Source organism: Streptomyces tateyamensis, assembly GCF_003205575.1.
GTDB lineage: Bacteria > Actinomycetota > Actinomycetes > Streptomycetales > Streptomycetaceae > Kitasatospora > Kitasatospora tateyamensis.
Map to the genome: position 1 here is coordinate 1 of NZ_PYBW01000001.1, position 42,485 is coordinate 42,485.

A 42,485-nucleotide genomic window follows, 5' to 3' on the forward strand; every position below is an offset into this window, starting at 1 on the left:
AACTCGGAACAGGCCCTAGTCCGGGCCGCGGCGTCCGACCGCTTTGGGGCGGTGTCACCTGGACGCGAAGAAGTGGGCTTCCCGGCTTCTCGTGCAGGTGCGGAGGGCCATGCGGCGAGCGCGCGGGCACCACACTGGCGGTGCGGTCATGGCCCGGCGGCGGGTCATGACCGAGCTTCTGCTGAGACCGGCAGAGGCGGCAGGCATCGCGGCATCAATACGGAGAGCGCTCTCTCAGCGAGTCTAGAGGCTCTTCGCTGGAAGCGAGGCCTCGGACACTTCTCACGCGGTACCACTTCGTTGGGAAACCTGGTGACGGGACCTGAGCAGCACGGGTGGCGGTTGGTGCAGCTCAGCGTGGTGCTGAGAGACCCTCAGGACGGTCCGGTGTCACCCACCGGAGTTCAAGCAAGCGGGCGATCGGCGAAGCGCCCACGCCGAGTGTGATGGTGTCAGGGCCGAGCAGTCCCAAGTCGACGGAGGTCTGCGCGCGGGGAAAGCCGAGGGAGTAAGCGGTCGCGGGGTCCTGGCGGCCGCCCCGTACCGGCGGCCCGGTCAGCCGGACTGACGGACGATCAGGGTCGGCTCGAAGATCGCTGACATGACGCCGCGCTCCGGGCGAGTGATGTGGTCCAGCAGGATACGGGTCATTTCGGCGGCCATGTCCTCCACCGGCTGGCGGACGGTGGTGAGGTGTGGCCTGCTGGCGGTGGCCGCGCTGCTGTCGTCGAAGCCGACCACGGCGACGTCCTGAGGTACACGTCGGCCGTTGTCGCGCAGCACGGCGAGTGCGCCCTGTGCCATCAGGTCGTTGGCGGCGAACACCCCGTCGATGTCCGGGTGGTCCCTGAGTAGTGCGGCCATCGCTCGTTCCCCGTCGGCCTGGGTGAAGTCCCCTTCGGCGTGCGGCAGGTAGGGCAGCCCGTGTCGGTCGATGGCGTCGCGGAAGCCACTCAGTCGCTCACGGGCGGCACGGACGTCCGAGGGACCGGCGATGGTCGCGATCCGGCGGCATCCCCGGGCGTGAAGGTGGTCGGCGGCCAGCTCGGCGCCTTCCCGGTTGGCGACGTCGACGTAGCTGACCGGCAGCTTCTTGTCGGGCCGACCGAAGAGCACGGTCGGAATCCCGGCTGCCAACAGCAGTGCCGGCAGCGGGTCCTGTGAATTCGTCGAGACGACCATCGCGCCGTCCGCGTTGCCCTGCCGGAGATGGGTCACGGCCTGTTCGCGCGCGGCGGAGGTGTCGGCGAGCATCAGGACCGGATGTAGGCCCTGCGGCCGCAGTGCGGTGAACACGCCACTGACCACCCGGCCGAAGAACGGGTCAGCGAAGACCTCGGTCCTCGCTGACCCGTTCTGCTTGTCCGCTCCGGCGCCGGAGACGATCAGGGCAGGGGAGCCCGAGCGACGGGTCACCAGGGAACGGGCGGCGCCGTTCGGGACGTAACCGATGCCCGCGATCGCCCGGCGGACCTTCTCCTGGATGGCGGGATCGACGTTGCGGATCCCATTGATGACGCGCGAGACGGTCGCCCGTGAGACGCCCGCGACCCGGGCGACGTCTTCGAGGGTGGCGGCGGTTCGGGGGCCGGCCGACCGGAGGGCTTCGCTCATGGTGTCTTTATAGCATCTCGGAGAGCGCTCTATCAGAGATTGCGGAGCCCAGGCCGCCTTCACGTCGGCCGGCAACTCCGGCGGGCGGGCGTCAGTCCCGCCTGGAACCGGACGATCCCGCGGAGTCCCGTCACTCAGCGTGCTCCTTCCAGCAGACCATGATGGTGGTCGCGATGGTGACGGACACGTTGGACCTGCTACGCGGGGGTTTGCCGAAGAGCGGAGGCAGCTTGCTCACGTCCACGGTGAGCACGCTGCTGTCCTTGAGGACCACGGTCGATCCGTCGGCCCGCGTGAAGGCGCGCTCGCCCAGGCCGCTGAAGGTGGTCACCGGGCCGGCGCTGCCGCGAACTCCGTCGAACTGGGCGGCGGCGGTGGCCGGGTCCGACAGCTCCTTGACCGAGACCAGCATCGATCCGTCAGGGTAGGCGTACGTGCAGGAGTACAGGTGATGCGCCCAGGTCGGGGCGGGCAGTTCGGTGGTCTCGGCGCCGAGTGCGCCGGCTATCTCCGCCAGGATGTAGCCGGTGCAGACCATCCGGGACGCGGGTGAGGGCCCGGGGTCCGCGCTGGTCGAGGCCGCCGAGGGGGCCCTGCTGACGGGGCTGGTGGCTGTGCGGACGGTGGCAGCGCCCGGCGCTGCGGACGACGCGCAGCCGGTCGCGGCCGCCAGCACCAACGCCAGCGCCAGCGCCAGCAGGAAGGGCCCACTGATGGGCGGAAGCCGGTTCGGGCGGCCGGTCATGCGGACTCCTCGGGAGGGGCGAGCGGGTACGGCCGTGCCGTGGCCGGCCCCGGGGCTGGGGGCCGGCCACGGCACGGGGTCGTGTCAGGGCAGCAGGTACTGCGCGTTGAGCGCCGCGCCCTTGCCGGGCTGGTTCTGGTCGTAGCCTCGCGCGTCGCACTGGAGGCCACCGACGATGCAGTGGTTCACCATCGCGGCGAGCGTGGGCGCGTCCCAGGCGTTGAAGAAGTCGTAGTGGAAGGAGAAGCCCCGCCCGCTGGACAGGTGGAGCTGCGACATGTCGGCGGTGTTGACCGGGAAGGCCATCTTGAACTCGATCATCGGCACCGCGACGGGGTGGTCGGCCGGGCAGACGCCGTTGACCGGGTAGGCCATGTGGCTCTTGTGGTCGGGGGTGTCCAGGTAGAGCCCGTTCCAGCAGCTCGGCGCCTGGTAGCGGATGTCGACCTGGCCGCCACCGGGGCAGTCTGTCGGCAAGTCACTGTTGTGGTAGCTGTTGCCACACTCCCAACCGGCCACGTAGCCGGGGTCGGTGGCGAACTGGGTTGCGGTCGCGCGCGGGCTGCCGACCACGAACCTGAGGCCCGGGGGGAACGGCCGCACGCTGGTGTAGTCGAGCACGCCGGTCTTGTAGTAGATGACCTGCGGGCCGACCGGGTTGACCGCCGTGGTGCCGTCGAGCATCGTCGGCATCCAGTAGCCGGACCTGTCACCGGGTGCGAGGCAGCTGGTGCCGCCCGCCTGGAGCGACGCCAGGGTGGAGTTGGCGTCGGTGGTGGTGTTGCCCAGGAAGGTGTGCGAGTGCGAGGCGCCGGGTTGGCCCGGGAAGACGATGGGGTCGTCGGGGAGGTTGCGGGTCGCCGAACAGTTCGCCTGGAACTCGTGGAAGTAGGCGGGCGGCGGGCTGTAGGTGGAGGGGGTGACCCCGGTGACCTGGGGGTTGGCCAGGACGTAGCCGGTAGTCGGGAGCGTGACCTGGCCGTACACCTTGAACTCGAACAGCGAGTACCCGTACTGGGTGGCCCGGGTCGTGCCGTTCATCCGGATGTAGCGGCCGCTGCCGGTCACGTTGAGGACCTGGTTTCCACCGGTGCCGGTGGTGGTGGAGTAGATCGGTGTCCAGGTGGTGGCGTCCGGCGAGGTCTGGAGCTGGTAGCCGCTGGCGTACGCAGCCTCCCAGTCCAGCTCGACCTTGCTGATGGTGGCGGCGCCGCCGAGGTCGATCTGGATCCACGACGGGTCGGTCCAGTTGCTGGCCCAACGGGTGGTCGGGTCGCCGTCGACGACGGCGCCGGCCGGGAAGTTCGCGCTCTCGATGGACGAGGCGGTCACCGGTCGGGACTGCGAGATGAGCGGGTCGTTCGCGGCGACGGCCTGCTGGGTGAGGCCGCCGAGGCCGGTCAAGGCGAGGACGGCGGCGAAGGCCACGGCCAGGGCTGTCCGGCGGGGTTTGCCGCGGGACGGGAATCGGGGTCTCATCGGACCTCCTGGTCGAACGGATGGGAGTGTGTATTGGTCGCCGGCTCCGAACGAGGAGCGAACGGCTTGGGTTGGGCACCTCGGGGCCGGTGCGGCTGGACAGCACCGGCCCCGAGGAGTCTGGGTCAGGCGTAGACGCCGAACTCGTACAGCGAATAGCCGTAGGCGGTGCCGCGGGCGATGCCGTTCATGCGCACGTACCGGCCCGCGCCGGTGACGTCGAAGTCTTCGACGCCCCCACTGCCGGTGGTGGTGGAGTAGACGGTGGTCCAGGTGGTGCCGTCGTTGGAGATCTGGATCTGGTAGGCCTTCCCGTAGCTGGCCTCCCAGCCGAGCTGGACGTGCTTGATGGCGGTCACCTGACCGAGGTCGACCTGCAGCCACTGCGCGTCGGTCCAGTCGGTGGCCCAACGGGTCGACCAGTTCCCGTCGGTGGCGTTGGACGGCGGGTAGGGCGCGCCGTTGCCGTTCGTCTGGAAGGAGGAGGCGGTCGTCGGCTTGCCGAGCGCCACATTGGTGCCGTTGACGGGCGGGGCGACCACGCGGAACGAGCGGGTCTCGATGCCGACGTTGCCGTGCCCGTCGTAGGCGTAGACGTAGACCTTGTAGACGCCGAGGTTCTTCGGCGCCACGGCGGTGAACCGGCCGTCGGCGGTCTGCGTGAACTGGACCTGGCTCAGGCCGGTGCCGCCGCCGGCGTACTTGGCGCAGTAGTAGAGCTGGTAGCGGATCAGGTCGCCGTTGGGGTCGGTGGCGCTGGTGCTGATGGTGAAGGTACCGCCGGCAGGGACGCTGCCGGTGTTGGAGAGCGTCATGTCGGTGATCACCGGAGGGGTGTTGGTGCCCGCGTTGCCGCCGTAGTCCTTGGCCACCGAGTAGAAGCTGAGGCGACGCCAGTTCTCCGGCACGGTGTTGAACCAGACGCCACCGAAGTCGTTCTCGGTACCGTAGTTGAACACCGTGGCTCCCAGCGCGACCCCCTGGTGCCCGGTGACGCAGTCCCAGTTGGTCAGGTAGGCGTCGCGCTTCTGGATGTCCGTGGGCTCGGTGGGGACGCCGTTGGCGTCGTTCGGCACCTCCCACTCCCCGCGCTCACCGGCCTCGGTGATGATGTAGGGCTTGGTGTAGCCGCCGTTGATCCAGTCCTGCTTGACGTTGCAGAGCGAGCCGTAGGAGTTGACGGCCAGCAGGTCGAGACTGGGGGTGTTGGCCTTGTAGTACTGCCAGGCCCCGGTGTAGGCGTCGGTCGAGGTCACCGGGTGGTTCGGGTCGATGGCGTGGATCGCCTGGGTGACCCGCTCGACGTACTTGGCGTAGGCCACCCGCTCCTGTTCCACGGTGGAGCCGGTGTACGTGTGGTCCTGGGTGGTCAGGATGACCTCGTTGCCGACGTCCCACATCAGCACGCCGGGGTGATCCTTGTAGGTCGTCACCCACTGCTGGATCTGGGTGAGGGTGTTGTTCATGTAGGTGGTGTCGTTGACGTAGTCCGCGCCCTGGTTGAGCCAGAAACCGTTGACCACCTTGAGGCCGTGGGCAGCGGCGGTGTCCAGCAGCGGCTTGCTACCGCCGTCGGTGCCCCAGGTGCGCAACGTGTTGACGCCCATCGCCTTGAGCTCACGGACGTGCGCGTCGATGGTGGTGTTGGCCGGACCCCAGGTGATTCCCTTGACCTGGTACGGGGCGCCGTTGACGGAAAGCGCCCAGTTGCCCTGGCTACCGGTGACCTTGACGGTTGACGCGCCGGTGGGGACCGGCGGGTCGGTGAGCGGCGCGGGGGCGTTCCCGGTGGTGGTGGAAACCGTGACGCTGCCGATGCTCAGCGTTCCGCCGGGGCTGGTGGTGGCGGTCGGCGAGGTGCAGTTGCAGATTCCGTTGGGGAAGGAACCGCCGACAGCGAGGTTGAACACCAGGTAGAAGCCGTGGTGTACCGCCGCGTCCCAGGTGCTGACGCCGACCTGGGACTCGTTGACCTGCCAGACCTGTCGGCCGTCGAGGTACCAGCGGATCTGCTCGTCGGTGGCGGTGCGGTCGAGAATCTGCGAGTACGTGTGGTAGTCGCTCTGGCAACCGGTGCAGCTCGCCAGACCGCTGGTCATTCCGTTGTACTCGTTGCAGTTGCCGCCAGGGGCGGTACCGCAGTGCAGGGTGGTCGAGAGCTGGCTGCGTCCGTTGACGTTCTCCAGGATGTCGGACTCCCCCGCCCCCGGCCAGACGGTGAAGTTGCCGCGGTTGGCGGCGCCCATCGCCCGGAAGGACGGCCAGTAGCCGGTCGCGTCGGCGGCGTTGGGCTGTTTGACGCTCGCGGAGATCTGCAGCTGGCCGCCGGCGGGAGCGGCGAAGTCCGCACGCTGGCTCTCCACCCGGCCCGAAGTCCAGGCGGTGCCGTTCTTCAGCGCGGTGAGGTTGAGGTGGCCGTTTCCGTCGAGCGACACGTTGGCTGCCGCGTTGGTGTCGGTCTGGACCTCGTTGGTGCCCCAGTTGGCCGGGCCGCCGGGATAGGCGGTCCCGGTCTCGGTGATCCAGTTCGAACCGGACGGCGCCGAGCCGGCGTTGCCGGCGAAGTTGTCGCTGAAGACCGTGGTCCAGTTGCCGGGAGGCGTGGTCGGCGGCGGCGAGGTGGGCGGTGTGCTCGCGCCGCCACTGGTGTGGATCTGGAACTCCCAGATCGAGTAGCCGTATCCGGTGGCCCGCGCGGTGCCGTACATGCGCACGTAGCGGGCTGCGCCGGAGACGCTGAGCGTCTCGGTGCCACCCGCACCCGTGGTGGTCGAGTAGGCCGTGGTCCAGGTCGACCCGTCCGAGGACAACTGGATCTGGTACGCCGTGGCGTACGCCGCCTCCCAGTCGATGACGACCTGGCAGACCGGCTGCGCCGAGCCCAGGTCGACCTGAAGCCACTGCGGGTCGGAGTTCGAACTCGACCACCGGGTCCCGGTGTTGCCGTCAACCGCATTGGACGCCGGCGTCCCGTAGTTCTCGGTGCTGGACGCCGTCGCCGGCCTGCCCTGGGAGAGTAGGGACTGCGCGGCCTGGGCGTTGCTGGTGGGGATGAGCAACAGCAGGGCTGCGACCAGGGCAGCTGCGAGGGTCGCGGCCAGCGCCCGCCACCCGGGTGACGAGCGCTCGATACCGGCTGCCGACCGGAGGGGTGGTGCGAGCATGGGGACTCTCCTGACGAGACGGTGGGGGGAGGACCGGGGCCACCAGCTGTCGGGCGTGGCCGTTGCAGGGGTGGTCGCATGGCCGCGCCGGAACCGGTGACAGGTCCTGGGAGAGCGCTCTCGCAGTGATTGAGATGGTTGCGTCGATGTTTCCGCCGTGTCAAGGGCCATGCACACTTCGACACAACGCGCCCAAGGTGATGGATCCGCCGAAACCGAAGCGATTGGGAGCGCGACCTCTTGACAGTGCCACGCCCGAGGAACCAAGCTCCGTCCCCAGCAGGAGAGCGCTCTCCCCCACTTCGTTCCTTACCAGGCCCAGCGCCCACCAAGGAGTCACCATGTCCCCCAGCCCCAGCGGTTCGAGAGCTCGGCTCCTTGGCGCAGCCGCGGTCCTGGCGACGGTGCTGAGCGCCAGCAGTTGTTCGAGCAGCGGGCCGGCGAAGGACGACGCGAACGCCCCGGCAACGCTCACCGTCAACCTGTTCTCGGACTTCGGCTATGCCGATCTCTACAAGCAGTACGAGCAGCTTCACCCCAACATCACGATCAAGGAAAGCCGCGCCGACATGGGCGCGCACCACCAGAACCTGCACGCGCACCTGCTCGCCGGGTCGGGCACCGCCGACATCGAGGCCGTCGAAATCGGCCAGGTCGCCGGCTTCCAGTCGCAGGCGGACAAGTTCGTCAACTTCCTGGACAACGGGGTAGACCCCAGCCAGTGGGTGCCGTCCAAGACCGCCCCCGCCTCCAGTCCCGACGGCAAGGTGCTCTTCGGCCTCGGTACCGACATGGGCGGCATGGCACTCTGCTACCGCCCCGACCTTTTCAAGGCCGCGGGCCTGCCCACCAACCGCGATCAGGTGTCCGCGATGATGGCCGACTGGCCGGCGTACATCGCCGCGGGCAAGCAGTTCCTGGCCAACAGCCCGAACAAGAACGTCCGTTGGTTCGACAGTGGCGGCAACCTGTTCAGCGCCGTGATCGCGCAGGCCCCCCAGGGCTTCTACGACAGCACCGGCAAACCAGTGGTGACGCAGAACCCGGCCGTCAAGGACGCCTTCGACCTGGTGGCCGGCGCCATCAAGGATGGCGAGTCGGCCGGCATTCAGGCTTTCACGCCTGCCTGGGACACCGGCTTCCAGAAGAGCCAGTTCGCCACCGTCGCCTGCCCCGCCTGGATGAGCTACGAGTTCAAGACCAACCCGCCCGCCGACGGCGGCAAATGGGACCTCACCCGGATCCCTGGCGGCGGCGGCAACTGGGGCGGCTCGTACCTCACCGTGCCCAAGTCCGGCAAGCACACCAAAGCCGCGGTGGACCTGGCCAAGTGGCTGACCGCGCCCGACCAGGAGGCCAAGCTCTTCAAGGAGAAGGGCTACTTCCCCTCCGACCGGGCCCTGTGGAGCCAGCCCGACATCGCCGACCACACCGAGCCGCTCTTCAACGACGCGCCTACCGGCAAGATCTTCTCCCAGTCGGCCAAGGACCTGAAGCCGCAACCGCTCGGCGCCCACGGCGCGGAAATCGGCACGGCTCTGGGCAACGCGCTCACGGCGGTCGAGCAGGGCAAGGCGGACGCGGGAACCGCCTGGAAGCAGGCGTTGGGGGACATCGCAAACATCAACGGCTGACCCCGGTCGTCCGCCACCCGGACCCGCGGTACGGGTGCGGCCCTGACACCCGCGCCCGTACCGCGCCACCCTCGCAAGGAGCACAGATCATGGCAGCGTCCGTCTGCGCCGACCGGCCCGCGCCGGCCGCGCGTGCGCCCGTGGCGCCCCGCCGGTGGCGCCGACTCGACCGGGTCCTCTCCCCTTACCTGTACATCGCCCCGTTCTTCACGGTGTTCACGGTCTTCGGTCTCTTCCCGATGCTCTACACCGGGTACGTGTCGATGACCCGCTGGCGCGCCGACGTCCCCGGCAGCCAGGGCCAGTGGGCGGGCCTGGAGAACTACCGGAGGCTGCTGGACGACCCGTACTTCCTCAACGCGCTGAGGAACACCCTGGGCGTCGGCGTACTGTCCACGATCCCGCAGCTGCTGCTCGCCCTCGGCCTCGCGCACCTGCTCAACTACCGGATGCGCGGACGCGCGTTCTTCCGCCTCGGAGTACTGCTGCCGAACGTCACCTCGGTCGCCGCCGTCACCCTGATCTTCGTCCAACTCTTCGGACGGGACTACGGGTTGATCAACTGGGCGCTCGGTCTCCTCGGCGTCCACCAGATCGACTGGCAGGCCGGCACCTTCTCGTCCTGGACCGCGATCTCCACCATCGTCACCTGGCGCTGGACCGGATACAACGCGCTGATCTACCTGGCCGCGATGCAGGCCGTCCCGTTCGAGCTCTACGAGGCCGCCGCGATCGACGGGGCCGGCCGCTGGCGGCAGTTCCGCTCCATCACCATCCCGATGCTGCGGCCGACGATCCTGTTCACCGTCATCGTCTCCACCATCGGCGCGCTCCAGCTCTTCGGCGAGCCGATGTTGTTCAGCCAGCAGCAGGACCCGACCACCGGCGGCTCCCAGCACCAGTTCCAGACCCTCGCCCTCTACTCGTACAACCAGTTCTGGGGCCGCTTCAAGTACGGCTACGGCGCGGCGATCTCCTGGGCGATGTTCCTGCTGATCGTCGTCATCGTCGCCGCCAACCTGCTGGCCGCACGCCGGCTCAGAGGGATCGAGGCCTGATGCGCCGCAACCGCCAGCTCTCGGCCGGGCGCGGCGTCTACCTGGTGCTCGTCGTCGCCGTCCTGCTCTCGGTCTTCCCGCTCTACTGGACCCTGGTCGCAGCCTCACGCGACAACACCGACATCCACCGGGTGCCGCCGGTCCTGCTGCCGGGCGGCAACCTCTTCGCCAACATCGCCCGGGCCTTCGATCAGAGCGACATGCAGCTCGCCCTGATCAATTCTCTCATCGTCGCCTCCACCGTCACCGTGAGCGTGGTCCTCACCTCGACGCTCGGCGGCTTCGCTTTCGCCAAGCTGCCCTTCCGCGGCCGCAGGCCGCTGCTGGCGACAGTGGTGGCCACCATGATGGTGCCCACCCAACTCGGCATCATCCCCCTCTACATCATGATGGCGAACTGGCTGCACTGGGCCGACCACCTGCAGGCCCTGATCGTCCCCGCCGCCGCCAACGCCTTCGGCCTCTTCTTCATGCGCCAGTACCTGGTCTCCGCCCTGCCGGACGAACTCCTGGACGCCGGACGGATCGACGGCTGCACCACCCGCGGTCTGGCCTGGCACATCGTGCTGCCCGCGGCCCGCCCGGCGATGAGCGTCCTGGGCATGCTCACCTTCATGGCCAGCTGGAACGACTTCTACTGGCCCAAGGTCGTGATGACCCAGCAGAACCCGACCATCCAACTGACCCTCTCCGAGCTGGCGAGCGGCTATATCAAGGACTACTCGCTCGTCCTGACGGGGGCGCTCATCGCCAGTGTCCCCGTCATCACGGCATTCCTCCTGATGGGTCGTCAGGTCATCGACGGAATTATGCAGGGAGCGACGAAAGGGTGACCGCAATCCACCACACCGATCCCGAGCCTCGCGCCGTGGCCCAGCTCGCCGCCCTCGATCTGGAGGACAAGGCCCGCCTCGTGTCCGGCGGCGGAACCTTCCGCACCAGTGCGGAGCCCGCTCTGGGCCTGCGCCCGATCATCACCTCCGACGGGCCGGTCGGCGTTCGCGGCGAACGCTGGGACGAGGCCGACACCGCCCTCGCCCTACCCAGCCCCACCGCGATGGCCGCGAGCTGGGACGAGGACCTGGTGCACCGGCTTGGCGAACTGCTGGCCCGCGAGGCGCGCCGCAAGGGTGTCGATGTACTCCTCGCCCCCACCCTCAACCTGCACCGCTCCCCCGTCGCAGGACGCCACTTCGAGTGCTTCTCCGAGGACCCGCTGCTGACCGGCCGGATCGGTGCCGCCTACATCAGCGGCGTGCAGAGCGGCGGGGTGGCGGCCACCGCCAAGCACTACGTCGCCAACGAGTCCGAGACCCAGCGGCTCACCGTGGATGCCCGGGTCGACGAACGGACGCTTCGCGAGGTCTACCTCGCCCCCTTCGAAGCCGCCGTCCGGGCGGGGGTGTGGGTCGTGATGTCCGCCTACAACCAGGTCAACGGCGAGCCGATGTGCGAGAGTTCACTACTCACCGAGCCGCTGAAGGGCGAGTGGGGATTCGAGGGCGTGGTCGTCTCCGACTGGGGCGCCGTCCAGTCCACCACCCGCTCCGGCCGGGCCGGCGTCGATCTGGCCATGCCGGGCCCGAACGAGCACTGGGGTGCCGCCCTGGCAGCCGCCGTCCGCGACGGCGTGGTCCCCGAGCCTCTCCTGGACGACAAGGTACGCCGCCTGCTCCGACTGGCCGAGCGCCTGGGCGCACTCGAAAGGCGGTCCGCCTCCGCCCGGCCTCCGCGGCAGCCGACGCCCGTCGACGCCGCCACCCGAGGGCTGCTGCGCCAGGCAGCCGCCGCGGGAGCCGTCCTGCTCAGCAACAGCGGAACCCTGCTGCCCCTCGACAGCAGGGCACTGCGCCGGGTGGCCGTGCTCGGGCCCAATGCGGCTGTCGCCCGCGTCCAGGGCGGCGGGAGCGCGGCCGTGTTCCCCGGCGCCGTGGTCTCCCCCCTGGACGGGATCCGAGCCGCACTCTCGGCCGACGTTCAGGTCGGGTACGCGAGCGGCGTGCGGACCGCGCTACGGCCGACCCCCCTGGAACGGGCCCACTGCCGCCACCCGGTGACCGGCGAGCCTGGACTGCTGGCCCGCTACCTGGACACCGCCGGGGAGGAGTTGCACGTCGAGCATCGGCTGAGCGGCCGGATCCTGGAACCTTCCGTCGCCACCGACCTCAGCGCCCTCGCGACGATCGAGGTCAGCACCGTGTTCCGGGCTCCGGCCCCGGGCCGCTGGCGGCTGGGCGTGATCGGCCTCGGCCACCTGCTGCTGATGGCCGACGGCCAGGTCCTGCTCGACGCGTACGTGACACCGGACTCGGACGACCCGACCTATCTGCACGTCTCACCATCCTTCAGGCAGGTGGAAGTCGATCTGACGGTCAATCAGGAAGTCGCCCTGCTGGTCAGGCGGACCGTGGAGGCGAAGCACGGGCGCGTCCTCAGTCTTGCCGTCGATCCACCGCAGGCTCCCCTGGACGCCGAGCTCGCGGCAGCGGTCGAGCTGGCCCGTGCGGCGGACGCCGTCGTGGTGGTCGTCGGCACCACGGACGAGCACGAGAGCGAGGGGTTCGACCGCACCAGCCTCGAACTACCCGGAGAGCAGAACGCGCTGGTGACAGCCGTGGCTGCCGCCAACCCCGCCACCGTGGTGATCGTCAACAGCGGTGGTCCCGTTCTGATGCCCTGGCGCAACGAGGTTGCGGCGACCCTCCTGGGTTGGTTTCCCGGCCAGGAGGGTGGCGGCGCGCTCGCCGACATCCTGTTCGGGCGTACCGAACCAGGTGGTCGGCTGCCGACCAGCTGGCCGGTCCGGCAGCAGGACGCCCCGGTCCTCGACACGCAACCGCAGAACGGCGTGCTGGCGTACCGGGAGGGCGTGCACGTGGGCTACCGAGGCTGGCTCAGGAGCGGCACGGAACCCGCCTACTGGTTCGGTCACGGGCTCGGCTACGGACGCTGGGAGTACCTCGCCGTCGATGCGCCCGGCCACGTCACGCCCGGAGCAGAATGGACCGTGCGGGTGACACTTCGCAACCACGGCCCGCGCAGTTCGCGCGAGGTGGCACAGCTGTACCTGGCCCGCCCCGAAAGTGCGGTGGAGCGCCCGGTCCGCTGGCTGGCCGGCTTCGCAGCGGTGCGAGCCGAGCCCGGAGAAGAGGTGGAGGTGCACATCCCTGTGTCACCTCGGGCCCTCCAGCACTGGTCCGTCGAACACCAGCACTGGCTGGCCGAACCGGGAACCTTCACCCTCCTCGCCGGCCCCTCCTGCGGCGTGCTCCCGCTCACAGCCACCGTAGAACTCGGATAGCCCCAACGCTGCGGGTCCGCCACAGGCCTACCACCCGACGGACCAGTACGCGGCACGACTCCCCCCGTCCGGCCCGTGGCGGCGCGCAGGCGAACCCGTGAACTAGCCCGAGCTGGCGTCGAAGCGCAGCTTTGAGGTGATTCGGTAACGGTCGCCCCGGTAGACCGCCTGGGCGTGTTCGACGGTGCGGCCAGTGGTGTCGCGGGTGACGCGGGTGATCTGCAGCAGGGGGGCGTAGACCGGGCAGTCGAGCAGGTCGGCTTGTTCGGGGGTGGCGACGGTCGGCTCGACCGTCTGGACGGCGTCGTGCACGGTGACCCGGAACCGTTCGCGCAGCAGGTGGTAGAAGTTCCCCTGCTCCATGTCGACGGCGGTCAGCCCGTCGACCAGGTGGGCGGGCAGTTCCAGGCGCTCGATCGACATCGCCTCGCCGTCCACGAATCGCAGCCGGACCACCCGCAGCACCCCGTCGTCCGGCTCGACCCCGAGCCGGGCGGCCCGGGCGTGGCCGGCCGGGGCGGTGGCGAACGAGACCACGTGGCTCGTCCAGTCGCCCTCGGCCGGCGGGACGGCGAGCGCGTTGGTGGTGGTCCCGGTCATCTCCTGGGTCACCTTGTGCGGGGCGGTGAAGGTGCCCCGGCCGTGCTGGCGCACCAGTAGGCCGCTGCGGATCAGATCCTCGACGGCGGCTCGGATGGTGGGCCGGGAGACACCGAGTTCGGCGGCCAGGTCGCGTTCCGCGGTCAGGCTGGTCCCCGGGCCCGAGCGCTCGATGACGTCGATCAGGTGGGCGCGCACCAGGTCGCGTTTGGCGGTGGCGCGCGGCGCGGGCTTGGAACTGCTGGTCATGCGGCTCATCGTCCCTCAGCACACCAGCCGCGGGCCACCCGCGTCCGCGCCGAGCGCCCGCAGGCGGTCGCGGTGCACCCGCAGGCGCACCAGGAAGTCGTCGTACGGGACGGGGCCGGTCGCCCAGGCCCGGTCCGCCAGCGCGCAGAGCCGCGGGTACAGCAGGTAGTCGGCGTGGGCCAGGGTCGGCACGTACTCGGTCCACAGACCGCCCTGGACGCCGAGCACGCCGGGTTCGTCGCCCGCCGGGTCGGTAGGGTGCAGGCCTCCGCCCAGCGCGTCGAAGGCGTGCACCTGCTCCAGAGTGACGGTGCCGTCGGGCTGGCCGGGCGGCTCGTCGGGAGTGTCGCGCTGGGGGTAGTCGAAGTAGGTGGCGGTGTGCGGGGTCATCACCACCTGGTGGCCACGGGCCACCGCGGCGGCGCCGTGCGCCGCGTCCCGCCAGGCGGTCAGCGCCACGTCGATGGGCAGGTGGCCGGGGCTGTGCCCGGTCTCGTCCCAGCTCATGGTGCGCCGCCCGTTGGCGGCGAGGTGGTCGTGCAGCTGGGCGAGGAACCAGTGGTGCAGGCCGGACACGCTGCTCAGGCCGAGGTCGGCGGCCCGGCGGCGGGCAGTGGGGCTGTGCTCCCAGGCGACGGTCGGGCACTCGTCGCCGCCGATGTGGATGCGGCGGGACGGGAAGACGTCCATCACGGCATCGAGCACCTGGCGGCAGAAGTCGAGGGCGAGGTCGCTGACGGCGAAGATGTCGTCGCTGATGCCCCACTCGTTCCAGACCGGCAGCCGCTGCAGCGGCCGGTTGCCGAGCTGCGGGTAGGCGGCGAGCGCGGCGCGGGCATGGCCTGGGGTGTCGAACTCGGGGATGATGGTGATGCCGCGCTCAGCCGCGTATCCGACCAGCTCGCGCAGCTCCCGGGCGGTGTAGTAGCCGCCGTGCAGGGCGCCTGTGGCGGTGGTGCGCCAGGCGCCGATCTCTGTCAGCAGCGGCCAGCCGGCAACCTCGATCCGCCAGCCCTGGTCGTCCGTCAGGTGCAGGTGCAGCACGTTGAGTTTGTGCAGTGCCATCCGGTCCAGCGTCTGGCGCAGGTAGGGCAGCGGCATGAAGTGGCGGGAGGTGTCGAGCAGCAGGCCGCGCCAGCGAAGCCGGGGCCGGTCCCGGATGCTGACGCTCGGCCACCACCAGGCGTCGGCCGGGGCGGTCTTTGGGTCCAGCGCGGCGGCAGGCAACAGTTGGCGCAGCGTCTGCACCCCGTTGCGCAGTCCGTCCAGGGTCGGCGCGGCCAGCTGCACCCCGCCCGGGTGCACCTCCAGGTGGTAGCCCTCGGGGTCCAGGTCCGGGTAGGGAACAAGACGCAAGGTGATGGCCGGCCCGATGGTGCCGCGCGCCCGGCCAGTTCCGAGGTAGCCGGCCAGCAACTCGGCAGCGGGCTCGGCGCCGGGACCGGGGGCGAGGTGGAGGACGGGTCCGATGGTGAAGCGTCCCGGCAGTTCGGTCAGCTGGGCGGGGCGGGGGATGATCACGTCGGCCTCTCGGGTGGGGGAAGGTCCTGCTGGGACAGGCCGGGCGGCCGGATCTGCTGCGGCTCGTTCGGGCGGCAGGCGGCTCAGTCCTTGACGGCGCCGGCGGTCATCCCGGCGACCAGGCGGCGCTGGATGAGCATGAAGAACACGACCACGGGCAGGGCGGAGATCGTCGCGGCGGCGATCAGGCCGCCGTAGTCCGTGCCGGTGGATGTGGAGAAGGAGACCAGCCAGACCGGCAGCGTCTGGTGGCCCTGATCCTTCATCAGCACGTCGGCGAAGAGGTAGTCGTTCCAGGCGGTGATGAACGCGAAGACGCTGGTGGCGATGATCCCGGGGGCCATGAGCGGCAGCAGGACCAGGCGCACCACGGTCATCCGGTTGGCGCCGTCGACCATCGCGGCCTCCTCCAGTTCGACCGGGATGCCGTGTAGGAAGCCGCGCAGCGTCCAGATCGTGAAGGGCAGGACCACGGCGACATAGGTGAGTGCCAAACCGAGCAGGCTGTTGAGCAGGTGGGCGCTCTTCAGGCTGAGGAAGACCGGGATGACCAGGGCCGGCAGCGGCACCATCTGCAGGACCAGAACGGCGACCAGATAGGCGCGTCGGCCGGCGAACCGGAAGCGGGTCAGGCCGACGGCGGCGAAAAACGCCACTCCCACCGCCAGTAGCACCACCGCCAGAGTGAGCAGCAGGCTGTTGCCGAGGTCGGTGAGGAAGCCGGGCTTGCTCACCGCGTCGGTGAAGTTGGCCAGGCTGAACGGCACTGGCAGGAAGTGCGGAGTGGGGCGCAGGATGTCGCCGTAGGGCTTGAACGCGGTGTTGACCATCCAGTAGACCGGAAAGATCCACACCAGGCAGAACAGCACCGCGGCGGCGTTCAGCAGGATTCGGCGGGGGCTCGCGGGCCGGTGGCTGCTCGGGGCCCGGCGGCCACCCGGGGACGGGCTCGGGGTCGGCCGGTCGCTCCGGGGTGGGCGGTCGCTCAGGACCACGCGGTTGCTCATAGTTCCTCCCCTGAGCGCAGCAGGCGGCGCAGGTAGTAGAGCGTCAGCACGAGCAGCAACAGGATCGAGACGACGGCGACGGCCGCGCCCTGGCCGAAGGAGTTGCTGCTGAACGCCTTGGTGAAGGACCAGATGCCGAGCGTGGTGGTCCCCTGGTTGGGGCCGCCCTGGGTGAGAATCCAGATCTGGGTGAAGACGTTGAAGTCCCAGATCACCGAGAGGATCGTGACCAGCGCCAGGATCGGCCGCAGGAACGGCAGGGTGATCACCCGGAAAGCCGTCCACCCGCCGGCGCCGTCCAGCGCGGCCGCCTCGTAGTAGCTGCGCGGGATCTGCGACAGTCCCGCGTAGAGGGTCAGCGCGACGAACGGCACGGACTGCCAGACCACCAGCAGCCAGACCAGGGCGAAGGCGGAGGTCGGGCTGGTGGTCCAGTCGTGCTGCGTGAGGTCGCCGAACAGGCCGATCCGGCTCAACGCCCAGTTGGCGACGCCGTAGACGGGCTGGAAGAGCCACTGCCAGACGAGCGTGCCGGCCGCCGGCGGCATCGCCCAGGATGCGATCAGGCAGAGGGTGACGGCGCGCCGCAGGCGCGGGCCTAGGCGCATCATCATCATCGCCACCACCAGGCCGATGGCCAGGGTGCCGAGCACCAGAGCGGCACAGAAACCGGCCGTGCGCAGAAGCACCGGCACGAGTTGCGGATCGCGCCAGACGGCAAGGTAGTTGTCCGGCCCGGCCCAGCCGACCCGGCCGGTGAACAGGCTGCGCAGCCCGTAGTCCTGGAACGAAATGACACCGAGACGGGCGAGCGGGTAGCCGAGCACCAGCGCCAGTACCGCGGTGGCCGGCAACAGCAACAGGTAGGGCAGGGAGCGAGGTTCGCGGGTCGCGGCCATGGTCAGGAGGCGGCGTTCAGCGCGTGGTCGAGGTGGGCGTCGAAGTCCTTGGCAGCTTGGGCGGGCGTCTTGCGGCCGGTGGCGACGTCGGCGAAGAACTGGTTGATCGACAGGTCGCTCTCGACCGTGGCCCAGCCGGCGGTGGCGGGGGTGCCGACGCTGCTGTGCGCGGCCTGCAGGAACGCGGCCGAGGTGGGCGGCAGTTGGCTGACCGCCGAGTCGAGCAGCTGGGTGGAGACCGGGGTCCAGTGGTCGGTGCCGACGACGGCGCTGGTCTGGATCGCCGGGCTGGCGGCCGTCTTGAGGTAAGCCAGGGCCAGCTGCCGGTTGCGGCTCTTGGCGGCGACCGCCAGGTCGGAGCCGCCGAGGAAGACGGGCTGGCTGTGGCCGGGCTGGGTGACGCTCGGGAACGCGAAGGTGCCGATCTGGTCCTTCATCCCCGGGTTGTCCTTGAGGATGGTGTTGACGGTGCTGTCCACCACGGTGGCGGCGCTGCCCTGGGCGAACATCGCGTCCTGATCCGGATTCTTGATGTCGACGTTGCGCGAGGCGGCCGGCGAGTAGGCGTTCTGGAAGTCCTTCCAGGCGGTCAGGCCGCGCTGTGCGGCCGCGGATTCGAGTTGGCCGGTCCACTTGCCGCTGCCGTCCTTGGTAGCCAGCTGACCGCCGGCGTCCCAGATGAACTGGAGGGCGGCGAACCAGTACTGTCCGGGCAGGTAGATGGCGGAGAAGTTCGGTGCGGGGTTGCTCGCCTTCAGCGCGTCCAGGTCCTGGGTGAACTCGGCGAAGGTGGTGGGCGGGGCGGTGATTCCGGCCTTGGCCCAGAGTGCCTTGTTGTAGACCACCGCGCGGTTGCCTGCGAAGAGCGGAGCGGCGTAGAGCTTGCCGTCGACGGTGGCCGGGTCGACCAGGCCGGGCAGCCACTGCTGGCCGGCGGTCAGGTCGGCGCGATCGGCGGTCAGATCGGCCAGACCGCCGTTGGCGGCGAACAGCGGCACGTCGGTGTTGCCGAGGTCGATCACATCCGGCGGGTTGTCCTGGGCCAGCGCGGTGCTGATCCGGGCGTTGATGTCGGCCCACTCCTGGATCTGCACGGTCACCTTGGCGCCGGTGGCCTGCTCGAACGCGGCGTTGACCGCCTTCACGGAGTCGGCGGTCAGATCGCCGTCCATCAGCCAGACGGTCAGCGACTTGGACGACGCGGAGGCGGGCGCCGCGTTGCCGCCGCTGCCGCAGGCGGCGGTGAGCAGGGCGATGGACAGGCCGCAGGCGGCAGCTGCGAGGGATCTGGAACGCATGGGGGTTCTCCTTGCGAGGGGGCAGGCCACGGGGACCGCGGAGCACGGGGCAGGAGGCAGGGGGCATCCGAGGGAGGACATGCTGCTGAGGAGCGCGGTGCGGACGCCGCGGTGCTGGACGCCGACCCTCACACAAGACCACTGGTCACGTCAAGATGCGCGGTTCGCAGCGATCAACTTGCGCTAGTTCAAGGCAAATCACGCCTTGACAGCTAGGTTCGCTGCCGTCACCTTGGACGACAACCGGAAGCGTCAGACGACCACTGGTAAGCCTCCGACTGCACTAGATCTCGATCCATCCCCTCCGCCCACCGCGCGTGCCGGCCCGCGGCGCGGACCCCTCCCCTTCCCCACGAGGAGAACCATGGACCACGTCCGCCCCCACCCCCGCACCGGCCACAAGCGACTCGCGCTGGTCGCCGCCGCCTCGCTCGCCTGCGCGGCGACCGTGCTGCTCCCCACCCTGAACCACGCGCAGGCCGCGACCCCCGCGCTCACCGTGCAGTACAAGACCACCGTCACTTCGGCCTCGGCCGACGAGATCGACCCGTGGCTGCAGGTGGTCAACACCACCACCAGCCCGGTCGACCTCAGCACCGTGACACTGCGGTACTACTTCACTGCCGACACCCCCGGCTCCTACACGTTCCAGTGCGCCTGGGCGGTACCCGGCTGCTCCACCCTGACCGGCACCGTGGTCGCCCTCGCGAACCCGACCGCGACCGCCGACCACTACCTGCAGATCTCGTTCAGCTCCGGCTCACTGGCGCCCGGTGCGAGCACCGGCGAGCTGCAACTGCGGCTGCACCGCGCGGACTGGCAGAACGTCAACCAGGCCAACGACTACTCCTTCAACGCCGCCGACACGTCCTACACACCGTGGAGCCAGGTCACCGCCTACCGCGGCGGAACCCTGGTCTGGGGCACCGAGCCCGGTGGCGCCACCCCGCCCACCGGCAGCCCCACCGGCACGCCCACCGCCTCACCCACTGCCTCGCCCTCCGCCTCGCCCACCGGCCCGGGCGGCGGCACGCCGAGCGCCGTGCTGTTCGACGACTTCTCGTACACCGGCCCCAACGACCCGAACCTGGCCGCCCACGACTGGAAGGTGCGCACCGGTGCCGGCGGCCCCGGCGTGCAGAACACCTGGTCGGCCAACGGCATCAGCTTCCCGGCCGACGCCGGTGCGCAGGGCGGCCATGTGATGGACCTGACCGCGACCACCGACGGCACTACCAACGGCACCACCCAGGCCGAGATCGACACCGTGCAGCAGAAGTTCCAGGAAGGCACCTACGCCGCCCGGGTCTACTTCAATGACAGGCCGACCACCGGCGCCAACGGCGACCACGTCAACGAAACCTTCTACACCATCACGCCCGACAACTCGCTCTACAGCGAGGACGACTTCGAGTACCTGCCCAACGGCGGCTGGGGCGGCCCGGCCAACTCCATGTACACCACCACCTGGTACAGCGCCGACGCGATGGACCGGGTCACCCAGGACACCCAGGCCAGCCTGCAGGGCTGGCACACCCTGGTCGCGACCGTGGCCGGCGGCGCCGTCACCTACTACATCGACGGCAAGCAGGTCTTCTCCAGCAGCGGCAAGTACTACCCCCGCGAGCCGATGACCATCGACTTCAACGAGTGGTTCATCGACCTGCCCTTCACCGGCGCCCGCAGCTGGGACCAGAAGGTCAACTGGGTCTACTTCGCCAAGGGCGTGGCCCAGTCCCCCACGGACGTGCAGAACGCCGTCAACGGCTACTACGGCGCCGGCACGCACTTCACCGACACCGTCCCCAACGGCTAGGCCTGTCGACCGCAGGGTTGTTGACGCGGCTGAACGGGAGCCGGCCTGCGAGCGCGATGTAGCAGCGGTAGTAGCCGTACGTGTGGAGGAAGCCGGTCAGGGCCAGTGAGCGCTCGTCGCTACTGGCCCTGACCGGACCTCTGGATGCTGTTGGTGATCTTCAGTGAAGAGACACCCTCGCCCAAGGCCCTCGCCACGGGCACGTACGGCATCAGCCCGTCCGGCCGCGCGCGTGTTGACGCCGCCGACGGGCCGACACATCCCGAACAGCACAGTCGAGACGTCAGTCAGCCGAGGGATCAGACCCATCAGCGACATCACCTCGAACGTCATCACTGTCAGCCGAGGGCGATCGAGTTCCCGGACACCGTAACCTTGGCCGCCGGCAGCGGCTGGGTGGCCGGTCCGTTCGCCACGCTACCGTCAGCGATCTTGAACTTGCTCCCGTGGCACGGGCAATTGATCATCCCGTCGGACACGTCCTGGACCGCGCAACCTCGATGGGTGCAGATCGCGGAGAACGCTTTGAACTCGCCCGGGGTGGGCTGAGTGACGACGATCCGCTGTTGCGGGAAGACCCTACCGCCACCCACGGGGATGTCGGAGGTGCTGGCCAGCGGGGCGCCGCCGGTGGCGGGCGACTGGCTGGCGGCCGGAGCGGGGCTGCCGGAGGCCGGCGGCGCGGACGCCGCCGTTGTCGCGGCGTCGCCGGCGGACGGGGGCTGCGCCGCGGTCGGCTTGCCGCTTCCCGAGCAAGCGGCCAACGCCGCCGCCAATCCGGTGCCGCCCACCGCCGCCATCACCGTGCGACGGGCCGGAACTGCGGTGGGGTTGGGGTTCTGTGCCATGGAACGATCCTGTTCGGTGGAGAGGGCCGGCAGCCGGACAGCGGTCAACCTGCTGTCGACTGCCCGCGTTCTACCGGACATACGTCCACCGGGCCCGGTTCGATCAATGAGGCGGATGAATTTTTGAAGCCGCGTCTGCGCGCGGCGGTCGCCGGTGCACGCTGGGCCGGCGCCAGCGGGCCCGAGGACACGGCGTCCCCCACGTTCCTGGGGCTCAGCGGACCTCAGCCGGTCCGCAGCCCGGCGACGGCTTCGGCCCGGAGGCGGCGGTAGAAGGCGAGGCGGTCGGTGTCGAAGCCGCGCGGGCCGGACTCCACGATCAGCAGCAGGCGTAGGTAACACCGATAGAGGGCCAGTGCCGCAAGTCGGGGCTGAAGTTGATGGTGCCTCCCGCGCCCCGTTGTACCCCGCGACGAGGTCGCTGTCCGGCCCGGCGTCACCACCGATCGACGGCCCCTTCGGTCGGTCAAGCGCGGTCGTGGAGCGTGACCTGGTAGCCGTCGGGGTCGGCGAAGGTGAAGGTCCGGCCGAAGGGGCCGTCGATCGGCGCGGAGACGACGGTGTGGCCGTCGGCGACGATCGCGTCGTGGATGGCCTGGACGTCGGTGGCGTGGAGCCAGATCGCGGCACCGATGCCGGGTTGAGCGACGGATGCGATGTCGGTGCCGGGAATGACGTAGCGGAGTGCGAACGCGATCGGCTTCGTCTCGAAGACCACGGCGTGCGGCGGTCCGGCCGGCGAGCGGACGAGGCCCAGGTACTGCTCGTAGAACGCCTGCGAAGCGTCGAGGTCGCGCACGTGGAGCGAGATGAAGTCGGGGCCGGTGGCGGGCATGGTGACACTCCTTCGGTCGTGTCAGTTTCCTGACATACATCAACGTATGTCAGAATGCTGACATGAGTCAAGAAGGTGTCGGCGTCAACCTGGAGACGTCACTGGGCTACCTGCTCAAAGAAGCGTCGAGCGCGCTTCGCACGGCCATGGAGGAAGTGCTGCGGCCGCTCGGGATGAGCGTGACGCACTACTCCTGCCTCGAACTGCTGGCGCAACGCCCGGGCTTGTCGAACTCCGAGCTCGCGCGAGGCGCGTTCGTCACACGGCAGACGATGAACGTGCTGCTCCAGGCCCTTGAACGAGACGGCTACGTGACCAGACCCGCGGAAGCACCCGTCGGCAAGGTGCTTCCCACGCGGCTCACAGCGAGCGGCCGACGAAGCCTCCAGAAGGCGAGCGCAGCCGTCCGATCAGTCGAGGCCCGAATGCTGGCCGACCTGACCGCGACCGAGCGGTCAGACGCGTTCCGGATCCTGCAGAGCATGATCCATTCCCTGCATGGCGACAACGAGCCCGCATAGCTCGTTCCGCGGCGCGCGCCTCGTCGCACTCGGACGGCCTGGCCCAGGGCTGCCCGACGGGTAGAGGTGGAGGCCGGCCGCGTCGGCCACCGGCAGCCCACACGACCGTGGGTCGGGCAACGCCGGCAGGTCGAGGCCGAGTGCTTCGAGGATCGCGCGGCGCCGCGCGTCAACCGGGTCTTCGCCGTCCTCGGCCACGCCGCCGGGCGGCCGGTGCTGGAGTCCGGCCTCCCGCTTGCGGCGGATCAGGCAGCGGCGGCCGTCGGCCGTCGTGGAGCGTCGCGGTCAGCCGTGTTGCGGGTGGAGGTCGAGTGCGATGTGCGGGGCGAGTGCGCGCAGGAAGTCCGGGGCGTCGAAGATCTCGCCGGCGGGGGCGACGCCGGCGGTCTTGGTGCGTCCGGTCAGGACGCGGTCGAGGGCTTCGACGACCAAGGGTGCCGTGATGGCGTAGATGTCCCGACCGCTGGCCGTGGCCCGGCGTTCGACTCCGCTGGAGCGCACGACGGCGTCGACGAGGAAGGTCTGGTCCGAGCGTCCGCTGCGGTCGGCGGCGGTCGGTGCCGGTGTGTCGGAGGCGGCGATGTCGCGGACGGCCTCGGTGGTCATGTAGGTGGTCACGTCGGGGATGGCCAGGTGCTGGGGGACCGTGACGACGTCGGCCATCGTGAACTCCCCGATCACCTCACGCACTCCCAACGGTTCCGGGAAGGTCCACCGAAGGACGGGCGCGGCGTCGGTGCGCCGCTCCCACTGGCCCCCGCCGTAGCGCAGGCGGACGTCGCCGCGGCGCTCGCGGGAGACGGCACCGGACAGGCGGGTGCCGGCGCTGGGGTGCCAGCTGCTGAGTGCGTAGGCGATGTGGGCCTCGTCGGCCGCGGTCCAGTCACCCATCGCCGCAGTGGCCAGCAGGTCGCCGAGACCGCCGAAGAAGGCCATGGCCGGGACGATCACCGCCCCCGCTTCCCGCGCCCGCTCGCGGTAGTGGGCGAAGGTGTCGAGGTTGGCCTCGAGCTCGGCGGCCACGTCCAGGTACGGGATCTTCGCGCGGAGCGCGGCTTCGATCACCGGCCCAGTGGTCGTCGCGAAGGGGCCGGCGCAGTTGATGACCGCCGCCGTCCCCCGCAGGGCCCGGTCCAGCGAGGCCGCATCCTCGACCGTCGCCACCCGGGCCTTGAGGCCGTGCTCGTCGGCCAACCCCCGCAGCGCCCGGGCGTTGCGGCCGGAGGGCACCGGGACGTATCCGCGCGCGGCCAGTTCCGTGACCACGAACCGTCCGGTGTGGCCGTACGCGCCGAACACCGCGACCTGCTGACCTGACTCCATGAGACTTCACCCCGTGCACTCGAACGCCCGCGCCCGCTGCGCTGTGGTTGCGCTGCGGTCTGACACCCTCATCCTGTCCTCGCGGCAGCACCCGCACGAGCGTCGGAAACGACAGTGGGCGTACAGTTTCGGACATGCCGTCTGTCGCACTGGCCGTCACCGACGGCATGCTCCACTACGAACTGTCCGTGGCCATCGAGATCTTCGGCGCCGATCTGACCCACATCGTGGACCCCTGGTACGACTTCTCCCTGTGCGGGAGCGGTCCGGTGCGCATCGGCCGCTTCCGCCTCGAGCCCGACCACGGGCTTGACCAACTCGCGCACGCGGACACGGTGATCCTCCCCGGCTGGGCCGACACCGACCGCGAACCGCCCGCCGACCTGGTCGAGGCGGTGCGCGCCGCCCACACGGCCGGCGCCCGCGTGGCCTCCCTGTGCACGGGCGCCTTCGTCCTGGGCGCGGCCGGACTGCTCGACGGCAGACGCGCCACCACCCACTGGGCGCACACCCGGGAGCTGGCCCGGCGCCATCCGGCGGCCACCGTGGATCCGGACGTGCTCTACGTCGACAACGGCGACGTACTCACCTCGGCGGGCAAGGCCGCCGCCATGGACCTGTGCCTGCACCTGGTCCGCCTCGACCACGGCTCGGCCAACGCCAACAAGATCGCCCGCCGTCTGGTCATCCCGCCCCACCGCGACGGCGGCCAGGCCCAGTTCATCGCCACTCCCCTGCCCGAGCCCGGCAACCACCCCCTGAGCGAACTCCTCCCCTGGGCACTGGAACGCCTGGGCCAGCCGCTCACCGTGGAGGACCTGGCCCGTCAGGCCCGCATGAGCTCACGTCACCTCGCCCGCCACTTCAGGCACCTCACCGGCACCACACCCCTGCAGTGGCTCCACACCCAACGCATCCGCCACGCCCAGGAACTCCTGGAAACCACCAACGCCACCGTCGACACCATCGCCACGGCCACCGGCATGGGCACCGCGACCACCCTGCGCCGCCACTTCCACCGCAGCGTCGGCGTCCCGCCCGACGCCTACCGCCGCACCTTCCGCCCCCAGCAGCCGGCCCCACACCTGCAACTCGGAAGCTGACACCCATGGTCAGTAGCCATCGGCGGCCAGGCAGCTCCCCACCTGTCGACCGCTGACGGGGAACCTCGACCGGCCACTGTCACGCGACCACGTGAACCGCCGGCAGCAGGCCCAGAGTGTCGGTGACGTCGAACCTCATTCGGCCCTTCACCGTCTTGCCGGCGTCGAAGCCCCGGCAGCCGGCACCGACCCGGCCCACGCCGTCACCTCCCGGGTGCGGGCCGCGCTGCGGGCCCTGGCCCGCTGCGACGAGATGGGCGGCGAACTGCACACCGAGCCAGCCACGGTGGTCGGGGAGGCGGGCTGTGCGAGAAGGCGCGTGAGGCCGCTCTGGCGGAGGAGGACCGACCGGAACGGGCCTGGGTCCACGTGGCCGAGGCGGTGCTGCGCTACCACCACGCAGGCGGCCGGCGCCCCAAGCCCAGCCGCCTCTGGCGACCGCCCCGCCCCGCCCCCCCGGGGGCGGGTGAGGGCAGGTCAGGTCAGGTGCGGCGCCACCAGGCTACTTGCCGGCGGCCGCGTACTCGCCTCGCCCGCCCCGCGTGGCCAGGCCCTTTTCGAGGGCGCGGGCCAGGGATGCCCGCACAGCGTTCGTGTTGCCCGGGAGGTCGTCGAGTCCCAACGCCTGCACGACATCGCCAGCCCGCAGGAAGCCCGGGACATCCGCGAGGACCCGCACCACCGCGTCCAAAGTGACCCCGGTGTCCCGGCGGCCACGGCCGGCCGTGGCGGGCGCGGCCGGTGCCGGCTGCTGAGGCGCGGTAGCGGCAGTCGTGGCCTTGGCCGCTGCGGCCTTCTTGGGGTCGGCCGTCTTCTTCGCCGCGGTCTTCTTCTCGGTGGGCTTCTCGGCGGTCTTCTTCTCGGCGGTCTTGGTCTCCGCGGTCTTCTTCGCAGGGGCCGGCGTGCTCACGCTAGCCACTTTGGCCCGCTTGGCAGGCTGCTTCACGGGGGTGGCAGGGGTGGTCTGCTGCTTGCGATCCTTGGCGGCTGTCTTCTTCGCGGGCGCCTGGGCCGCGGTCGTGACCGGTTCCGGCGCAGGCGTGTCGGCCTCGGTCGCAACGTCACCGGCCTTGGGGGTCCCCAGCTCATCGGGGGCGTTCACGCGGTCTTCGGCCACTGGCTCGATGCCGTGGTCTCGCAGGGCGCGCAGATTCTCGAGTGCGTCGTGGATCGCCTTCTCCTGGGCGGCTGCCTGAGCCGCCAGGCCTTCCAGGCGCTGGCGTTCCGTGCTGGCGGCGGGCAGGGCTCGCTCAAGCTCGTTGATGGTCGCCGCGAACTCATCCGTGTTGAGACCGTGCAAGGCACTCTCCAACTTCCCTGGTTCCCTTGTTATTCGAGGGACTTTACGGCTTTGGAGCCGGAAATGCCCGTGTTAACCGGAAACTGCGAGTCGGTCAACGGCAGCAGACGACCGGGAGGTTGCCTAGCGGCCGTTCGTGACAGCCATCAAGTCGGCTTCCCTGAAATCATGTTGGGGATGACGGGATCGCGCAGAGGGCTTGCGGAGTCGGCCTGCGCCCGCGCAGATGCAGCGGTCGAGCGGCTGATCAACACCGGCCAACACCGCCGAGCGGGACGCCGACGCGAACTCACCCGCGCCCTCAACCAGCGCGGCTGTCCTGCTTCGCACTGGTGGCCGCCGAGGTACCCCATGTCCCGTGACACCGAACTTCCACCGATCGGCACCGAACGATGACCGGCGGTACTGTGCATGAGCGTCCGGCCCGTGGGCCCGGCGGTCGCCCTTCCCTGGCACGAACACGCGCCCGGGCGCTCACCTGACCTCGCCTCGGACGAGTCCGACCGACGGGTCCCCGCCAGTCGGACTCGGACACGCTGTCCCTCACAGGCTCGCGGCACTCCCACGGTTCGCGGGGTCGGGGCTGCACAGCCAGCCGTTGATGGCGAAGCGGCTGTCCTCGTACTGCCTGCTCGGGCAGCTGACCGGCCGCACCTCATGCCAGGCGGTGGGGAGGAAGAACACGATGCTGTCGTGCTCGGGTTCCCAGTCCCGCCAGGTGCGCTCCTGCCACCTGCCGGCCGTCTCGGTGTGCAGTGGCAGAGCCGCGTCGAACACACGCAGTTCGCCCCCGTCGAAAGGCCGGGGTGTGCGATGCAGGTAGTACACGAATGTGAGCAGGCGTCGGGGGGCGAACTCAGTGCTGGTGTCCTGGTGCGGCCGGTAGAAGTCCCCGTCGTTGTGCGCGTTGAGGCTGTAGCTGGGTTCGGTGTACTGGCAGGAGACTCCGAGAGTGTGCTCGACCGCCTCCAGCACCTCGTCGATGGCTGCCATCAGCTCGGGCGCGGCGAAGTCGTGGTGCGAGCGGGACCGGCGAAAGTCGGGGACCACCTCTCGGTCGCGGATCATGGAGGGCTCCATCGTGTCGCCGGCGCAGGCGGTGGCGCGCTCCAGTAAGGCGCCGGCCGTCTGCTCACCCAGGAACTGAGTGATGCGACAGACCGTCACCGGCAGGCGCCAGACCGCGTCCGTGCACACCGGTGAGCGCCGATCCATCGCCTGGGATGGTCCCGTCACGGCGTCGTGTCGTGCGAAGGTGTCCTGCCTTGTCATGGTGTCCTGCCTTCTGGATCGTGAGGGGTGTTGCGCAGGAGCGGTCTCCCCCGGCCTTCCGAGGGACGCGATGGCGCCGACGAGCCGCGCTCAGCGAGCGCGACGGCGGTGGCAACTGGCCTTCCCCGGCTGAGCACCGGAGCATCACACCAGGCCGTCGGCGTCCTCACGCGGCGTCAGGCGTGTTCACGCTCGCGGCTTCTCGCAGACGGTCCACTTCGGCCGTGAGCTCTTCCACGCGGCGGTGCAGTGCCTGGATGCACACCAGGGCGACGCCGAGGCCGTCGACGACGGGGATAGTGGTGTCGTCCTGGTTGAAGCCGAAGGCGGCGTGCCAGTCCTGGGCCATCGGCCCCAGGTGACGCACGCCTGGCGGCTCCCAGAGGTAGCGCCAGGTACTGATGGGCAGCGTGGCCACGGTCTCCAGGACCGCGTAGCCGTTGACCGGGCCGACCGGCGCCACACCACTGCTCTCCCGCGCCCCGGCTCGAAGCCGGGCCGGGGCACCGGCACCGTGGTCAGCCGCCCGGAACCGCCGACGGAAGATCCGCACCGCTACCGGCTCCAGTCGACCGGGACCACGTCCTGCTTGAGCGCACGGTCGCTGCAGACCGCGCACGGGCTGTTCGGGACACCGGGGCCCTGGTCAGTGCCGATCGTGATAGCTCCGTGGGCCCCGGCCGGGGCGTGAACGCCGTCGCCGACCATGGCGGCCTCGTAACCGCCCAGCAGTTCCTGGAGGGTCCCGGGGCCCAGGTTCTCCGGAGCAGCGATCGCAGCGATGCCGTCGTAGTCCGTGTAGGCCGTCCCCAGCGTCCTACCGCCCATGGTGGCGAACACGATCTTCGCGCCGCGGATGGGCTCCCCGGTCACCGCGTCGGACGCCATCGCGTTGATGTTCTCCAACTGCATCTGGGTGACATTCAGGCTGGCCTGGCTGGCCGAGAGCCTGGTCGGCTTCAGACTGGGGCACTGCTCCCCGCTGCACGACGGCGCCGCCGCGGGGGCAGCCGAGGCGGGGGTACCACTTCCCACTCCCAGCGCCGCCATGGTCACGGCCATTGCCGAGACAGCCATACGCCTCGAAGACTTCACGTCCCACTCCCATGTGTCAGCGACGAATGCCGTCTCATCCGGACGACACGCAGACTGTAGGGGCGCCCGGCCGACGATATTGCCCGAAGATCGCAGATGCCCTCGATCGGGTGAACTATCGACCGAGGGAGCTGACTTGGTCAGTCAAGACTCGATCTCACGAACCGGGCAGTGAACAATCCTCAGTGGCAAACGGTCAGGATTCAGTGGCACCGGACAGCCACCGAACAGACCGCCACCCACCCGACGGCAGCTGCCGCGCGCAGCGAAGCCCAGTTCATCGCCCTCGCCCAGGCCAGTGCCACGCGCCTGCGCCAGATCGCCCACCTGCTGCGCCGGGACCGGCACCTGCCCCAGGGCCCCACTCAGAGCACGCTCACCACGATGTACCTGGCCTGGAACCGGATCTCGCCCAGGGCGGCCATCCGTCCGCCCACGCCCGCAAGGTGCTGCCCAGCACGCTGCTGGACCACAAACGGCTGCGCAGCACCAGCGAGCTGGCGGCCTGTTGCACCCCGTGCCGCACCCGCGTTGCGGTGTATCCGCGTTGCGGTGTATCCGCGCTGCAGTCGGCGGCCCAGGGTATGCAGGGGTGGGCGCCTGTCCTCGGACGTGATCAATGTTCGCCGAAGAAGATCTCGCGCACCTCGCGGGCAGCGTAGGAGACCAGCACGTAGCCGGCTGCCGGGTCGGCCCACCACCATCCGAGGGTGCTGTTGAGGACCAGGCCGAGCAGGACAGCGGCGGCGAGCAGGCCGTCGACCAGGGTGACCCGGCCCTCGGTCTTCAGGACAGGGTTGTCCAACGCGGTGCCGGTACGGGCCTTGCCGAAGGCAAGGGCGAACATCACGGCGGCGGTGAACGCCGTCCAGATGATGCCCAGCGTGGAGTGGTGCGGGTGGAAGCCGGTGGCCAGGGCGATCGTGGACTGCGCGAGCAGGTAGAGCCCGAGCAGTGCGAAGCCGACGCCGATCAGCCTCAGAGCCCGCTTCTCCCGCTCTTCGCCGGTGCCGGACAGCTCCCAGACCACGACGGTGGAGGCGCCGATCTCGATCAGGGAGTCCAGCCCGAAGCCGGCCAGCGCGACAGAGCGGGCGCTGACCGCCGCGACCGCCAGCACCCCGATACCGATCACGTTCCAGCCAAGGGTGGCGTACTCGAGCGCGAAGCCCCGACGGAGCAGGGCCTGGCGCGGCATCTCGTTCACGTCGTTCACCACCGGATTCTCCCAGCCTTCCGTTCGACCCCGCCCGGCTCCTGGACCGACAACTGCTGGCGCGCGCAACCGTGCCCTTGGCCGGACGCTTGCGAGCACCGGTATCCGGCAAGATCGTGATGAGGATTGCGGAGGTGTGGTGATGGAGTCGGTGATCGGGTCGGCGAGGGAGGCGGCTCAGGATGGGCGGGTTCTTGCGTTCGGACGGCTGGTGGGGGCGGCATCCAGGCTGGAGCACATTCTGGGGCGGGCGATCGAGGAGGAGTGCGGGATCAGCCACCTGGTGTTCGAGGTGCTGCTGATCCTGGGCCGGCATGGCGAGCCGGGGCTGCCGATGCGGGCGATCGGGCGCGAGCAGGTCTTGACGACGGGCGGGGTGACCCGGCTGGTGGACCGGATGGAGACGGCCGGCCTGGTGGAGCGCACCGATGACCCGTCCGACCGGCGTGGGCGCCTGGTGCGGCTCACTCCTTTCGGGGAGGAGACGGCGGTACGGGCCGCGCGGGTGCATGTGGCCAACGTCCAGCGGTTCTTCCTCGACGTCCTCCCCGAAGAGGACCGGGATCGGTTCGCGGAGGACCTGCGCATCCTCAGCAACACTGCGCGTGACGCGTTGCCCCGTCTGCGCTGACGTCGCCTGGACGGCCGCCCGCGCTGGCGCGCGGCCGGTCCTGCGGCCAAGGTCGGGTCGGGAGCCGGCGCCGGTTGCCGGCCCAGCGGAATACCTGACTACGCAGTTACTGTTAGATCAGGTAACTCGCCCGCGTCCGGCGGACGACCCTCCTGAGGAGACCCACGTGAGCAGTCTCGACTTCACCGTCCTCGACCTGGACTTCCCGGTCGGCTCCAAGAACAAGACCGCAACCTTGGTCACCGGCGAGCGCAACGCGCTGCTGGTGGACGCCGGCTTCACCCGCGCGGACGGGCACCGGCTGGCCGCCGCCGTCCTGGACTCCGGCAAGAAACTGACCACCGTGTTCGTCAGCCACGGTGACCCGGACTTCTACTTCGGCGCCGAGGTGCTCGCCGACGCCTTCCCGGACGCGGCGTTCGTCGCCACGCCGATTACCGTCGAGCACATCGGGCACTCCTACCAGGGCAAGCTGAAGGCCTGGGAGGCGCTGGGGGCGAACCTGCCGACCCGCCTGGTGGACCTCAAGCCGCTGACCGGCGGCCTGGAGCTGGAGGGACACCGCTTCGAGCTGAAGGGCGGCCCCGCCGCGCTGCCGGACCGGCACTACCTGTGGCAGGCCGAGCAGCGCGCGATCCTCGGCGGCGTACTGCTGTTCCAGCAGGAGCACGTCTGGGTCGCCGACACCGCGACCACGCAGCAGCGCGCTGCCTGGACCGCCCTGCTGGACGAGATGGCCGCCCTGGACCCGCGCCTGGTCGTCCCCGGCCACCGCCTGCCCGGCACCCCGGCGGACGCCACCGCCATCACGAACACCCGCGAGTACCTGGCATCGTTCGAGAAGGAACTCGGCCAGGCCGCCGACGGTGCCGCCCTGACCGAAGCCCTGGTCAAGCGCTACCCCGACCACGGGATGCTGATCGCCGCGCAGATCGGCGCGAAGGTCGCCAAGGGCGAGATGACGTGGGGCTGAACGAGATGACCCACCACCAGAACGCGAACGCCACCGCGGACTTCGCCACTTCCACCGCACCGGCCGACGTGGTGCGCCGCCAGTACCTGGCCTCCGCCGCCGGCGACCTTGAGGCCCTGCGCGCCACCCTCGCCCCCGACGTGGAGTGGACCGAGATGGCCGGCTTCCCCCTCGCCGGCACCTACCGCACCCCCGACGGCGTCACGACGAACGTCATGGAGCGGCTCGGCAAGGAATGGGAGGACTGGACGGCCCACGACGACACGTACGTCGCCGACGGCGAGAACGTCGTCGTCCTCGCCCGCTACACCGCCGTCAACAAGACCACCGGCAAGCCTGTCGACGTCCGCGTCGCCCATCACTTCGTGGTCCGCGGCGGCCGCATCGTCCGCTTCGAGCAGTTCGTCGACACCGCCCTCGTCCGCGACGCCATGACCGCCTGACGGCACCCGCCGGCAGGGGCCCGTCGCGCGCAGGCGCAAAAGAGGCCCCTGAACCGCTTGGCCTCGTCGCGCGCTGACGCGGCCAAGCGTTGTCCCGGCTTCGGGGACGCTCGCGGCCCCCGGAACGCGGGCCCGGGCCGCCGCCCTCCCGACCAGCCCGTGCGGCTTGCCCCCTCCCACAGCGGCTAGCCCGGCGGCCCACGCGGGGCTTGCCCAAGCGCGCACGACACCGGGCGGGCATCCCCGGCGCGGCACCACCGCCACGCCCGCGCATACGGCCCCGCCCGGTCTATTCGACCCAGGCGTGCTCCAGCAAAGTACGGAAAGTAGCGGGCTCGCGCCCGATCAGTTCCGCCAGCGTCGAGTCGACAGTGGTGAACTCGCCACCTCGCGCCGCCGCGAAGATGCTCACCAGCAGGTCGGCGATCGGGGCCGGGGCGCCGTGCGCCAGGGCCTGCTCGCGAAAGGCGCCGTCGGAGACGACGGTGCGGGTGAAGGGCCGTCCGGTGGCCTGGGCAGCGATCTCGGCGACGGCGTCGAAGTCGAGCGCCGCCGGGCCGGTGAGCGGCGGGGTGGGCCCCTCGAAGCGGCCCTCGTCGGCGAGGATCGCCGCGGTGGCCTCGGCGAGGTCGTCGTGGCCGGTCCAGGCGACCGGGCCGTCGGCGGGCAGGGCGATGTCGCCGGTGCGGCGGGCGGACTCCAGGAACTGCAGGGCGCTGGCGGCGTAGAAGCCGTTGCGCAGCGCCGTCCAGGGCAGGCCGGTGGCGCGCAGCAGGTCCTCGGTGCGGGCGTGGTCGCGGCATGCCTGGAAGCGGGAGTCGTGGGCGGCGCCCATCTGGCTGGTGTAGAGGATGCGGCCGACGCCGGCCTTCACGGCGGCCTCGATGGCGGCGCGGTGGCCGGTGACGCACTCCTCGCCCGTGCGGTCCAGGGAGACCAGCAGCAGTTGCTCGGCCCCTTCGAAGGCGTGCACGAGCGAGGCGGGGTCGTCGAAGTCGCCCCGTCGCACGCGCACGCCGCGGTCGGCCAGGTCCCGGGCCGAGCGGGGATCGCGCACGCTCACCCCGATGCGCTCGGCGGGAAAGCGGTCCAAGAGGCGCTCGACGGTGCGCCGGCCGAGTTTTCCGGTAGCTCCGGTCACGATGATCACAGAAGTTCTCCCCACAGTGTTTCCAGTGGAATCATTCAAAGAGTAACACTGAAACTAACAGTGGAAGCAGACTTTCGCTACCATCGATTCATGCCTACGCGCGACACCACCGACGCCTCCCGGCACCGCATCGTCGAGGCGGCCGTCGAGCTGCTGGAGAACGGCGGCCCCGACGCGGTGAGCACCCGCGCGGTCGCCGCTGCGGCCGGGACGCAACCACCGGCGATCTACCGCCTGTTCGGCGACAAGGAGGGACTGCTGGAAGCGGTCGCCGAGTACGGCTACGCCCAGTTCCTGGAGAGCAAGCGCGCCCAGCTCGACCCGGCCCCCCAGGACCCGGTGGCGGAGCTGCGCCGCGGCTGGGACCTGGTGGTGGAGTTCGGGGTCACCCGCCCGGAACTGTTCGCCGTGATGAACCGCGCCACCGGCCGGGCATCGGACGCCGCGCACCGCGCGGGCCTGGAGATCCTCCACGGACGGGTGCGCCGGCTGGCAGCCGCAGGATGGCTGCGGGTCGACGAGGAACTGGCCGCCCAGATCATCCAGGCCACCGGCCAGGGCGCGGTCACCACATGGCACGCCACCCCCGCAGACCGCCGCAACCCGGCACTGTTGACCATCCTGCGCGAATCCATGGTCACCGCCGTCACCCGCGTCGAACCGGCAATCCCCACCACGCAGACCGGCCCAGGCCCAGCAGCCCGCGCACTGCGCGCCGCCCTCCCCGACACCGCCAACGTCCTCACCGACGCCGAACAGCACCTCCTGCACGAATGGCTCACCCGCCTGGCCGCGCACGACGGCGCGCCGCAGACCTGACGTCGCGTCAGGCGCCCACGTGCAGAACCGACCCCACCAAGAGAGACCACTCGATACGGCAGACGCAGCTCGCCGCACGACGCAGGTATACCGAGAGGGGAAATCCACGGCGCCCCGAACACGGCCCGCACGGCCCCGGACCGCCAAGCCCCCGGCCGGACGAGCACTCGACGCCGACCAGGGACCGAAAACCCTCTGACAACCCGTCAGGGCCGTGGGGCCACCGTCGGCCTCATCGTTCATACGGCCCGAGGGCGCCGAGGCCGCGGGCGCGTCGGTGGCGGTCAGGCCGGAGGCGTTGCACGCAGCCGGTGTCGCCCCGTGGCGGTGCGGGGGTTCACGGGGGTCTGTTCGGGATCAGGTGAAGCAGTAGTCCAGGTTGGCGCCGGGCGAGCCGACGCGGTCGCCGGAGGTGCCGGTGGACCAGGTGGCGTGCCCGCTGGAGTTGTAGAAGACGAGGTTGCCGTCGCCCTGTACCTCGGCATGGCCGCCGGGGGCGGGGCTGAGGGCGCCCATCGTGCACACGGTGGCACCGGAGGCGTTCAGCAGCTTGACGTAGCCGGACTGGGACCAGTCCAGCCGCACCACGCCCTTGTTGGCCGTGCCGGAGGCCCAGACGACGGCGGGCTGGTCGCCGTCGTTCTGGATGAGGACCAGGTTGCCGTCGGACTGGAAAGTGAGCGTGGTCGTCAGGTGTATCGAGCCGGCGTACCCGGAGCCGACCGCGTAGTTGCCGGGGTGCCAGTCCGACTGCGCCAGGGTGAAGGTGGCCGCCTGGGCGTCGGCCGCCATCGCGTCGGTACCGGCCAGGCACAGCGCGGTGGCCGCGGCGAGCGCGGTCACCCCGGTGCGCAGCAGCCGCCTGCGGCCCCTGCCGTTCTCGGCGCCCTTGTCGTCGGTGGAGTGGTCGAGTGGCATGCGTCGTCTTCCTTTCGGCCGCGGTGCGGCCAGGGGTCCAGGAGGCGCCCAGGCGGGCCGGCGCCAAGGTGCACGCGCACGCGCACAGTGGGGGCCACCGGCATGACTGGTCGTGCGTGGCGGGTGGAACTGACTGGGTCACCGGGAGGACTGTGCGCGCCCTGCGGGATCAGCAGTGGAAGCCCTGGTAGCTGTCGTAGGTCGCGTACGAGGTGCGCGCGGCGTTGTCGGTCTCCGCCCACAGCTGCACGCAGTGGCCGCGGCCGGGGACCGACACCGGGCCGGCGTAGTACTTGAACGTGGTGCTGTCGTCGGGAGCCACCTCGATGCCGGTGCAGGTGCCCGGGGTGTCCTGGGCGCACTCGTAGAGGGTGACGCCGGTGTAGCTGGCGACACCGTACAGGCTGCCGGCCTTGACGTTGACAGCGCAGTTCATGCCGGTCGAGGAGTCGTAGAACAGGTGGGCGTAGCTGTACACGGTGCCGGAGTCGGTGGTCACCGCGTACGGCGAGCCGCTGACCTCGCTGCCCGAACAGCCCCAGCCCGCGGCGGAGGCCGGCCCGGCGGCGAAGGTCAGGCCGCCGGCGGTGGCGGCGATCAACGTGGCGCCCAGGGCGGCGCGGCGCAGGATTTCACGCATGGATGGTCGTCCCAATCTCTGAACATGGCGGTCGGGGGAGGAAGGGCAGGCGGGCGTCCGGCCTGCATCACCGGGCCGGGCTTGCCGGGTTGGGCCGGGCTGGGCCGGGCACCCTTCGGGGCGGTGGCTCAGCTGGGGTGCCCGCCGCCCCAGCCGTAGCCGTCGAGCGCGACCGGGCCGGCCTGCGGGCCGGAGGGCTGGGCGGACGCGGCCGACAGGCCATCGCCGGTACCGAGGGTGATCAGGGCGACGAGCAGGACAGCGGTCAACCGCGGCAAGGAAGACTCCAACTACGCTGTAGAGGCAGGGAAGTGGCCGGGGTCGGGCACCGCCTGGGTGCTGTCCCTTCCGACATGGAAAATCCTGGCAGGCTCCACGCACCCAGTCACCGGGAAAGCATGGGCACGAAGCTGCCTGGCAGCTTGAGGACAGCCCGACACGAACAGGTAGCAGGGCACGGCAGGGCACGGTCCGCGGCCCAGCCCGGATGCGGGCACGATCGGCCCCGGACCCGGCCCCGCGCTGCGCCCCTACCCACGAAACGCCCGCCCGGACATGAAGATCACGATCCACGGCTGGAGTATTGGTACTCCAGGGTGACTTCGCGACCAGGTCGGTCTCGCACGACCGGGCACGAGTGTTGCAGCACGCGGCTCACGGGTGGGGGCCGCCGCCCCGGAGGCGGGAGCCGGGGCGGCGGGGTGGGCTCAGTTGCAGATGCCGAGGGCGCCCCGCTGGGCGGCCGGGGGGTAGACGATGGCGCAGATCTTGTGGCCGGGGCCGTCGGGCCACCAGTTGGAGCCGGCGCCGTTGGACTCCCAGAGGAGGGCGCCGTTGTCGGTCAGGACGAACTGGCACTGGCCGTTGTCGGTGTTGATCGGGTTGAGCTCCTGCTCGTCGTGCCAGGCGCCGTTGACGAAGGTCAGTTGGACTTTCTGGTCGGCCAGGCAGTTGCCGGCGCTGATCCAGTGGTCCCCCTCGTTGGCGGCGAGGGCCGGGGTGGCCGGCGAGCAGAGGGCGATCACGGCGCCGATGCCGAGGGCGGCGACGGCGGATCGCAGGCGGGTGCGCTGGGTCAGCACGGGGTGGGTCCTTTCCGGAGGGAGCGAGGAGGGCGGGGTACGGTGCCCGGTCGCCGCTGCGGCTGACCGGGCAAGGGGTACCCTCACAGGGTCCGGGGCCCGTTACCAGCGGCTTTTCGGACACGATCGACGGCGATGGCCTTCAGGGCCGTGGATCGGGGGGAGTCACGTGGCAGTCCGGGAGAAGCGTGTGCCGCCGATGAAGTGGCGGCCGTCGGGAACTACCTGCCCGGGCACCCTCGGTGGGACGCGTTCTTCGACCTGCTGGTCAGCACCTTCGAGGAAGAACCAAAGACGGTGGCCGTGAGCGTGTTCGGGGCCGACGTCCTCCTCGGCCGGGATCTGCGGGAGTTCATCCGGCTCACCTGGCTGTCCGCTGAGGCCTCGTCAGCCATTGCGGAACGCGCCAGGGGCGCCTGGCAGCCGGAGTTTCTCCACTGGGGCACCTGGCCGCAGCTGCTGATTGCACCACGGACCTCATGACCGGCTTGCACACCGGCGCCTGCTCCGGTGCGGGGTTCGCGGTGTCGCGCGAACCCCGGCAGGCGGGGTTGCGCCGACCGGTGGCGGGGACGGTCAGCGCTGGTCCTCGTCGGGCGGCGGCGGCCCCCAGAGCTCCAGGTACTCCTCGACCTCCTGCGCCGAGCAGCTCGGGCATGCCGGCGGCCCCTCCATGGCGAGGTAGAGCGGTCCGTCCTGCAGCGGCAGCCGCTCACGGACCAGCGCCCGCCCGCACCGCGGACAACTGCCGCACGGCCTGTCCCGACCAGCCGACTCGCCCATACCCCGAAGGGTAGCCCCGGTCGCGCCCCCGGGGCCGGCCCTTCAGGGCCCTGTCACGGCAGGCGATCAGTTGTTCTGATCATGCTAACGAGGCGGCCGTCTCGCAGTCCACGGAATTCGCCCGTCACTGACGCCGCCTCAGAACAGGGCGAGTCGTCACCAGCCGCTCCGTCAAGGCAACGGAAACGATGCCCGGCGCGGACGAACCCGCGCGCCCTGGTCCCCACCCAATCGATCCCCTCCCGCCTCGGGCTCGGCCCGGGCCGGCCGACCACCGAAGGAGGACGCGGATCGGGCGGAACCACCCGGCACTGTCGGCCGGGCGCTTCGGGAAGGGGTCAGGCGTGGCGGCCGGGGAGCATGGCCAGCGCCCGGGAGCGCTGGGCGACGAGGTCGTCGTAGGTGCCCTCGCGCTCGGCCCAGCGGTGCATGAGGACGCCCTTCACGAGGATCTCGCGAGGGGTGGGGTCCTGGGAGAGCAGGTGCATGACCTCGGTGGCGAAGTCGTCGAGGGGCAGCGCGTGCGGGTTCACCTTTTCCTGGCCCGCTGTGGCCACGGCCGGAGGGACCAGCTCGACGACGCCGACACCGGTGCCGGCGAGCTGCGCGCGCAGTGCCTCGGAGTAGGCGTGCACGCCGGCCTTCGAGGCCGCGTAGCTGGGCATGGGCGGGAACGGCAGGAAGGCGATGCCGGAGGTGACGGTGAGGAAGGTGCCGGCACCTCGCCGCACCAGGTGAGGGGTGAAGGCGTCGATGACCCGGATGGTGCCCAGCAGGTTGGTGTCGATCGTCGCTGCGGCCGCCTCGAAGTGCGCGGGCTCGCGCAGGTCCTCCAGGAGCATGACGCCCGACATGGTCACCACGGTGTCCAGGTCCGGGTACCGGGCGAGCACGGCGTCACGCCCGGATGCGACGCTGACGCTGTCGGTGACGTCGATGCTGAACGCGGCGAACCCTTCCTCGGCCAGTTCCGCCAGTGCCTGCGGGCTGCGGCCGCCAACGGCCACCGTGCTGCCCGCCGCAGCGAACCGCCGGGCCAGCTCCCGGCCGATACCCGAGGTCCCGCCGACGACAAGAACCGTGCGGTTGGAGAGATCCATAAGATCTTCCCTTCAGTCCAGGACGCCGCCGGCCGTAGGGCCGCGGCGCAGACAGTGATACCCGCCGCCCCTTGGCGAGACAGCGTCACCGCAGTCTTGACGCCATTCGCCCCGCCGGGCAGGGCCCTGCTCTTCCCTGGTCCTGCCAGGGCCCCCTTTGGGAGACGTGCACCGCACTACGGTGTCGGTATGAAGCACGTCGGTAAGAAGGACGAGGAATCCGGCAACCGGCTCGGCAGCTACCTCCGCGCCCGGCGCGGGCTGGTCTCCCCCGCGCAGGCCGGACTGCCGCCCGGCGGCAACCGCCGTGTACCCGGCCTGCGCCGTGAGGAAGTCGCCCTCCTCGCCGGAATCAGCCCCGACTACTACCTGCGCCTGGAACGGGGCCGCGACACGAACCCCTCCCCCCAGGTCCTCGAATCACTCGCGCGCGTCCTGCGCCTCGACGACATCGAGCGCACGTACCTGCTCGGCCTCACGCCGACGCACCCCAGGACGCCGCGCCGCAAACGGCCCGAACACGTACCGGCGCGCCTGCACGAACTGCTCGCCCACCTTCAAATCCCCGCGTTCGTCGAAGGACGCGCCTTCGACGTGCTGGCCTCCAACCCCATGGCCCTCGCCCTCTCACCCCGGCTGCGGCCCGGCCTGAACCGGCTGCGCAGCCTCCTCCTCGACCCGGAAGAACAAGCGTTCCACCAGGACTGGGCCAAAGCCACCGCCGACTTCGTCGCCGCCCTGCGCACCACCGTCGGCGACGACACCGACAACCCCCGGTTCGTCGAACTGGTCGGGGAACTCGCCCTGTCCAGCCAGCGGTTCCGCACCCTGTGGGCCCGCCACGACGTCCGCCCCCTCGACGGAGGCACCACCACAGTGCACCACCCCGTCGTCGGCGACCTGCGCCTGCACCGGGACAAACTCCCCATCGACGACGTCATCCTCGTCGTCTACTACCCCGACAAAGACAGCGACAGCGACGAGAAACTACAACTCCTCGCCGCACTCTCAGCCACCGGAACCCCCGAACCCACCGACACCGCACCCGACCACCCACACGGCGCCCCCCACCACACCCCGCGCTGAGCCGTTCCGAATCCCCCGGACCCGCGTACTATCACCTCGCATGACCCAGTCCGAGATCGAGATCAGCGAAGACCTGGTTCGCGACCTGCTGCGGGATCAGCACCCGGATCTGGCCGAGTTGCCCATCCGAAAGGTGGAGGGCGGCTGGGGCAACCAGATGTGGCGCCTCGGGGACGAGTTGGCTGTCCGCATGCAGCGGATGGACACCACCCCGGATCTGCAGCTCAAGGAGCGCCGCTGGCTGCCGGCCCTGGCCTCGCGCCTGCCGCTGCCGATCCCGGTGCCCGTGCGGAACGGTACGCCGTCCGAGCGCTTCCCCAAGGTCTGGACCGTCATGACCTGGGTGCAGGGCACGCCACTGGACCACAGCACGATCACCCGCGGCCACCACGCAGCCGACACGCTGGCCGCCTTCCTCCAGACGCTGCACGTGGCGGCACCCACCGACGCGCCGGACGCCTCGGACCGTGGCGCACACCCCAAGGAGTGCACGGAAGGCTTCGAAAGGCTCCTGCAAGCCGTGGACCTCGCGCGCTCCACCCAGGACGGCATCCGGGCCGTATGGGACGACGCAGTCGCCGCACCCCGGTGGGAGGGCCCGCGGGTGTGGGTACACGGCGACCTGCACCCCGCGAACGTCGTGGTCGCGAACGGGACACTGGCCGGCATCGTCGACTTCGGCGACCTCTTCGCCGGCGACCCGGCATGGGACCTCGCCGCCGCCTGGACACTGCTCCCCGCCGACGGCGCCTCACGGTTCTTCAACCACTACACGCACGCGAACGAGGCAACGATCCGACGGGCACGCGGACTGGCCGCGATGAAGAGCCTGTTCCTGATACTGATGGGCCAAAACGGCGACCGCGCCCTGCCCGGCGGCAAACCACACTGGGGACCCGCCGGCCGAGCAGCACTCGACCGCGTCCTGAAGAGCCCGCCCCACCGGTAGACCGAGCCAGACCCGGCCCCACACCGCCCCGAACCCGCCGCTGACCACGACGGGCACCAACCAGCCCGCACACTCCGACCGGAAGCCCGAAGCCGCCACCCCGCACAGGGGTGGCGGCTGGGACCCGCACCGCGATGACAGCACGACCATCGCACGAGCCGAGGACAGGCCCCGCACGCCCGGGGCGGCGGCCAAGAGCCGCGGTGGAGCGGTAGGGGCCGCCCGTCAGTTGACGGTCGGGATGCTCTTCGCCAGTGCCCCGCCCTGCGCGGCCAGTGAAGCGGGCACCTGCGGCTGCCAGTTGTGCGAGCTGGTCACCGGGTTGGCCCACGGGGCCAGCGTCTGGACCGGCTTGTGGGTGGGAACGAGCGCACCGGCGCGCGACACACAGGTACGCAGCGTCAGACGCACCGCGACCTGGTCCGTGTGCTTGACGTCGAGCTCGACCGGCGAGCAGTCGGCCGGCCCGTCCCAGTCGCCGATCGCCTGGATCGTCGAGCCGTCGTGCTGGGTACCGGGCGTGCAGTCCGGACGCGAATCACCGGTACTCCCGGTCGTGTTGCAGTCCGTGGCCGGCAGCCCCGTGACCCGATCACGCACCGACACCGCGACCCACACCGGCCCCTGCCCGCTGTCGACCTCCACCGAGAACCCCGGCGCCCCCGGCAGCTGCGCCCAATCTGGCTGCCCCGCATGGTAGTTGGCCAGCTTCGCATCAGCGGGCAGCAACCCCGAAAGGACCGCCAGCATCGCGTCACCGCCCAACGGCATCGTCCCCGCACCCGCAGAACCACCCGCGGTCGGAGAACCGCCGGCGCTCGGCGCACCGCCGGCCACCCCCGTCCCGGTCGGGACCGGGGCCGGGGAACCCCCCGTCGGGGAGCCGCCGGCCGCCGGACCGGCCGGCTGCACCGCCGCCGACGCCGGAACCACCCCGCGCTCCAGCCCCAGGACCGTCCCCGTGGTCGCCAACGCCGCCACCACCGCCAGCGACCCCGCGATCTGCTGACGACGCCGACGCCGCAACCGCAGTCCCTGCCGGCCCGCCTCCGCGACCATCTCGTGGACCGGCGGACCCAGCCGCTCAACCTCCTCGCCCAACTCCCGGCTGAGCTGCTCCTCGAAATCCATCACACACTCCTCGTCGAAAAAAGGGTACGGACACACCGATTGCCCAGCAGTGACGTCAGTGCCGGTGCAGCAGGTCACGGTCCTGCGCCAGGATCTCCCTCAACCGGGCCAGCGAACGGGTGTTGAGACTCTTCACCGCGCTGACCGACATCCCCAACAACTCGGCCACCGCCTCCGTGCTGAGGTCCTCCAGATAGTGCAGCGCCACCACCGCGCGGTTACGCGGCGGCAACTGCGCCACCGCGAACGCCAACGTCAGCCGCAGGTCCGCACCGTCACCCTCAGCCGCCGACTCCGGCAACTGCGCAGTCACCAACTCCGACGAACGCCGCAACCGGCGATGCGACAGATAGCTGCGCAGCAACACCTTGCGGGCATACGCATCCAACCCCGGCTCATCCCGCCCGCGCCGCAACCGCCCCCACGCCGCGAACATCTTCGCCAGCGTCGTCTGCACCAGATCCTGCGCCTGATGCCAGTCCCCGCACATCACGTAGGCCAACTGGAACAACCGACGGGCACGCGTACTCGCGAACTCCTCGAAACTGAGCGCGCCATCCATCACAGGTCCCCCCAGGGGTCGTACATGCTGTCCTTGCCACTGCCGTCACCCCAACTACACGCCCTGACCACGCCCCCAGGTCGCACAGAAAATCAAAATACACACTCGCCACCAGCCAGCCGGACAACCACCCGCCGCCACCGACCCCACGCCCCGGTACTGGCAACCCGACCGGCCACAGCCACCGGCCCGCCAGCGGGCGGCGGGCGGGGCAGCGGGCAGCGGGCGGGGCCACCACCCGGGGAAAACGCCGACGAACCCACCACGCGAACTTGCCGCTCCTCGCGCCGACGGTGGTCAGCAGCACCAAGGGCATGGCC

40 protein-coding genes are annotated in these 42,485 nt (G+C 70.4%); 14 read left to right on the forward strand and 26 right to left on the reverse strand.

Annotated features, from left to right (window positions below; all coding sequences use genetic code 11):
- Positions 1–555: 555 nt before the first annotated feature.
- From C7C46_RS00005 to C7C46_RS00020, 4 genes are all read right to left on the reverse strand, one after another.
- The gene (locus C7C46_RS00005) at positions 556–1,614 is read right to left on the reverse strand and encodes a LacI family DNA-binding transcriptional regulator (protein ID WP_110664423.1); all 1,059 of its coding nucleotides are present in this window, start codon (positions 1,612–1,614) and stop codon (positions 556–558) included.
- Positions 1,615–1,744: 130 nt separating this feature from the next.
- Entirely contained in the window at positions 1,745–2,359 is a 615-nt protein-coding gene (locus tag C7C46_RS00010) for a hypothetical protein (protein WP_110664424.1), read from the reverse strand.
- 84 nt (positions 2,360–2,443) lie between these two features.
- Positions 2,444–3,838, reverse strand: a complete 1,395-nt coding sequence (locus C7C46_RS37640) for a DUF1996 domain-containing protein (protein ID WP_110664425.1) — start codon at positions 3,836–3,838, stop codon at positions 2,444–2,446.
- A gap of 125 nt (positions 3,839–3,963) precedes the next feature.
- The gene (locus tag C7C46_RS00020; protein WP_110664426.1) at positions 3,964–7,002 is read right to left on the reverse strand and encodes a galactose-binding domain-containing protein; all 3,039 of its coding nucleotides are present in this window, start codon (positions 7,000–7,002) and stop codon (positions 3,964–3,966) included.
- 341 nt (positions 7,003–7,343) lie between these two features.
- On the opposite strand from C7C46_RS00020, the gene C7C46_RS00025 reads away from it, so the two are divergent.
- From C7C46_RS00025 to C7C46_RS00040, 4 genes are all read left to right on the forward strand, one after another.
- Positions 7,344–8,636, forward strand: a complete 1,293-nt coding sequence (locus C7C46_RS00025) for an ABC transporter substrate-binding protein (protein ID WP_181442103.1) — start codon at positions 7,344–7,346, stop codon at positions 8,634–8,636.
- A gap of 89 nt (positions 8,637–8,725) precedes the next feature.
- Positions 8,726–9,694 (forward strand): carbohydrate ABC transporter permease, encoded by a 969-nt coding sequence (locus tag C7C46_RS00030; RefSeq protein WP_110664428.1) that lies wholly within the window; start codon positions 8,726–8,728, stop codon positions 9,692–9,694.
- Positions 9,694–10,527 (forward strand): carbohydrate ABC transporter permease, encoded by an 834-nt coding sequence (locus C7C46_RS00035; protein ID WP_110664429.1) that lies wholly within the window; start codon positions 9,694–9,696, stop codon positions 10,525–10,527. Before C7C46_RS00030 ends, C7C46_RS00035 begins: the two co-directional genes overlap by 1 nt.
- Positions 10,524–12,995: a glycoside hydrolase family 3 C-terminal domain-containing protein gene (locus tag C7C46_RS00040; RefSeq protein ID WP_245983914.1), complete on the forward strand. Its 2,472-nt coding sequence runs from the start codon at positions 10,524–10,526 to the stop codon at positions 12,993–12,995. The genes C7C46_RS00035 and C7C46_RS00040 overlap by 4 nt, the downstream gene beginning before the upstream one ends.
- A gap of 102 nt (positions 12,996–13,097) precedes the next feature.
- On the opposite strand, the gene C7C46_RS00045 is transcribed toward C7C46_RS00040, so the two are convergent.
- From C7C46_RS00045 to C7C46_RS00065, 5 genes are all read right to left on the reverse strand, one after another.
- Positions 13,098–13,844, reverse strand: coding sequence for a GntR family transcriptional regulator (locus tag C7C46_RS00045; RefSeq protein WP_110664430.1), 747 nt, complete (start codon positions 13,842–13,844; stop codon positions 13,098–13,100).
- A 15-nt stretch (positions 13,845–13,859) separates the two neighbouring features.
- Positions 13,860–15,365: a beta-N-acetylhexosaminidase gene (locus tag C7C46_RS00050; protein WP_110664431.1), complete on the reverse strand. Its 1,506-nt coding sequence runs from the start codon at positions 15,363–15,365 to the stop codon at positions 13,860–13,862.
- A gap of 83 nt (positions 15,366–15,448) precedes the next feature.
- Entirely contained in the window at positions 15,449–16,372 is a 924-nt protein-coding gene (locus C7C46_RS00055) for a carbohydrate ABC transporter permease (protein WP_110664432.1), read from the reverse strand.
- Entirely contained in the window at positions 16,369–17,271 is a 903-nt protein-coding gene (locus C7C46_RS00060) for a carbohydrate ABC transporter permease (RefSeq protein ID WP_110664433.1), read from the reverse strand. Before C7C46_RS00060 ends, C7C46_RS00055 begins: the two co-directional genes overlap by 4 nt.
- Positions 17,272–17,273: 2 nt before the next feature.
- Positions 17,274–18,569, reverse strand: a complete 1,296-nt coding sequence (locus C7C46_RS00065; RefSeq protein WP_110664434.1) for an extracellular solute-binding protein — start codon at positions 18,567–18,569, stop codon at positions 17,274–17,276.
- A gap of 364 nt (positions 18,570–18,933) precedes the next feature.
- On the opposite strand from C7C46_RS00065, the gene C7C46_RS00070 reads away from it, so the two are divergent.
- Positions 18,934–20,385 (forward strand): cellulose binding domain-containing protein, encoded by a 1,452-nt coding sequence (locus C7C46_RS00070; RefSeq protein ID WP_110664435.1) that lies wholly within the window; start codon positions 18,934–18,936, stop codon positions 20,383–20,385.
- Positions 20,386–20,723: 338 nt separating this feature from the next.
- Here C7C46_RS00070 and C7C46_RS00080 read toward each other — a convergent pair whose 3' ends face one another.
- Positions 20,724–21,233, reverse strand: a complete 510-nt coding sequence (locus tag C7C46_RS00080; RefSeq protein ID WP_110664437.1) for a Rieske (2Fe-2S) protein — start codon at positions 21,231–21,233, stop codon at positions 20,724–20,726.
- Positions 21,234–21,699: 466 nt separating this feature from the next.
- The gene (locus tag C7C46_RS00085; protein WP_110664438.1) at positions 21,700–22,068 is read right to left on the reverse strand and encodes a VOC family protein; all 369 of its coding nucleotides are present in this window, start codon (positions 22,066–22,068) and stop codon (positions 21,700–21,702) included.
- Positions 22,069–22,130: 62 nt separating this feature from the next.
- Here C7C46_RS00085 and C7C46_RS00090 point away from each other — a divergent pair, with 62 nt between their 5' ends.
- The gene (locus C7C46_RS00090) at positions 22,131–22,589 is read left to right on the forward strand and encodes a MarR family winged helix-turn-helix transcriptional regulator (RefSeq protein ID WP_110664439.1); all 459 of its coding nucleotides are present in this window, start codon (positions 22,131–22,133) and stop codon (positions 22,587–22,589) included.
- A 285-nt stretch (positions 22,590–22,874) separates the two neighbouring features.
- Here C7C46_RS00090 and C7C46_RS00095 read toward each other — a convergent pair whose 3' ends face one another.
- Complete coding sequence (locus tag C7C46_RS00095) at positions 22,875–23,912, reverse strand: saccharopine dehydrogenase family protein (RefSeq protein WP_181442104.1); 1,038 nt, start codon at positions 23,910–23,912, stop codon at positions 22,875–22,877.
- A 134-nt stretch (positions 23,913–24,046) separates the two neighbouring features.
- Here C7C46_RS00095 and C7C46_RS00100 point away from each other — a divergent pair, with 134 nt between their 5' ends.
- Positions 24,047–25,015 carry a helix-turn-helix domain-containing protein gene (locus C7C46_RS00100; protein ID WP_110664440.1) on the forward strand — a complete coding sequence of 323 codons (969 nt, stop codon included), beginning with the start codon at positions 24,047–24,049 and terminating at the stop codon, positions 25,013–25,015.
- A gap of 502 nt (positions 25,016–25,517) precedes the next feature.
- Here C7C46_RS00100 and C7C46_RS00110 read toward each other — a convergent pair.
- From C7C46_RS00110 to C7C46_RS00130, 5 genes are all read right to left on the reverse strand, one after another.
- The gene (locus C7C46_RS00110) at positions 25,518–26,315 is read right to left on the reverse strand and encodes a hypothetical protein (protein WP_146258936.1); all 798 of its coding nucleotides are present in this window, start codon (positions 26,313–26,315) and stop codon (positions 25,518–25,520) included.
- 543 nt (positions 26,316–26,858) lie between these two features.
- Positions 26,859–27,383, reverse strand: coding sequence for a 2OG-Fe(II) oxygenase (locus tag C7C46_RS00115; protein ID WP_245983916.1), 525 nt, complete (start codon positions 27,381–27,383; stop codon positions 26,859–26,861).
- Between the two features lie 370 nt (positions 27,384–27,753).
- Positions 27,754–28,050: a tail fiber domain-containing protein gene (locus tag C7C46_RS00120; protein WP_245983917.1), complete on the reverse strand. Its 297-nt coding sequence runs from the start codon at positions 28,048–28,050 to the stop codon at positions 27,754–27,756.
- A 92-nt stretch (positions 28,051–28,142) separates the two neighbouring features.
- Entirely contained in the window at positions 28,143–28,499 is a 357-nt protein-coding gene (locus tag C7C46_RS00125; protein ID WP_245983919.1) for a hypothetical protein, read from the reverse strand.
- A gap of 799 nt (positions 28,500–29,298) precedes the next feature.
- On the reverse strand, positions 29,299–29,898 hold the full coding sequence (locus C7C46_RS00130) for a cation diffusion facilitator family transporter (protein WP_245983921.1): 600 nt from the start codon (positions 29,896–29,898) through the stop codon (positions 29,299–29,301).
- Between the two features lie 142 nt (positions 29,899–30,040).
- Here C7C46_RS00130 and C7C46_RS00135 point away from each other — a divergent pair, with 142 nt between their 5' ends.
- From C7C46_RS00135 to C7C46_RS00145, 3 genes are all read left to right on the forward strand, one after another.
- Positions 30,041–30,529: a MarR family winged helix-turn-helix transcriptional regulator gene (locus C7C46_RS00135; protein ID WP_425469999.1), complete on the forward strand. Its 489-nt coding sequence runs from the start codon at positions 30,041–30,043 to the stop codon at positions 30,527–30,529.
- A gap of 166 nt (positions 30,530–30,695) precedes the next feature.
- The gene (locus C7C46_RS00140; protein WP_110664445.1) at positions 30,696–31,502 is read left to right on the forward strand and encodes an MBL fold metallo-hydrolase; all 807 of its coding nucleotides are present in this window, start codon (positions 30,696–30,698) and stop codon (positions 31,500–31,502) included.
- A gap of 5 nt (positions 31,503–31,507) precedes the next feature.
- Positions 31,508–31,945 carry a nuclear transport factor 2 family protein gene (locus C7C46_RS00145; protein ID WP_110664461.1) on the forward strand — a complete coding sequence of 146 codons (438 nt, stop codon included), beginning with the start codon at positions 31,508–31,510 and terminating at the stop codon, positions 31,943–31,945.
- A gap of 289 nt (positions 31,946–32,234) precedes the next feature.
- On the opposite strand, the gene C7C46_RS00150 is transcribed toward C7C46_RS00145, so the two are convergent.
- The gene (locus C7C46_RS00150) at positions 32,235–33,095 is read right to left on the reverse strand and encodes an SDR family oxidoreductase (protein WP_110664446.1); all 861 of its coding nucleotides are present in this window, start codon (positions 33,093–33,095) and stop codon (positions 32,235–32,237) included.
- A 90-nt stretch (positions 33,096–33,185) separates the two neighbouring features.
- Between C7C46_RS00150 and C7C46_RS00155 the strand changes: the two genes are divergently transcribed.
- The gene (locus C7C46_RS00155; RefSeq protein ID WP_110664447.1) at positions 33,186–33,914 is read left to right on the forward strand and encodes a TetR/AcrR family transcriptional regulator; all 729 of its coding nucleotides are present in this window, start codon (positions 33,186–33,188) and stop codon (positions 33,912–33,914) included.
- A gap of 357 nt (positions 33,915–34,271) precedes the next feature.
- On the opposite strand, the gene C7C46_RS00160 is transcribed toward C7C46_RS00155, so the two are convergent.
- The 4 genes from C7C46_RS00160 to C7C46_RS00170 form a co-directional block, all read right to left on the reverse strand.
- The gene (locus C7C46_RS00160) at positions 34,272–34,832 is read right to left on the reverse strand and encodes a hypothetical protein (protein ID WP_110664448.1); all 561 of its coding nucleotides are present in this window, start codon (positions 34,830–34,832) and stop codon (positions 34,272–34,274) included.
- 169 nt (positions 34,833–35,001) lie between these two features.
- Positions 35,002–35,472 carry a hypothetical protein gene (locus C7C46_RS00165; protein WP_110664449.1) on the reverse strand — a complete coding sequence of 157 codons (471 nt, stop codon included), beginning with the start codon at positions 35,470–35,472 and terminating at the stop codon, positions 35,002–35,004.
- 128 nt (positions 35,473–35,600) lie between these two features.
- Complete coding sequence (locus tag C7C46_RS34620; protein ID WP_181442105.1) at positions 35,601–35,741, reverse strand: hypothetical protein; 141 nt, start codon at positions 35,739–35,741, stop codon at positions 35,601–35,603.
- Between the two features lie 438 nt (positions 35,742–36,179).
- A complete protein-coding gene (locus C7C46_RS00170) occupies positions 36,180–36,554 on the reverse strand; it encodes a hypothetical protein (protein ID WP_110664450.1) in 375 nt (124 codons plus the stop codon).
- Positions 36,555–36,689: 135 nt separating this feature from the next.
- Between C7C46_RS00170 and C7C46_RS00175 the strand changes: the two genes are divergently transcribed.
- Positions 36,690–37,037, forward strand: a complete 348-nt coding sequence (locus tag C7C46_RS00175; protein ID WP_146258937.1) for a hypothetical protein — start codon at positions 36,690–36,692, stop codon at positions 37,035–37,037.
- A gap of 93 nt (positions 37,038–37,130) precedes the next feature.
- Here C7C46_RS00175 and C7C46_RS34115 read toward each other — a convergent pair whose 3' ends face one another.
- Together C7C46_RS34115 and C7C46_RS00180 are read right to left on the reverse strand one after the other, a co-directional pair.
- The gene (locus C7C46_RS34115; RefSeq protein WP_146258938.1) at positions 37,131–37,337 is read right to left on the reverse strand and encodes a hypothetical protein; all 207 of its coding nucleotides are present in this window, start codon (positions 37,335–37,337) and stop codon (positions 37,131–37,133) included.
- Between the two features lie 338 nt (positions 37,338–37,675).
- Positions 37,676–38,437 (reverse strand): SDR family oxidoreductase, encoded by a 762-nt coding sequence (locus C7C46_RS00180; protein WP_110664452.1) that lies wholly within the window; start codon positions 38,435–38,437, stop codon positions 37,676–37,678.
- Between the two features lie 189 nt (positions 38,438–38,626).
- Here C7C46_RS00180 and C7C46_RS00185 point away from each other — a divergent pair, with 189 nt between their 5' ends.
- Positions 38,627–39,523 carry a helix-turn-helix domain-containing protein gene (locus C7C46_RS00185; protein ID WP_110664453.1) on the forward strand — a complete coding sequence of 299 codons (897 nt, stop codon included), beginning with the start codon at positions 38,627–38,629 and terminating at the stop codon, positions 39,521–39,523.
- Positions 39,524–39,563: 40 nt separating this feature from the next.
- Positions 39,564–40,472, forward strand: a complete 909-nt coding sequence (locus C7C46_RS00190; RefSeq protein WP_110664454.1) for an aminoglycoside phosphotransferase family protein — start codon at positions 39,564–39,566, stop codon at positions 40,470–40,472.
- Between the two features lie 225 nt (positions 40,473–40,697).
- On the opposite strand, the gene C7C46_RS00195 is transcribed toward C7C46_RS00190, so the two are convergent.
- Positions 40,698–41,681 (reverse strand): TrbL/VirB6 family protein, encoded by a 984-nt coding sequence (locus C7C46_RS00195; RefSeq protein ID WP_146258939.1) that lies wholly within the window; start codon positions 41,679–41,681, stop codon positions 40,698–40,700.
- Positions 41,659–42,165: a SigE family RNA polymerase sigma factor gene (locus C7C46_RS00200; RefSeq protein ID WP_110664456.1), complete on the reverse strand. Its 507-nt coding sequence runs from the start codon at positions 42,163–42,165 to the stop codon at positions 41,659–41,661. Before C7C46_RS00200 ends, C7C46_RS00195 begins: the two co-directional genes overlap by 23 nt.
- Positions 42,166–42,485 lie beyond the last annotated feature (320 nt).

Bases quoted from the DNA above. Each gene is read 5' to 3' on its own strand.
- C7C46_RS00005 (WP_110664423.1), bottom strand. From the start codon at position 1,614: ATGAGCGAAGCCCTCCGGTCGGCCGGCCCCCGAACCGCCGCCACCCTC.
- C7C46_RS00010 (WP_110664424.1), bottom strand. From the start codon at position 2,359: ATGACCGGCCGCCCGAACCGGCTTCCGCCCATCAGTGGGCCCTTCCTG.
- C7C46_RS37640 (WP_110664425.1), bottom strand. From the start codon at position 3,838: ATGAGACCCCGATTCCCGTCCCGCGGCAAACCCCGCCGGACAGCCCTG.
- C7C46_RS00020 (WP_110664426.1), bottom strand. From the start codon at position 7,002: ATGCTCGCACCACCCCTCCGGTCGGCAGCCGGTATCGAGCGCTCGTCA.
- C7C46_RS00025 (WP_181442103.1), top strand. From the start codon at position 7,344: ATGTCCCCCAGCCCCAGCGGTTCGAGAGCTCGGCTCCTTGGCGCAGCC.
- C7C46_RS00030 (WP_110664428.1), top strand. From the start codon at position 8,726: ATGGCAGCGTCCGTCTGCGCCGACCGGCCCGCGCCGGCCGCGCGTGCG.
- C7C46_RS00035 (WP_110664429.1), top strand. From the start codon at position 9,694: ATGCGCCGCAACCGCCAGCTCTCGGCCGGGCGCGGCGTCTACCTGGTG.
- C7C46_RS00045 (WP_110664430.1), bottom strand. From the start codon at position 13,844: ATGACCAGCAGTTCCAAGCCCGCGCCGCGCGCCACCGCCAAACGCGAC.
- C7C46_RS00055 (WP_110664432.1), bottom strand. From the start codon at position 16,372: ATGAGCAACCGCGTGGTCCTGAGCGACCGCCCACCCCGGAGCGACCGG.
- C7C46_RS00060 (WP_110664433.1), bottom strand. From the start codon at position 17,271: ATGGCCGCGACCCGCGAACCTCGCTCCCTGCCCTACCTGTTGCTGTTG.
- C7C46_RS00065 (WP_110664434.1), bottom strand. From the start codon at position 18,569: ATGCGTTCCAGATCCCTCGCAGCTGCCGCCTGCGGCCTGTCCATCGCC.
- C7C46_RS00070 (WP_110664435.1), top strand. From the start codon at position 18,934: ATGGACCACGTCCGCCCCCACCCCCGCACCGGCCACAAGCGACTCGCG.
- C7C46_RS00080 (WP_110664437.1), bottom strand. From the start codon at position 21,233: ATGGCACAGAACCCCAACCCCACCGCAGTTCCGGCCCGTCGCACGGTG.
- C7C46_RS00085 (WP_110664438.1), bottom strand. From the start codon at position 22,068: ATGCCCGCCACCGGCCCCGACTTCATCTCGCTCCACGTGCGCGACCTC.
- C7C46_RS00090 (WP_110664439.1), top strand. From the start codon at position 22,131: ATGAGTCAAGAAGGTGTCGGCGTCAACCTGGAGACGTCACTGGGCTAC.
- C7C46_RS00095 (WP_181442104.1), bottom strand. From the start codon at position 23,912: ATGGAGTCAGGTCAGCAGGTCGCGGTGTTCGGCGCGTACGGCCACACC.
- C7C46_RS00100 (WP_110664440.1), top strand. From the start codon at position 24,047: ATGCCGTCTGTCGCACTGGCCGTCACCGACGGCATGCTCCACTACGAA.
- C7C46_RS00115 (WP_245983916.1), bottom strand. From the start codon at position 27,383: ATGATCCGCGACCGAGAGGTGGTCCCCGACTTTCGCCGGTCCCGCTCG.
- C7C46_RS00125 (WP_245983919.1), bottom strand. From the start codon at position 28,499: ATGCAGTTGGAGAACATCAACGCGATGGCGTCCGACGCGGTGACCGGG.
- C7C46_RS00135 (WP_425469999.1), top strand. From the start codon at position 30,041: ATGGAGTCGGTGATCGGGTCGGCGAGGGAGGCGGCTCAGGATGGGCGG.
- C7C46_RS00145 (WP_110664461.1), top strand. From the start codon at position 31,508: ATGACCCACCACCAGAACGCGAACGCCACCGCGGACTTCGCCACTTCC.
- C7C46_RS00155 (WP_110664447.1), top strand. From the start codon at position 33,186: ATGCCTACGCGCGACACCACCGACGCCTCCCGGCACCGCATCGTCGAG.
- C7C46_RS00160 (WP_110664448.1), bottom strand. From the start codon at position 34,832: ATGCCACTCGACCACTCCACCGACGACAAGGGCGCCGAGAACGGCAGG.
- C7C46_RS00165 (WP_110664449.1), bottom strand. From the start codon at position 35,472: ATGCGTGAAATCCTGCGCCGCGCCGCCCTGGGCGCCACGTTGATCGCC.
- C7C46_RS00175 (WP_146258937.1), top strand. From the start codon at position 36,690: ATGGCCTTCAGGGCCGTGGATCGGGGGGAGTCACGTGGCAGTCCGGGA.
- C7C46_RS34115 (WP_146258938.1), bottom strand. From the start codon at position 37,337: ATGGGCGAGTCGGCTGGTCGGGACAGGCCGTGCGGCAGTTGTCCGCGG.
- C7C46_RS00180 (WP_110664452.1), bottom strand. From the start codon at position 38,437: ATGGATCTCTCCAACCGCACGGTTCTTGTCGTCGGCGGGACCTCGGGT.
- C7C46_RS00185 (WP_110664453.1), top strand. From the start codon at position 38,627: ATGAAGCACGTCGGTAAGAAGGACGAGGAATCCGGCAACCGGCTCGGC.
- C7C46_RS00190 (WP_110664454.1), top strand. From the start codon at position 39,564: ATGACCCAGTCCGAGATCGAGATCAGCGAAGACCTGGTTCGCGACCTG.
- C7C46_RS00200 (WP_110664456.1), bottom strand. From the start codon at position 42,165: ATGGATGGCGCGCTCAGTTTCGAGGAGTTCGCGAGTACGCGTGCCCGT.